Source organism: Corynebacterium sp. HMSC08F01 (genome assembly GCF_001807545.1).
Taxonomy (GTDB): domain Bacteria; phylum Actinomycetota; class Actinomycetes; order Mycobacteriales; family Mycobacteriaceae; genus Corynebacterium; species Corynebacterium coyleae.
The window spans coordinates 252,903-310,126 of sequence record NZ_KV789314.1 but is presented as its reverse complement, the minus strand read 5'-3'; the positions used below and the strand labels follow the sequence as shown (position 1 = coordinate 310,126).

The following is a 57,224-nucleotide window of genomic DNA, read 5'->3' as shown; positions in this document are numbered from 1 at the left end:
GGCCGGCGCGACCGCGCCTGCGACAGCCGCCAGCCGCCGAGGTTTCTGACACATTCCGGCAGAATCTGTCAGCGCCGGGAATCGTCGCAGGTCAGCGGGTTTTGGGTTTGGAGTCAGTGTGAAATCTGTCAGGCGAATCCACACCTGGCCAAAATAGTTCCCGGGTCCGCGCCGATTCGTGGAACAATTTTGGATCCGCGCGGCTCACAAAATCGGCGACCTGGGGAAACGCAGCCGCGGAAAGTTCCAAAACCGAAGAAAGTTCCCGGCCGGGGAACTATTTTCGGAAAGGGTGGCAGGCGGAAAGACGAGCCACCTCACACAACGAAAACCGCCCCAGCCAATGAAAACAGGCCGGGGCGGTGGAGGTCAGAGAACTACTCGGCGGCGTTCTCCGGGCCCTCGTCGTCGGAGTCGAGGGTCGGCTTCGCGGCGGTCGGATCGTCGATCTTCAGATCCTTCGCAGCCTTAGCTACAACATCGCGGTCGATCTTGCCTTCGTTGGCCAGGCCCATCAGGGCGGCGACGGCCATGGACTCGGCGTCGATGTTGAAGAAGCGGCGGGCGGCTTCGCGGGTGTCGGCGAAACCGAAGCCGTCGGCACCAAGCACGATGTACTGGCCCGGGACGTAGGCGCGAATCTGCTCCTGCAGGTCGGAAGCGAAATCGGAGGTCGCGATGTACGGGCCTTCGGTCTGCTTGAGCTGCTTGGTCGCAAATGCCTCTTCAACCTCTTCGCCCGGGTTGCGGAGCTGCTCGGCAGCCTTGCGCTGACCCTCACGGGCGAGTTCGGTCCAGGAGGTGACGGAGTAGATCGCGGCGCCGACGTTGTACTTCTCCTGCAGGATCTCCTGGGCGCGCAGTGCCTGCTGCATACCCACGCCGGAGGCGAGCAGGGAGACCTTGTGCTCGAGGTCCTTGCCTTCGTCGTAAAGGTAGATGCCCTTGTGCAGGCCCTCAACGTCGAGGTTGTCCGGGCGTGCCGGCTGGTGGTGCGGCTGGTTGTAGACGGTGATGTAGTACATCACGTCCTCGTCCTTGTCCGCGCCCTGGCCGTACATGCGCTCGATGCCCTTGGAGATGATGTATGGCATCTCGTAGGCGAACGCCGGGTCGTACGGGATGACGGCCGGGTTGGTGGATGCCAGGATCGGGGAGTGGCCGTCCATGTGCTGCAGGCCCTCTCCGAAGAGGGTGGTGCGGCCGGCGGTTGCGCCGACGATGAAGCCGCGGCCCATCTGGTCGCCGGCGGCCCAGAAGTTGTCGCCGGTGCGCTGGAAGCCGAACATCGAGTAGAAGATGTACATCGGGATCATCGGCTCGCCGTGGGTGGCGTACGACGTTGCTGCTGCGATGAAGGATGCGGAGGAGCCGTCCTCGTTGATGCCTTCGTGCAGGATCTGGCCATCGGTGGACTCGCGGTAGGACAGCTGCAGGTCGTGGTCGACCGGCACGTAGTTCTGGCCGTGCGGGTTGTAGATTTTCTGGGTCGGGAACCAGGAGTCGAGGCCGAAGGTACGGGCCTCGTCCGGGATGATCGGGACGATGCGCTTGCCGATCTCCTTGTCGCGCATGATCGCCTTGAACGTGCGCACGAGCGCCATGGTGGAGGCGACTTCCTGCTTGCCGGAGTCCTTGAACAGGGCCTTGAAGGTCTTTTCAAAGTCAGGCTGCTCGAGTGGGGTGTACTGCTCGCGACGCTCTGGCAGGTAGCCACCGAGTTCCTCGCGGCGTGCCTTGAGGTACTTGATCTCCTCGGCGTCCTCGCCCGGGTGGTAGTACGGCGGCAGGTACGGATCCTTTTCCAGTTCTTCGTCGGAAATCGGGATCTGCTGCTTGTCGCGGAAGAGCTTCAGGTCTTCCAGGGCCAGCTTCTTCATCTGGTGGGTTGCGTTGCGACCCTCGAAGTTGTGGCCGAGGCCGTAGCCCTTGACGGTGTGGGCGAGGATGACGGTCGGCTTGCCCTTGGTTTCCAGGGCGCGCTTGTAGGCGGCGTAGACCTTGCGGTAGTCGTGGCCGCCGCGGCGCAGGTTCCAGATCTCTTCGTCGGTCATATCCTCGACGAGCTTCTTGGTGCGCTCGTCGCGGCCGAAGAAGTGCTCGCGGACGTAGGCGCCGTCGTTGGCCTTGAAGGTCTGGTAGTCGCCGTCCTTGGTGGTGTTCATGATGTGGACGAGTGCGCCGTCCTCGTCCTTCTCAAGCAGTTCGTCCCACTCGCGGCCCCAGACGACCTTGATGACGTTCCAGCCGGCACCGACGAAGAAGCTTTCCAGTTCTTGGATGATTTGGCCGTTGCCGCGCACTGGGCCGTCGAGACGCTGCAGGTTGCAGTTGATGACGAAGGTGAGGTTGTCCAGGCCGTAGAGGGAAGCCATCTGGATGAGGCCGCGGGATTCGGGCTCGTCCATTTCGCCGTCGCCAAGGAATGCCCAGACGTGCTGCTGGTCGGTGTCCTTGATGCCGCGGTCCTGCAGGTACTTGTTAAAGCGTGCCTGGTAGATGGCGTTCATTGGGCCAAGGCCCATGGACACGGTCGGGAACTCCCAGAATTTCGGCATGCCGTGCGGGTGCGGGTAGGACGGCAGGCCGCCCTGCTTGCGGGAGTGTTCCTGGCGGAAGCCGTCCAGGTCGTCTTCGGAGAGGCGGCCTTCGAGGAAGGCGCGGGCGTACATGCCTGGGGAGGCGTGGCCCTGGAAGAAGATCTGGTCGCCGCCCTGTGGTGCGTCTTTGCCCTTGAAGAAGTGGTTGAAGCCAACTTCGTAGAGGGCTGCCGCGGAGGCGTAGGTGGAGATGTGGCCGCCGACGCCGATGCCGGGGCGCTGTGCGCGGTGCACCATGACGGCGGCGTTCCAGCGCATCCAGCGGCGGTAACGCTTCTCAATCTTCTCGTCGCCAGGGAATTCCGGCTCGAGTTTGGTTGGGATGGTGTTCACCAGGTCCGTGGAGGACAGCGCCGGCAGCGGTACGCGCTTGGCGTTGGCGCGCTCAATGAGGCGAAGCATGAGGTAGCGGGCGCGCTCCGGGTCGGACTCCTCGAGCAGGCCGTCGAGGGAGTCCATCCACTCTTGGGTTTCCTCCGGGTCCGCGTCATGCAGGTAGGAAGCTACGCCTTCGCGCAGCGACAGGATATTCGTATCGACGTCAGAAGCGTTCTTCACGCGACCATCGATCATCTCGGTGTCCTTTTCGGCCACTTCAACCTCCTGGGTTCATCGGGGCAATACACCGACAAGGATACGTTCTTTTGGTCGCTAGTTCTTACATCGGATGGCTTTTGGTGAGACTAATTGTTGGTTTGTCGCCATTGAGCACGGTGGGGCGGTATGCTGTCGTGCATTCGTACAACTACAACTGGAGGATTTAGACACTTGAGTGCCACAGGAGTGGACACCTACGCCGACCGTTTTGGGGTTGGCCCCGACCTTGTCGTTCAGGAGATCGGCTGGGGCGAGGATGCGGATTCGTCCATCTCGGAAGCCATCGAGGATGCCATCGGAGCAATGCTTCTCGACGAAGACACCCTCGAGCCCTGCGACCTCGTCCTCCTTTGGTTCCGTGAAGGCGACGGTGACCTTGTCGATGAACTCGTCGACGCCACCCGCAACCTCGGCTCCGGTGGCCGTATCTGGCTGATGACTCCTGGTGCCGGCTTCCCAGGCGTTGTCGCCCCGGGCTTGATCGCAGAGTCTGCCCAGTTGGCCGGTCTGCTGCAGACCAAGGCCGACCGCTTCGGTGACTGGCAGGGCTCCTGCCTCGCCGCCTCGAAACGGTAGTTTTTGGCGCTTAGCCTGCAGGTTTTCCTTTTCCGGTCGTGCTTTGGTAGTGTTACCGGGTAGCGCGCCGTTAGCTCAGCTGGAAGAGCAACTGGTTTACACCCAGTAGGTCGGCGGTTCGAGCCCGTCATGGCGCACCAGGTCAAGGCCCCTCTTCGGAGGGGCCTTTTCGTAGCTTGGTGTGAGTCCGCAGGCTGGGGTTAAGGGGTTAAGGCTCAAAATGTGTGTCTGCTATCGGCGTGACATTCTCATTAATGCTCTGCCGTTCATTGGGCGAAAGAATATGTTACCGTCATCTCACAAGGTGTCTTAAGTGAGCAAGAGCTCGCAGGACATCTCGACAGAGCAAGCTCTCGCAGAATATTCCTAGAAAGAGGTTAGGAATGCGCCTACTCTTTAGAAGGGCATTGGCAGTTGCACTTTCGGTATCGGCGCTAGGAATCTCCTCCCCTACGACGGTAACGGCAAAGCCAATTGACGTCGCTGAGGCGCAGATGTTATTTGCCGAGGATTCGAACCTCACCGTGGCTGAAGAGGCATCTTTTAGGGCGATGGACAGGTATGTTGATTTTGAACATGCACGGTTTGATTATCGAGCAGCTCAGTCGGATCCAGACGTGGATTCTGGTGTACTGAATGAGTTCTCAGGAACTCTTCTTGCGCAAGGCTGGAATGTTGACGCGGACGAATCAGACCTAGCGATTCTTGAACGCGAAGCGGATGCTATCGAACCGGCTATTCAGTTTTACGATGCATGTCAAGGACGGAATGGGTTCCAAAAGCTACCACCCGGTGTCTTGCTAAATAGCTGCGCGGCATCTGCACTCCAGAATGCGTACGCCGCTGGCGCTGGTGTTGCCGCGTTAGCTGCGTTAATTACTGCAGAAACAGGTGTAGGCGGGGTTCTTGCTGGCGCTATTGCTGGAGTCTTAGCGGCGGAATCTGGCATTTTAGGCATCTGCGGTTCGTGGAATCGAGGAATTAGACTTTTCCCTGGTGGAATTTGTTGGTCACAGTAGGTATAAATGCGCTTGCTACGTGTTGTCATCGGTATCATTATCGCTATAGGTGTTATCCTGAGTATTATTCAGGTAGCACTTTCTGCGTGGTCTAATCCGATTTTGTCCGTAGGTCCCATTTTATCGATTACAGGTGCTCTAGCGGGCATTTTGTACGTAGTCTTGGTGAGATACCGTAAACGAGACAGAGGCTAGTATATTCAAATTCTTGCTTCCTGCGTGAGCCGCTACTCTATAACTACTATTTGAGCGTTAAGGGTCAAAAAGGGTGTCTAGCTCGGCGTGTCGCGAGGGTTAGATGTGGCCTTTTTGGATGCCGATTGAGTGGGTGTAGTTGGTGTCGATAGCGCCCTCGTAGAAGGCTGGTCGTCGAAGTTTCGTGGTCGGCTTGGTTCTCGTTTCGGGTCAGGGGGGATACTTTGGCCAGTTAGTCCTGACCCCAGTTGGGCTGCCCGGCGATCTCAACGGGGTCGTCAGGCAGTTCCGTTTTTAGGTAGAGCCACCAATCCAACATGCGGCGTTGATGTTCCCGGATCTTCCCCGGTGGGTGCGGGCCAGCAGTTTCAACTGGGCGTTGATTCCGCCTTCCGGCTGTTTGGTGGCTTTGATCCGGCTGGCGTCGAGCACACCGTCGGGTGGGGCGAGGTAGACCAACAGTAAGTTGCCCCGCCATAGGTGGTTGAGGCTGTTGTAGGCCTTGCGAGTGCGTTCATGAGTCCATGACCAGGCGCGTTGCCGTGTCGCCGGGTCGGTTGTGAACGTTTTCTGGTTCATCCAGTCACGGTAGATAGTGCCGTATTCGTGCAGTTGCGCACCCCACGCGGCCGCCTCGTCAAGATCGGTGATCTTCGTGAGGTTGAGCGCGATCTGGTAAATCGCTCGTCCTGCATCGGTGCGGGGACGTGCGGTGGTGTGCCGGCGCACCACGCGTTGGGCGTGGACGAGGCAGCGCTGCACTTTCGTTGTGGGCCAGCATGCCTTGATTGCGCTGGCAGCGCCTTGGCCGCCGTCAATGACAGGGATCAGGGGCGCGGGGATACGTTCGAGCAGTCGTTGGTAGTCGCGGGTGGTTTCACGTGTGCACCAGTGCCAAGCGATGACGTGATCCAAGGTGGCAGCAACAATCAAGCATCCGCCGGCGGTGTAGGTGCCGTCAAGAAAGACCTGGTCGTAGACCCAGCCTTCGTGCCCGATCGTGGGATCGGGGACATCAACTAGCCAGAAGTGTTCAAACCGGTGTTGCAGCGTACGCGGATGACATCCTGCTCCGGCGGCAGCGGTTTCCAAGCTCGCACCGGTTGTGAGGTGGGTGATAAATGCTGCGAAGGCAGCGGAGTTGGTGATATCGGGGAGCTGCTTGGTGGTGGAAGCGCCGCACATTTTGCACCGTCACCGGCTGCGGTTGGCGGAGGTCTTACCGTTGCGTTTCATTTCCCCACCGCATTGGCAGCGTGGTCTGTTCTTCGGCATTGATCAAGCCAACACCAGCCCCTACCACACGCTGCTGTCACCCCCCGGTTTTTCGTCACCATGGCGCGGATATAAGCCCCAGGAGCATATACTTTCAGGAAAACCCCCGATCATCTCAAACAAATCGACGAATCCAGACACACATTTTGTCGCTTAACCCGAACCGGTACCTAGAGCGATCGGTTCTCGATGGCGGCGAGGATGCCCAGTTCGAACGCCGGGGTGTTGCCGTCGAACTCCACGTCTGCGACGTCCCATTCGGAGAACTGCACCCGAGCGGAGCCGGTGGTGGCGGTGGGGGAGTCGGGGACGATGGAGATGTCGTGGAGAGAGTGGCCAAGCGCGGCGCAGGCTAAGCCGGCGCGGGCTGGCAAAGTACCGCCGTCGGACAGGGCGAAAAGGGGCTGGCCTTCGGGGTCGGTGAGAAGCGACAAGGTTGCGAAGGGGCGGTTGGCGAAGGCGACGGCGTGGTCGAAGGCGGCGTCTTCAATATCGGCAGGTTCGACGCCCGAGGCGGGGACGACGAAGGCGTCGGCGAGGGTGCGGAGGACGGAATCGAGCGACATCAAAACCCCTTCAGAGACCATGGGACAGAGTTAGCGTTCTTGTTCCTTATCGTAAGCCTTGGCCCACGGGTTGGTGCGGGAAGAACCGTAGCGCTGGCGGGAACGCGTAGGAGCCGCAGTCGGGGTCTGAGCGGACGGCGCCGGGGCGGTTTCTTCGCCGGGGACAGGGGAAGGCTCGGGGCCGCTGCCGGACACGGTGTCGTCGTTAAGCAGTTGCTTCTGCTCCTCGACGTAGCGGCGGCGTTCGCGGCTTTCGGAGAACAGGAAGTAGAGCAGGGCGCCGGGGGCGGCGACGCCGAACAGGATCCACTGGAGGCCGTAGGAAAGGTGGTTGCCGGTTTCGAGTTGGGGCAGGGGGATGGCGGTGAGGGTGCCGGGTTGGTCTGAGAGTAGTTGGAGGTACGGCTCGACCATGTCCGCCCCCGCGTCGACTCCGGTCAGCTCCCCAACCTGGGTGGGGTTGATGGAGTGGACCATGTCGAAGCCCTGGTCGTGGATGGGCGCGGTCGGGTGGGACGCTTCGGCGGCGCGCAGCATGCCAGTGATGGTGACGTCGCCGGTAGGTGCTGCGTCGATGTCCGGCACACCGGTGGAGCCTTCGGCGGGGACCCAGCCGCGGTTGACAAGGATGGTGCGGCCGTCGTCAAGCGTGAACGGCGTGAGCACCTGGAACGCAGGGGTGCGGTCGACGGAACGCAGGCGAAGCAACACGTCGTTGCCCGTGTAGTGGCCGGTGGCGACCACACGTGACCATTCGTCGGCGGGGGCGAGCGTGGTGCCGGGCAGGCGGTCCACCAGCGGTTCGGGATCGTGGTCGAACGCCGCGGAGATGTGTTCGTTGCGCTCGACTAACTGTTCGTTCTTGCCGAGTTGCCAGGGCGCGAGGAACGTGAAGGCAAAGTAGGAGAAAATGCCGACGACGATCGCCGCGATGATCCAGCCGGGGTTGAGCAGTTGGCGCCACCACGGCTTTTGGGAGGACTTGTTGGCATTCACGCCCACTTAGCCTAGCTGATCGCGCACCCAGCGGATAATGCCGTCGGCGGCGGCTTCGATCTGCTCGCGCACCACGGTGAAGCCCTCGGGCCCGCCGTAGTACGGGTCGGCAACGCCAGCGCCCTCAGGTGCGGCGGGGTCGAAGGAGCGCAGCAGACGGACCTTGTCTTCGGGCACGCCGCGCACGACCAACTCCGACACGTGGTTGGTGTCCAGCGCGACGATCAGGTCGGCTTGCTCCTGCTCGTAGCCAAACTGTTGGGCGCGGTGGGCTTCGCCGTCGTAGCCGTGGTTGGCCAGTTCGCGCCGGGCGCGTTCGTCGGCTTTGTGGCCGACGTGCCAGTCGCCGATGCCTGACGACGACACGCGCACCGCATCGCCCAGTCCCGCGTCCTCCAACTTGGAGCGCACGATGACCTCGGCCATCGGGGAGCGGCAGATGTTGCCGGTGCAGACGAAATCAATATGCAGCACGGATGATCCTTTCCAACTCGCGTGCGTCCGATGCTACGTAGGTCGCTTCGTCCCACTCGGATGCAGCGCCGTAGCCCCAGGTCACGGCAACACTTGGGATGTCAAAGGTGGCGGCACCGGTGAAGTCGTGGGTGCGATCCCCAATCATCAGGGGACGTTTTGGCGCGACGTTGTCCAGCACGTACCGGATCACGTCGGCCTTCTTGGCGCGTACGCCGTCGTTAGATGCAGCGCCCAAAAAGTCGATGTGTTCGAGCATCCCTGCGCGCTCGAGGGCGGCTCGCGCGAAGCGTTCGCTTTTCGACGTCGCCGTGCACACCCCAAAACCTTCCCCCTTCAACCTGGCCAGCAGGTCGGCCATGCCGTCGAAAACCTCGAAGCGTTGCCAGCCTTCGGTGGACATGTAGGCGGAGTAGGCCTGCATGGCTTGTTCGACCTGGTCAGGCGACATGCCGAGCGCGCGCATCGATTCCGGCATGGGTGGGCCGGGGATGCGTTTGATGAACTCCTCGTCGGGTTTGTCCCAGCCCACGGCCTCTAATCCGAGGAGGAATCCGTGGCGGATGCCGGGGAATGAGTCGATGAGGGTGCCGTCGACGTCGAAAAGCAATGTGGTGTTCACACCTCACCACTGTTCCAAATTTGTAGGCTGGCTGCCATGACTGCTGTGACTGTGCAAGACGTTGTTGATGCCCTCGAGGCTGCCTACCCGCCGGCGTTGGCGGAAAGTTGGGACCAGGTTGGCCTGGTTTGCGGTGATCCGGATGCTGAGGTGACCAAGGTTGCGTTCGCGTTGGATTGCACGCTGGAGGTCGCCGAACGGGCCGTGGCGCAGGGTGCGCAGTTGCTCGTTGTGCACCACCCGTTGCTGCTGCGTGGTGTGCATTCGGTGGCGGCGAATACCCCGAAGGGCAAGGTTATCCACACGTTGCTGGCTGGCGGCTGCGCGCTGTTCGCCGCGCACACGAACGCCGATTCGGCGCGCCCGGGTGTGTCGGACAAACTCGCCGAACTCGTCGGCATCGAACCCGGCCGCCCGATCAAGCCGGTGCTTCTTAACGCCACCGACCGCTGGGGCGTCCACGTCCCGCCAGCGGATGCCGATGCGTTGAAGCGTGCCCTGTTCGAGGCCGGCGCGGGCGAGATTGGCAACTACCGCGAGTGCGCCTTCACCACCGAGGGCACCGGCGAGTTCACCCCGGTCGAGGGCGCGGACCCCACCGACGGCACGGTCGGCGAGCACTACACCGCCCGGGAGCTACGGGTGGAGTTTGTGGCGCCGGCGAGGTTGCGGCGTGAGCTCGTCGATACGCTGCGCGCGCATCACCCGTACGAGGAGCCGGCGTTCGACATCGTGCAGGTGGAGCACACCGCGGATCTGGACAACGCGACGGGCCTCGGGCGCATCGGCACGCTCCCGGAGCCGATGACCCTGCGCGAGTTCACCCAACAGGTGGCCAACGCCCTGCCGGAGACCGCCTGGGGCGTGCGCGCCGCCGGCGATCCGGACCAGATCGTGCAAAAGGTCGCGGTGTCCTCCGGCTCCGGCGACTCGTTCCTTTCGGATGTGTCCAAACTCGGTGTGGACGTGTATGTCACCTCGGATCTGCGCCACCACCCGGTCGACGAGCACCTGCGCGCCGGTGGGCCTGCCGTCATCGATACCGCCCACTGGGCCAGCGAGTTTCCCTGGACCGAGCAGGCAGAGAGTATCGTGGCCCCTCTAGGCGTGGACACCGAGATCCTGCACATCCGCACGGATCCCTGGACCGTGTCCGCGCACCCCGCGAACTAAAGGAGTACCGATGCACCTATCCCAAGACCTGCAACCCGTCCTCCTGGAGCTCGCGCTCGCCGACGCCGCCAAGGGCCAGACGCGCGTTCGTCCCGAAGTCCAAGAGCTACAGAAGCTTCTCGACGAACGCACGCGCATGACCGAGGCTTCCGCCTCCGCCCAACTGGCCGTGGATGACATGGAACTAGAAATCCTGCGCATCCAGGAAGACGAGCGGAAACTGAAGAAGCGCGAACTCGACGACAAGCGCCAGCTCAGTGCAGAGACCGACCCGGAGCGTCGCAAGGACCTGGAGCACGACCGCTACGCCGCGAAGTCGCGCATCGCGGACCTGCTCTACGAACTCAAGGAAGCCCACAACGAGATCGCTGCGCTGCGCAACAACCGCGACATTCACGCCGCCCGCGTCGATGAACTCAACCGCAAGGTCGAGGCCGCCCAGCGCGCCGTCGATGCGTTGCCGGAAGAAGAAGCGGTGGACACCGACGCGCTGCGTTCCCGCCTGCCGGAGGACGTGCTGAAGGCGTACGACGACATCGGCGCCGCCAAGTTCAACGGCCGCGCCTGCGGTGGCTGCTTCATCCAACTCCCGCCGTCCGAGCGCGCCGAAGTACTCGCCGAGCCGGAGGACACCCTGCCGGCTTGCCCGAACTGCGGCACCCTGCTCGTGCGCGTGAACCCAGCCACCGACGAGGTGTAAATGCACGTCAAGATGTACTGCGACGGCGGCTCCCGCGGAAACCCGGGGGTCGCCGGATCCGGTTCCGTGGTCTACGACCCCAACGGCGAAACCCTTGCAGAGATCGCCTACGTGGTGGGCAAAAAGTCCACCAACAACGTCGCTGAATACTACGGTTTGGTCCGCGGACTGGAGGCGTCGCGCGAGGTCGGCGCTACGCGGGTGGACGTCTTCATGGACTCCAAACTCGTCGTCGAGCAAATGACTGGCCGGTGGAAAATCAAACACCCGGACATGCAACAACTCGCCCGGGAAGCCCGCGACCTCGCCTCCTCCTTTGAGAAGGTCACCTACACCTGGGTTCCGCGTGCGAAGAACAAGAAGGCCGACGAGTTGTCCAACGTGGCCATGGACGCGGCCGCGCGTGGCGACAAGCCGGGGATTGTGAAGGGCACCGGCGTGTGGGTTGGCGGTGGCAAGGCTTCAGGCAAGGCTGAGAAGCCGGCGGAGGGGCCGGTCGTCGAGAAGAAAAAGCGCGATGCCGCTGGCCACTGGGCTGGAAACTCCGAACCGCGAACGCGGTTCATTCTGCTGCGGCACGGGCAGACGCAACACTCGGCCGAGATGCGTTTTTCCGGCGTTTCTAACCCGGACCTCACCGATATCGGCCGTGAGCAGGCGAAGCGTGCGGCCGAGGCGCTGCGCTCGTTCGGGCGCATCGATGCCATCGTTGCCTCCCCGCAGGCGCGCGCTCAGCAAACCGCGCAGTTCGCCGCGGACGTACTCGGCCTGGAGGTCCGGACCGACGAGGGGTTCCGCGAACTCGACTTCGGCGACTACGAAGGGCTGACCCGCGACGAGGCGATTGCGAAGGGGGAGGATGCGTATGCGACGTGGCAGGAATCGCCAAACAACGCGCCCCCTGCCGGCGAGTCGCTGACGGCGTTCCACCGCCGCGTCACCCGCGCCCGGCTGAAACTGCAGGAGCGCTACGAAGGTCAGAACGTACTCGTGGTCACCCATATGACCCCGATTAAATCCATGGTCCGCCAGGCTCTCAGCGCGAACGCCGAACTGTTCAAGCACCTGTTTTTGGACCTGGCAAGCATCTCTGTCGTGGATTACTTCGGCGAATTCGGTGTGGTTCGTTGTGTGAACGACGTCGCCCACCACCGCGGGTAGGCCTGCTGCTGCGCGGCGGCCACAACGCCGCCTTCAAAACCACACGAAACAGCACAGGCAGTCCAACGTTCGGGGGTGTGTGGGGGTGTGGCGCTATTGACCTGACGCTCAGCTGCAGTTTAGGTTGTTCTGCACATGGTGCAAACGTTTGCACACATCACTAGCACCCAACACGATCCGGACACACACGGAGGGACCCATGGCAGCACGGGCCACGTTGCGCGAGGTTGCGCTCGACGCCGGTGTCTCGCCGTCCACGGTGTCGCGGGCGCTGGCGGGGAACCCGGCGATCTCGAAACAAACGCGGGACCGGGTGTTTCATTCGGCGGCGAAGTTGAATTACGTGCCGAATTTGCAGGCGAGGGGGTTGCGCTCGGCAGCGTCGACCGCGGTGGGGCTAACCATCCCGAGCCTGGTCAATCCGTTCTTCGCGCAGATGGCGGCGTCGATTCAGCAGGCAGCGGACACCGATGGGTTTTCGGTGATGATCGCCACCACCAACGAGGACGCCGGCCAACTCGACGCCGCGTTGCAGACCTTTAGCGGCCAGCAGCTGGCCGGGGCGATCATCGTGCCGTCGATGCACAGCGCGCCGATGGTGCAGTCGCTGCTGGATCGGGGCCAGAAGATTGTGCAGGTGGATCGGGTGCTGCCGGGGCTGGAGGTGCCGTCGGTGATTACGGACGCGCGACCTTCCATCCGCAAGGCCGTCCAGCACCTCAAGGACAACGGGCATACGCAGATCGGCTATATCGCGGGCCCGTCGAGTACGTCGACGGGGCTGCAGCGCCTGGAAGGCTTCCACGACGTCATCCGCGACACCCCAGAGACGAACGGTCTGATCTTCCGCGGCGGCTACAGCAGCGCGGAGGGCTTCGCGGGTGCCGCGGACCTGCTCAAGCGTGGCGCGTCGGCGATTATCGCGGGGGATTCCATGATGACGGTCGGGGCGCTGCAGTACGTGCTGGACCACAAGATCGGTCTGGGCGAGGACCTCGCGCTGGTTGGGTTTGATGACCAGCCGGCGTTTCAGATGCAGCCCGTTCCGTTGACGGTGATTGAGCAGCATGTGGAGGACGTCGGCAGACGTGCGTGGGAGAAGATCGCCGCGCTGATCCGCGGGGAGCCGACCTCGCAGCACGAGGTGTTACCCACCACATTGACTATCCGAGAATCCAGCAATTTCAACTTCACTTCAAGGAGGTGCAGCAGATGACCACAGCGGTAAAACCCCTGATCCGGTTGGACGGCATTTCGAAGTCGTTCGGGCCGATCAACGTGATTGATAACGTTTCGCTCGCCGTCGAGCCGGGTCGCGTGCTTGCGCTGCTCGGCGAGAACGGCGCGGGTAAATCGACGTTGATCAAGATGATGTCGGGCGTGTATCAGCCTACGTCGGGGCGCATTCTTATCGACGACCAACCGGTTACCCTGCCCGACACCAAGGCCGCAGAAGCGCACGGTATTGCCACGATCCACCAGGAGTTAAACCTGGTGCCGACGCTGTCGGTGGCAGAAAACATCACGCTCGGGCGCACGCCGCGCCGGATGGGGTTGGTGAACTTCAAGGAGATGCGCCGCATCGCCGCTGAAGCCATCGACCGCATCGGCCTGAAGGTGGACCTGGACACGCCGGTCGGCGAGCTCGGTATTGCGCGCCAGCAGTTGGTTGAGATCGCGAAGGCGTTGTCGATGGATGCGCGTGTGCTGATTCTCGACGAGCCCACCGCGGCCCTTACCGGCCACGAGGTCGACCAGTTGTTCATGGTGGTCGACGACTTGAAGGCCAACGGGGTGGGCATGGTGTTTATCTCGCACCACCTGGACGAGATCGCCCGTATCGCCGACAGTGTGGCGGTGCTTCGCGACGGCAACTTTGTCGCCGAGGTCCCCGCCACCACCCCAGAGGCGGAACTCGTGCGCTACATGGTCGGCCGCGACATTGAGGACCAGTACCCGAAGGTGGATAAAGAGATCGGCAAACCGCTGCTGACCGTGGAAAACCTCACCACGGAAGGCAAGTTTAAGGACGTCTCCTTCGAGCTCCGCGCCGGCGAGGTTGTCGGCCTGGCAGGCCTTGTGGGAGCAGGTCGCACCGAGGTCGTGCGCGCCATCGCGGGTGCCGACCACGTCGATTCCGGCACCGTTTCCATCAACGGCGAGCCACTCCCGTCCGGCTCGGTCGCCCAGGCGATCAAGCGCGGCATCGGCCACGTGCCGGAGGACCGCAAGGCGCAAGGCCTCGTGCTTGGGGCCACGGTGGGGGAGAATATTGGACTGGCCACGTTGCGGTCGTCGTCACGCGCAGGGATCGCGGATGTGCGTGGTCAGCGCAAACGTGCGGATGACGTCGCCAAGCAATTGCGCGTGCGCATGGCTGGCATTGACCAGGAGATCCGCAACCTGTCCGGCGGCAACCAGCAAAAGGCCGTGTTTGGTCGTTGGGTGCTGGCAGGCTCGAACATTTTGCTTCTCGACGAACCCACGCGCGGTGTCGACGTCGGCGCCAAAGTGGAGATCTACAACATCATCAACGACATCACCCAGGCCGGCGGCGCGGTGCTCATGGTGTCCTCGGAACTGCCTGAGGTCATCGGCATGTCGGATCGCATCCTGGTGATGTCCGGCGGCCGCATCGCAGGCGAACTGCCCGCGGGTGCAACCCAGGACGAGATTATGGCGCTGGCGGTGTCCAACGTCGAAGACCACGTCGAACCACTTACAGAAACGCCACTTACAGAAACGGAGGCCCGCGCATGACGGGAACGACTACGGATGAGCGCTTGAGTACTCGCCAGCGCGTCATCAACTGGATCATGAACAACGGCGCGCTCGTCGGCCTGATCGTGCTGTGCATCGCGCTGTTCATCGCCACCCCGCACTTCCTCACGGTGAACAACCTGATCAACGTGGGCGTGCAGGCCGCCACCGTGGCGATTTTGGCGTTCGGCATGACATTCGTCATCGTCACCTCCGGCATCGACCTGTCGGTCGGCGCGGTGGCGGCGCTGAGCGCCATGGTTTCGGCCCACTTCTTCGTCGAGGCAGGCTGGCCCGGTTGGATCACGCTCATTGCGGGCCTGCTCACCGGTTTCGCGGCAGGTGCGGTCAGCGGTATCGCCACTGCCTACGGCAAACTCCCGGCGTTTATTTCCACCCTGGCCATGATGTCCATTGCCCGCGGCGCCACCTTGGTGATCTCTCAGGGCTCGCCGATGGCTACTGCCGACGAGGTGAACTGGCTCGGTTCCAACGCCGGCAAGTTCCCCATCCCGATTCTGATGATGCTGTTGGCCGGCGTGCTGTGCTGGTTCATCCTCTCGCGCACCGTGCTGGGCCGTTCCATGTACGCAATCGGTGGCAACGAGGAGGCCGCGCGACTATCCGGCATTCCGGTCAAGCGTGTGCTCGTCGCCGTGTATGCGCTCAGCGGCCTGTTCGCCGCGCTTGCCGGTTTGGTCATGGCGGGCCGGTTGTCGTCCGCGCAGCCGCAGGCCGGTGTGGGCTACGAGCTCGACGCGATTGCCGCCGTGGTCATCGGTGGTGCGTCGCTGGCCGGCGGCACCGGCAAGGCCACCGGCACGCTCGTCGGCGCGATCCTGCTCGCCGTGATCCGCAACGGCCTGAACCTGCTGAACGTCAGCTCGTTCTGGCAGCAGATTGTCATCGGCGTGGTCATCGCCGCGGCCGTCGGCTTCGACGTGCTGCGCAAAAAGACCACCGTTTAACCCCTGAACAAGACCCCCTGTTCACAACTTCAAGGAGAACCCGAAATGTCTTTCGCTCGTAAGGCCACCGCCATCGTTGCTGCTGCGGCGATGACCCTGTCCCTGTCCGCTTGCAACCGTGACTCCGCCGACGAGGGCGCGGTCACCCTGGCGCTGTCCACCCAGACCAACCCGTTCTTCGTCCAGCTTCGCGACGGCGCCCAGGAGAAGGCCGACGAACTCGGCATCGCCCTGAACGTCCAGGATGCTTCCGATGACGCTGCGACCCAGATTGACCAGCTCAACAACGCGATCACCTCCGGCACCGACGCCGTGATCGTCAACCCGACCGACTCCGACGCCGTCGTCCCGGCCGTTGAGGCCCTGAACAACGCCAGCATCCCGGTCATCGCCGTGGATCGCTCCTCCAACGGCGGCGACGTTGCTTCCTTCATCTCTTCCGACAACGTCGCCGGCGGCAAGCAGGCAGCCGACGAGCTGGCCAAGGCCATCGGCGAAGAGGGCGAGATCCTGATCCTGCAGGGCATCGCCGGCTCCTCCGCCTCCCGCGACCGCGGCAAGGGGTTCAAGGAGGGCATTGCCAACTACCCGAACATCAAGGTTGTCGGCGAGCAGACCGCTAACTTCGACCGCACCGAGGGCCTGAACGTGGCCACCAACCTGCTGCAGGCGTACCCGAACGTGAAGGCCATCTTCGCGGAGAACGACGAGATGGCCCTCGGCGCCATCGAAGCGCTTGGTGCCCGCGCAGGCCAGGACGTGAAGGTCATTGGTTTCGACGGCACCACCGACGGGCTCAAGGCAGTCACCGACGGCCGCATGCACGCCACCATCGCTCAGCAGCCGGGCCAGCTCGGCGCCCGTGCGGTTGAGGAGGCTGCGAAGCTGCTTCGCGATGAAGACGCCACCGCCATCGTCCCGGTCGACGTTGTCACCGTGACCAAGGAAAACGTAGGCGACTTCGAGTAATGCGCAAGACAGGCATTCTCAACGCTCAACTGGCCCGCGCGATCAACGGCCTCGGCCACACCGACACGTTCGCCGTGGCGGACTGTGGTCTGCCCATCCCGGCCGGGGTAGAGGTCGTGGACCTCGCGCTGGTCTTCGGCGTGCCCCGCTTTGCCGATGTCGTCGAAGCGATTCTGGATGAGGTTGTGGTGGAAGGTGCGGTCGTCGCTACGCAAGCGCCCGATGAGGTCGCTTTACTTTGCGACGACCCCACCCGCGTCGACCACGAAGACCTCAAACAGGCGCTTGCAGACTGCAAGTTCGTGGTTCGCACGGGTGAGACAACCCCGTACGCCAACATCATCTTCCGCAGCGGGGTCCCGTTCTAACCCGGTGGATGTGTGGCGGTTCCGCTCTCACGCCCTAAAGGCGTATGCTTTAGACCGCGAATGAGCCGGCCGGGCGGCCGCGGCGGCGCGAACCACCTCAGCATTGGGGTAGGCGCACGTCGAGGAAAGTCCGGACTCCACACGGCACGGTGGTTGCTAACAGCAACCCGGAGCGATCCGCGGGAAAGTGCAACAGAGAGTAGACCGCCCCGCCTTGTGCGGGGTAAGGGTGAAAGGGTGCGGTAAGAGCGCACCGGCATGCGTGGCAACACGTGTGGCCAGGTAAACCCCACCGGGAGCAAGGCAAGAACCCCTGCGCGTGCGCAGAGGTCGTCGGATGTGATGAGGCTGCCCGCCCAGTCCGAAGGTAGCTGCTTGAGGCGCCCAGCGATGGGTGACCCAGATGGATGGTCGCCACTCCGCTTGCGGGGGACAGAATCCGGCTCATAGGCCGACTCATTCGCCCACTTCGTGGCACGATGGCGTTTTATGAAGCTCTACGCCGCACCCCTGAACTTCCGCGCCATTGCGCGCGAATTCGACGTGCCCACCGACTTTGCGCCATCGTTGCACGCAGAGGCCTCGGAGTTGGTGGACCGTTTCGCAGATGTGCGTATCGACGCCCGCGATATCCCCTTTGTCACCATCGACCCGGCCGGCTCTAAAGATTTGGACCAGGCCGTGTTCGTGGAGCAGCGTGCCGGTGGCGGGTACCGGGTGTGGTATGCGATTGCGGACGTGGCGGCGTTCGTGGACAGTGACTCCGGCGTGCACGAGGAGTCGCTGCAGCGCGGCCAGACGATCTACCTGCCCGACGAGCCGGCACGCCTGCACCCGGAGGAAGTCTCCGAAGGGTCGGCGTCGCTGCTGCCGGACGTGGATAGGCCCGCCGTGCTGTGGACCTTCGACGTGGACGGGGAAGGGGAGGTCGAGTCAGCCCACGTCGAGCGCGCCCTTGTTCACTCGGTGGCGCGCCTGGACTACGAGGGCGTGCACGCCTCCTTGGAGGATGGTTCCGTGCACCCCTCGATTGCGCTGTTGCCGGAGGTTGGCCGGTTGCGGCAGCAGTCGTCGCTACGCAGGCACGCGATCAACCTGCGTGTGCCGTCCGTGCGCGTGGCCCGCGACGGAGACGCCTACGAACTCGCCATTGAGCCGCGCCACCCGATCATGGACTACAACTCGGAGATCTCCCTGCTCACCGGCATGGTTGCAGGCCAGATGATGGTGGACGCCGGCGTGGGGTTCCTGCGTACCCTCCAGCCGGCGTCAGCGGAAAGCGAGGCCGAGTTCCGCCGCGAGGCCCGCAACCTGGGCTTCGACGTCACCGGCGACATTGGCGAGTTCTTGGCCGGCGTGGACGCGGACACCCCGCACGGCATGGCCGTCATGCGCGAAGCCCAGAAACTCCTGCGCGGCTCCGGCTACGTCGACCTGTCCAAGGATGCCCCCGAGGTCCACGCCGGTATCGGCGGCTACTACGCCCACGTCACCGCACCGCTGCGCAGGCTTATCGACCGCTTCGCCACCGAAGTCTGCCTTGCCATCTGCGCCGGGACGCCTGTGCCGGAGTGGGTCACGCGCGACGCCGCACGCATGCTGAAGACCATGGGCCGCTCCTCCCAGTTGGCCAACACCGTGGAAAAGGCCTGCCTGCACCTCACGGAGGCGACGGTGCTCGAGCCGTGGGTGGGTCACAACTTCGACGGCGTCACGCTGAAATCCGGCGAGGAACAGTCCCGCGTGTTCATCGTCGACCCGCCGGTGCTCGCACCCTCTGCCGGCGCGCCTGAGGAAGGCGTATCCACGAAGTTTTCACTCGTGCACGCCGACATCGACGCCCGCGAGGTCGGCTTCGCCTGGCCCGCGGACTAGCGCTGCGGGCCAGGCGAGTACTTAGTCCTCGAGGCGCGCGACCTCACCCGGGGTGATCTCCACGACCTCGAGGTCCTTCGCCATTGCGGCGGCGAACGTATCGGCGGCTTGCACCGGCACGAACGCAATCACCGCGTCGGAGGTGCCCGTGGCGGCTGGGCGGGCGGCGACGGCACCACGCTCGCGCGCCAGGGCGACCAGCGCGTCCGGGGTGGTCAGGTCGTGGGCCTCGGACGGTGAGTTCAGCAGCGTGAACAGCTCGTTGGCGCGCCGGGAGCGCAGCGCCTTGGCGGCGGCGAGGGAGCGAAGCGTTTCGGTTTCGCAGAACTGCACCCACTGGCGGGCGACGTCGGGATCGGGTGCGGTCTCGTCGCCAACGGAGCGGCGTGCCTCGACCCACTGGACGACGCGGTTGGTGGCGTCTGGCAGTTGGCGTAGGGATTCGACGCCGAAGTTGGAGCAGGCGGCGTCGATAAACTCGCGGCGGTTGGCGATCGCTTTGGTTTGCACGTCGTACGGCTTGCCCAGTTCCTTAGCCAGGGAAAACACGCGCACGCCGTGGCGGGCGGGGTGGGGCGCTTCGGTCAGTGACCCGTCGGCGTAGTCGAGAACACTTACGCCTGTGCCACCGCCACGCAGGGCCACGGAGTGGCGAGCGCGCAGCACCGCCAGCGATGAGTAGGTGGCTACGGCGTGCGAGCAGATCTCCGCGAGCCGGGTGCGGAAGGGTGCGGTATCGATGTCGCCGTGACCGCCCGCCAACGCCAGCGCGATCGCGGCGTCCGCGGCGTACAGCGAACCGAGGCCGGCACCGAGCGGCACGTCGGATTCCACCGTGATGTCCAGGCCCGCCGTCTCACGCGAGAGCACCTGGCGTTGGATCAGCGACTGCACCAGCCCGGTCCAGCGGCGCGCGAGCGGGTCCTGAATCTCGTCCTCGTGCAGCGCGGCCAGGGTTGTTTCGGCGGTGAACTCGCCGAAGGGGCCGTGGGCGGTGAGGGCGATGGTGTCGTCGTCACGCGGGCTCGCCGCAGCAGCTGCACGTAGCGACGACGTCCCAGCCAACGTCACACCACCAAAGTGGTCAACGTTTTCGCCGATGAGCACCCACGTCGCCGGTGCGGACGCCACATGTCCGTCGCCAGAGTGAGCTGCGCGGACGCGCTGGGCGGGGAAAGTTTTGGGGGTTTGAAATGCTGCCATTACACGCTCCTTAACGGCCACCACACTACCAACCGTCTCGGTAGGGTAGGGGCGGTAAAAGCAACGAACATAAAGGAGCAGATCATGGCCGACGAGCAGTACTACTACAACCCGTCCACCGGCGAGGTCACCCAGGGCAAGGAAGCATCCTGGGATAACCGCATGGGCCCGTACGCCTCCCGCGAGGAGGCCGAGAACGCGCTGGCTATCGCGGCGCAGCGCAACAAGGCTGCAGATGCCGCCGACGAAGCCGACGACGACTGGGGCGAGGCTCCTTCTTGGGAGAAGTAATCCCCGCCGGGCCGTGTCTTACGGCTTGATCTTCTTAAACGCCTTGCGCACTTCGCGCACGGTGTCGTCGTAATCGCGAAGCGACGCCTCGCCGCGGTCGAGTTCGCGCTGGTAGAGCATGCCGTAGGAGAAGGTGTCCTCGCCGCGCTCGCGGGCCTCGTTAGCGAGCCGCTCGATGCGATCGCGTGAGGTCACCGCGTCCTGGAAGTCACCCAACTGGCTTTGCAGCGCCTTGCATGCCTTAGCCAAACGCCCTGCCTTCAGGCCTGCTTCCTGTGCTGCGACGGCGGAGTAGCGCAACTTCTTGGCAGCCTTGCGCACGTCGTGGACGTAATTCTCGCGCTCGTGCAGCGGCAGGGTGGTGTCGTCGTAGTATTCGGCGACCTTCTTGTGGCGCTTCTTCAACTTCTTGTAGCCGCGCTTGAGGTGGTCGTAAAGGACCTCCTTGGATTGTTTCTTCTCCGTCTTGGCGCCGTCCTCGCTGTCAGCATCCCCAGCGCCGTCACCAACCGCCACTGGCGGCTCCGCCAGCAGGGCATCTACGGCATCCAGCAGCGACATGAACCGCTCGGAGTCCAGCATCTCCACAATGTCGGCGTGGGCGGCCTCGTAGTCGCGGCGCATGTCGTGTTCGATGTGGGTGCGCGCGGTGTCGTCGATAAGACCAGACTCGTCCGAATCCAGCAGCGCGAGGAAACGCTCCTCCACAACCTCAGCGTCACGGGCCACGCCGAGCACGCCGGCGGAGAACTTCAGTTCGTCCTCTAGTGTCGCAAGCGCTTCGCCTTCGAGGATGCCCTCGAACGTCTCCAGCAGGGAGCGCATCTCGCGGGTGGCCACGCGCAGTTGGTGGACGGAATCGAACTCATCGGCACGCACGCGTGGCTCCCAACCGACGATCGCATCGCGCTGTTTGCGTAGCGACGACACCACCGCCGCAGCCGGCGTCCCCTCCTCAACTTCGCCTTGGACGTGTGGGGGCAGGGGAGCGGACTTGATCGAATCCCCAAGCGCCGTGGCCAACTTCGACGGCGAGGAGGACTTGCGCGCGCCCGCAGAGATCAGGAAAGACCCTGCCTGGGTAATCAGGTCATCGCCCGCCTCGGTGTCCGCAAGGGCGTCGGCGAGTTCGAGCTCCCATTCGCGCCAGTTCGTGCGCTCACCACCTGGAAGCAGCGACCAGGCGGTGACGTGGTCGTCGCAAAACTCCGCAACCGGGCCATCTTGGCCTGCAAGCGTGATCTCCACGCGGCGGTTATCCACCTGTGCGATCGGCTCTAGCGGTTCCGTGCGCACAATGGCACGAACTTCCGAAAGGAGGGCTTCGGGCACGGTCGTGGGGTCGTCGAGAGGCATGCGCACCTCCTTGCGGCCACCCTCCTGCGGCAACTTCATGTGCCAGCCGTCATCCGAACCGCCGGTGCGGCGACGCAGCGTGATCTTGGAACGCGTCAGGCGCAGATCTGCCGTGTCGTAGTAGACCGCAGACAGGTTGTGCTCTTGCGTGGACTCAATCGACGTCACCCCCGGCAGTTGAATGAGATCAGGAATGCCGGTGTCCTCATCCACCGCCAACTTGATCTCCACCTCAAGGAAGTTCTGGGGTGTCTGTTCAGCCTGTTCGGACATGGTGCGTGTGTTCTCCTCACCGACGCGGGTTCGACATGTGATCGACGCAGTTTCAGCGCATGTAATGCCTCCGAGTCTAGCGCGCACGCCGATTTGCGCTTGGCCCGTTTTCGAATCGCGGCGCCCGCTACAGTTATGTGCCATGAGCGCCCAAACCGACAACGTGCTGCGACTCGTCGAGCAGCAAGACATTGCCTTTATCCGCCTATGGTTCACCGATATTTTCGGCTCGCTGAAAACGGTGATGATGTCGCCTGCGGAACTCGAGAGCGCATTCGAGGAGGGCGTGGGGTTTGACGGCTCCTCAATCGAGGGCTTCTCTCGCGTCTCCGAGTCGGACACGTTGCTGCGCCCGGACCCGTCGACGTACCAGCCGTTGCCGTTCGATGAGGACTCTGGTCTGCAGACCGCGCGCATGTTTTGCGACATCACCATGCCCGACGGCGGCCCGCTGTTTGCAGATCCGCGTCAGGTGCTACGCCGCCAGATCAACAACGCCCGCGACATGGGATTCGAGTTTTTGGCTAGCCCCGAAATCGAGTTCTACGTGGTCAAACCCGGCCAGGGCGACCAGCCACCAACACCAGCGGACAAAGGCGGCTACTTCGACCAGGCCAAACGCAACGAGGCCCCGCGCTTGCGTCGGATGGCGGTATCCGCGCTGGAGTACATGGGCATTGTCACCGAGTTCTCCCACCACGAGGGATCCCCAGGCCAGCAGGAGATCGACCTGCGCCACACCGACGCGCTGACCATGGCGGACAACATCCTGACCTTCCGCTATCTGGTCAAGACCGTCGCGGAGATCAACGGGGTGCACGCAACATTTATGCCTAAGCCGTTCGCGGACCTTGAAGGCTCGGCGATGCACACGCACTTCTCCCTGTTCGAAGGCGACACTAACGCGTTCCACGATCCTGATGACGAAATCAGCCTGTCTGCCACCGGCCGCCAGTTCATCGCCGGCATCATCGAGCACGCCAGCGAAATCTCCGCGGTGACGAACCAGTGGGTGAATTCGTACAAGCGCCTCCAGTTCGGCTCCGAGGCACCCACCGCCGCGACCTGGGGCATTTCGAACCGTTCCGCGATGGTGCGCGTGCCCACCTACCGTCTGCACAAGGCGGAGTCGCGCCGGGCCGAGGTGCGCTCGCTGGATTCGGCCTGCAACCCATACCTGGCATACGCGGCCATCCTCGCCGCTGGCCTGAAGGGGATCGAGGAAGGCTACGAGCTCGACGAGCCAGCACGCGACGACGTGTTCGCCCTGACCCGCCGGGAGCGCCGCGCGATGGGCTACCGGGACCTGCCGACCTCTCTCGATCAGGCGCTGCGCCACCTGGAGCGCTCCGAGTTCATGGCGGAAGTGCTTGGCGAGCAGGTCTTCGAATTCTTCCTACGTGCAAAATGGCAGGAGTGGCACGAGTACACCTCGAAGATCACCCCGTGGGAGATCGAAACGGGGATTGATTTGTAGTGAAGCCCGCGAAACTTGGCCTGACCAGCCCGCGCGCCGCCGAGGATTTAGCCGAGCTCGGTTTTGACACCGAGGAGCTCGGCTACACGTTGGCGGGTTCCGCGGATCCGGATCTGGCTCTGAACAACGCCTACCGCCTGCACGGGGCGCTGGATTTGTGGGACGAGCTGCTTGCCGAACTGCGCGCGAACTCGATTTTCCGCACGCGCTTCTTCGCACTGCTCGGCGGCTCGACCGCGCTGTCGGATCACCTCATTGCCAATCCTGAGCAGTGGCGATTGCTTTGCGACGACCTCCCGTCCCGTCCCGACATGTTCCGCACCATGCTCGGCGCGGTTGGCGTGGATGCGGACACCCCGGGTCTGTATCGGGCTGAGGTAGGTGAGGTTGGCGTCGCAAAGCAAAAGCTTCGCACAGCCCATCGCAACCTCGTGATGCGCGTTGCAGCCGCGGACCTGGCCGGCACCTTCGCCGCGGTGAAGGGCTTCGGCGAAGGCGAGCCAATGACGTACGCCTACACCACCGACCGGCTGACGGACTTGGCGGACGCGGCGCTCACGGCGGCACTCGCGGTCGCAGTGCGGGAGGTCTACGGCGACGAGGAGGTTGACGCGGACCTGGCCGTCATCGCCATGGGCAAGTGCGGCGCGTGGGAGCTGAACTACATCTCGGATGTGGACGTCGTGTTCGTCGCCGAGCCTGTGACCACCAAGATCACGCGCGTGGCCAGCGAGATGATGCGCATCGGCTCCGCCTGCTTCTTCGAAGTGGACGCGAACCTGCGGCCCGAAGGGGCAGCCGGAGCCCTGGTGCGCACTCTGGATTCACACGTGGCGTACTACAAAAAGTGGGCGCAGACCTGGGAGTTCCAGGCACTGCTCAAGGCCCGTCCGATGACCGGATCGATGGATCTGGGCCAGGCGTATTCGGACGCGTTGTCGCCGCTGGTGTGGGAGGCGTCCCAGCGCGACTCCTTCGTCGAAGACGTCCAGGCCATGCGCCGCCGCGTGCTGGAAAACGTGCCCGCAGACGTGCGCGACCGTGAACTCAAGCTCGGCCCCGGTGGGCTTCGCGACGTCGAGTTCGCCGTGCAACTGCTCCAACTCGTGCACGGGCGTATCGACGACACCCTGCGCGCCCGCAACACCCTCGAAGCCCTCGCCGACCTGGCCAAGGGCGGGTACGTGGGCCGCGAGGACGCCAAAGTGCTCACCGATGCCTACGAGTTTTTACGCCTGCTCGAGCACCGTCTCCAACTGCAGCGGTTCAAGCGCACCCACCAACTGCCGGAGGCCGATGATGAGAAGCGCAACCGGTGGCTCGCCCGCGCCGCAGGCTTCTCAGCCGGGCCACGCGGTACCGCCCCTGAGGCGATGAACCGGCATCTCAAGGCCATCCGCCACGAGGTGGCCACGCTGCACGAGCGTCTCTTCTACCGCCCGCTGCTGGACGCCGTGGTGGACCTCACCGTCGGTGAAGCAACACTTTCCGCCGCCGGTGTGAAGGACCAGTTGGCAGCCCTGGGGTACCGCCACCCGGCGCGCGCGTTCGACCACCTGACCGCGCTGATCAAGGGCACCTCCCGCAAGGCGAAACTGCAGGAGATCCTGCTGCCCACACTCATGCACTGGCTGGCCGACACCGCCGATCCCGACCAGGGCCTACTCAACTACCGCAAACTCTCCGAGGCAGCGGTGGATCGCAGTTGGTTCTTGCGCATGCTTCGCGACGAAGGCGTGGCCTCCCAACGCCTCATGCACATCCTCGGCACCTCCCCGTACACCTCCGACCTGATCATTTCCGCACCTGACGTGGTGAAACTGCTTGGGGATGGCTCCGCCGGTCCGCGCCTGCTTGAGGTGGCTCCGGATCAGGTGCATAAGGCGATCATTGCCTCGGCGAAGCGCCACCAAGCCGACCCGGAGAAAGCGGTGTCGGTGGCGCGCTCCCTGCGTCGTGCTGAGTTGGCCCGTATCGCTGCGGCTGATCTGCTCGGTCTGATGGAGGTGCGCCAGGTCTGTCTGGAACTGACGTATGTGTGGGACGCGGTCCTTGAGGCCGCGCTGCAGGCAGAGGTGTATTCGACCACTGCCGCCGCTGGTCTCGACGAGGCCCCCGCACGAATCGCAGTGATCGGGATGGGCCGGCTTGGCGGCGCCGAGTTGGGCTACGGCTCTGACGCCGACGTCATGGTGGTCACCGAACCAGCAGACGGCGTCGACGAAACAGAAGCCATCGCTTGGGCCACGAAGGTGCTCGACCAGATCCGTACCCGCCTGTCCAAACCATCCGGCGACCCGCCGCTGGAGGTGGACCTGGGTCTGCGCCCCGAGGGGCGCTCCGGTCCGGTGACGCGCACCATCGCCTCCTACGTGCGCTACTACCGCGAGTGGGGCGAAGTCTGGGAGCGCCAAGCACTCCTTCGCGCCAACGTCGTCGCCGGCGACCGCGAGGTAGGGGAGCGCTTCCTTTCCGCCATCGCCGAGTTCCGCTACCCCGAGGCCGGCGCAACGCCCGCCGATATTCGCGAGATCCGCCGCATCAAAGCCCGCGTGGATAACGAGCGCCTGCCCCGTGGCGCCGACCGGGCCACCCACACCAAACTTGGCCGCGGCGCACTTGCCGATGTGGAGTGGACCGTCCAACTGATCACCATGGCGCACGCGCATCGTCATCACGAACTGCGCACCCCGTCCACACTTGACGCACTGGACTTCCTCGTGGAGCTCGACGACCCCGAGGTGCTTTCCGCCGACAAGGCGCGAACCCTGCGCACCGCGTGGCTCACCGCGACCCGCGCCCGCAACGCTATTGTGCTCGTCTCCGGCAAGCGTGAGGACCAGCTCCCCGCACCGGGCCCGCAACTGGCCCAGGTCGCTGGCTCTGCCGGATACGACCCCGACGACCAGCAAGAGTTTCTCGAGGACTACCTGCGCATCACCCGGCGCGCCCACCGCGTGGTTGAGGAAGTGTTCTGGGGCGAAAAGCAGTCCCTGGAATTCGACTAGGCGCGGCGGTTGCGGAATCAATAAGCTCTGTGGGCATGGCAGTGAACATGACTATCGACCTTGACAACGCAACCTTCGCCGACCTCGTCGCACTCGTCGACGCCGCCCGCGTCGCCGGCATCGACCCGTCCGCAAAGCTCGAACTCGACGACACGACGCTTAACGTCACCGTCGAGCCGAGCCCGCGCCGGGCATCCACACCGGAGCAGCCGAAGGAGCGCTCGGTGGCACCGCTTGGCGACGCCGCAATCCGCTCCGTCGTGGACATCCTCACCGGCCGCCAGGAGCCCCCGCGCCAATAGCACCCCGGCACCGCCGCAGCACCCCGCCGGTGCGCGCTCACGCGCCACCGCCTCCGGCGCCCCGGCACCGCTAACGCGCCACCGCCCCCCAACGTTCATGTGCAGGGCTCGATATGCGTAAGTCCTGGTCACGGCTTTGGAGATACCTTTCGGGCCGTTTTCCCAATTTTGCGCTGACCTGCAGTTACGCATATCGAGCCCTGCATATGAACGAATCGAGGCCCCACGACCGCACCAAAGTGCGGCTTTCCGGGCCTGCCGACGCTGAACGTAAATGCCCATTCCGACCAAGGGCATACACCGATCACGTAGACTGCCCGGCGTGGACTTCATTTCGACGCGCGACGCAACTGCCCAGGCCCGTTCCTTCACTGACATCCTGCTCACCGGCTTAAGCCCGGACGGCGGGCTGTTTATGCCGGCGGTGTACCCGACACTTTCGCCGGCGCTTCTCGACGAGTGGCGCACCCTTTTGGCCAACGACGGCTACGCCGCACTTGCCGCAGAGGTGTTGAAGCTGTTCGTCGATGACATCCCGGCGGAGGACCTCGAGGCGATTGCCAAGCGTGCGTACCGCACCCCGGTGTTCGCGGACGAGGAGATCGTGCCGGTTACGCGTCTGAACGACGGCCTGCACATCGCGCACCTCTCCGAAGGTCCGACCGCTGCGTTTAAGGACATGGCGATGCAGCTGCTCGGCGAGCTCTTCGAGTACGAACTCGGGCGCCGCGGCGAGGAGATCAATATTCTGGGCGCGACCTCGGGCGATACCGGCTCGTCGGCCGAGTACGCCATGCGTGGCCGCGACAACATCCGCGTGTTCATGCTCACCCCGGCCGGGCGTATGACCCCGTTCCAGCAGGCCCAGATGTTCGGCCTGGACGACCCGAACATTTTCAACATCGCGCTCGACGGCGTTTTCGATGATTGCCAGGACGTGGTCAAGGAAGTCAGCGCGGACGCGGAGTTTAAGTCGAAGTACTCGATCGGCGCGGTCAACTCCATTAACTTCGCGCGTTTGCTTGCGCAGGTGGTGTACTACATCGCCACATACCTCAAGACGACGAAGACGAACGAGGAGCAGGTTTCGATCTGCGTGCCTACCGGTAACTTTGGCAACGTGTGCGCAGGCCACATTGCCAAGCAGATGGGGCTGCCGCTTGATCGCCTGATCGTGGCGACGAACGAGAACAACGTCCTGCACGAGTTCTTCACCACCGGTGATTACCGCCCGCGTTCCGCAGCCGACACGTACGCCACCTCGTCGCCGTCGATGGATATTTCCAAGGCGTCGAACTTTGAGCGCATGATCTTCGACGCGCTGGACCGCGACGCGGACACCACCCGCGAGCTCTTCGGCACCAAGGTCAAAGAGGGCGGCTTTACGCTGGACACCGACACGCTTGAGCGCATCACCGACAAGTACGGTTTCGGCTCGGGCACCTCGACGCATGCGGACCGCATTGCCACGATCAAGCGCATCAAGGACGAGTACGGCGTGGTTATCGACCCGCACACCGCCGACGGCGTGTTCGTGGCGCAGCAGCTGGCAGACAGCGTAGAAACTCCCATTGTTGTGCTGGAGACTGCGCTGCCGGTGAAATTCGCGGATACCATTGTGGAGGCAATTGGCGAGCTTCCGGAGGTGCCGGAGCGCTTCGCCGCGATTATGGACGCCGAGCGCCATGTTGTGGATCTGCCGAATGACGCCGAGCAGGTCAAGGCATTCATCGCCGACGCAATCGAGCGCACGGACGTCTAGGAAAGGATCCCCACCGATGGCACAAGAGCAGTTCGCAGGTCCTGAGCAGTACACGGAGTTCGATCCGGAGAAGTTCCTGCGCGACATCAAGATCCAGGCCGAGGAAGCCGCCAAGGGTGACAAGTTTTTTCTTGACGACGACACCGACGCCGAAAACTCCGACGCCGACAAGTAAGGCTCGCGCTTGACCTTCCCTGAACATCAGGCAGGCGGCGACAACCTGGCGCGGCGCTACCAGCCGGAGGATGGCCAGCAGTGGCAGTTCCCGGACATGCCCGGCGTGCCCGGCGTGCCCGGCACGCCCGCGCAGCCTGCTCTGTCTGCGCCGCCCACTCAGCGGCGTACGGGTTTGCGGACCGGTGGGTGGATTACGGTGATCGTCGCAACGCTTGCTGCTGTTGCGATGGTGGTGTGGCTCGGGCTGACCACGAGCCAATTCCCAACTCCCACGGTGGAGGAGCGCCACGCGCTTGAGCGTGTGCAAACGCCGGATGAGGCCCCGCCTGCACCGGTGGAGGAGAGCAACGTGCTCGTGCCTGCGTTCGCGCCGTGGGCGCCGGGTACGCGCATTCAGTCCACGGACCATTACCCGGAGCCGGGTGAACACTTCACCGCTCAGTCGTGCACTGCAGCGTTCTCGTTTACTGGCGCTGACGGCCGAGCCTATGCCGTGACTGCGGGCCACTGCGGGCGTGCGGGCGACCTTGTGTGGCCGACGAATGCGGAGACCGCCTTCGACTACGCGCACGAGGTAGGCAAGTTCATCTATTCCGGCATGTACGGCGACGCGAATGAGGAAACGAAAGGTATCGATGTTGGCATCATCGAGATCACCGATACCGAGCGGTTCATGGATGTCGTCGGTGCTCCGATAGCAACCGGTATCGCCAAGGACCTGCACGATCTCGACCGCGTGTGCAAAACCGGCGCGACCACCGGCTATACCTGCGGCAAGTTTGAGGCGACCCAGCGTGTGCAGATCGTGAATCTTGACGACGACGCCGAGGCCCAAACCCACGGCGACATCGCCTCCGTCTGCGCCGCTTCGGGCGACTCGGGCGGGCCGGTGTTCACCGAGATCAACGGCCGGGCCACGGTCATCGGAGTGGTCTCAGGCACAGAGGCTGGCCGTGCGGGGGAGGAGTGTTTCGAAGGCATGGAGGATCCGCTGCTGATGAGCTACTCCAACATCAACCAGGTGATGGCCGTGATCAACCACGTCGTGCCTGACGCAGATCTCGTGCCCCAGCGCTGGTAATCAGAGCTGGTAATGCGCGCTGGTAGTTAGCGCTCGAGGCCCCACTTCTCGTTGAACGCCTCACCGGCGGGGAACGTCTTGGTGGACCTGCCGTCCTTCTTGTCGTTATCCACCACGATGACCTCGTCGTCGTAGTAGCCGAAGAACGCGATGCGGTCGATCTCGTCGGGGCGGTCGAGTTGCTTCCACTGCCGCTCGAGTTGCTTCGCGTCGTAGCCGGTTGCTTCCGCGTCGGTCCAGATCAGTCTGATTTCGTGGAAGTTGTTCTGGGCGGGGTAGACGGCGAAGGACGCGGAGTCAGCGCCTTGGGCCACGGCGAAATCGAAGGTGTTTTGGATGGTGGTGGCGGGTATCGTCGCAAAGCAAAAGCCCCAGAAGTTCACCCGCATGCCGTCTGGGGTGGTCAGCTCGAGCGTGTCTAGGCAGTTCTGCTCGAGCAGGCGTGAGACGTGGCCGGCGAACTCGGTGGAATCGCTCATGACGTACTCGGCGAGATCGCCACGCGCCATCACACCAGTGTTGGTTTTGCCCACCTGCAGGTTCTGGATCAGGTGGGGGCGCACACTCGCCGCCACATTGGAAGGATCGGCCGGGGCCGGGTTAAACGGGCGCACCGGTTGTGGCAGGGACGCCTCGGTGCTTTCCGCGTCTGCGGTGTATCGCAGCCCGAACACGGCCCCCACCACCGCGGCGACGACGAGTGCGCCGTAGACCGTGACAAACACCGGCGTGGGCACGCGCTGCAGGAAGGTGCGCGTGGGCTGTTCGGGTTCGGTCACGGAAGTGCTCATATCGGAAGGGATTGTACACTCGCACCCATGCCTATCCCGGAGTTCATTGTGGAGACCCGTAAAAAGATCGGCACCGACCTGATGTGGGTGCCAAGCGTGTGCGCGGTGGTGTTGCGCGATTCAGCGGACACCTCCGACTGGGCGGTGCCGGACGTGCTGCTCGTGCGCCGCGCCGACAATGGGAACTGGACCCCGGTGACCGGCATCGCGGACCCGAGCGAGGAGCCTCACATGGCCGCGGTGCGCGAAGTGCTCGAGGAGACCGGTGTGGAAGTCGAGCCGGCGGCAATCCTCGGCGTTGGCGTGGTTGGCCCGGTCACGCACGACAACGGGGATAAGGCGACGTACATGTCGGTGCAGATTCGTTGCGAGGCTACAGACCCCACCGCTGTGCCCATCGTCGGTGACGACGAGTCGATCGAGGTCGGCTGGTTCCCGATTTCCAACATGCCGGTGACCGACCCGAAGTGGCGCCTGACCATCGCTGATGCCGCAGCGCAGCGCCGCCACCCAGGCAGCTTTACCCCGCGCATGGGGCTGAAGAAGCGGTGAGATTCGGCGTCGACGTCTCCGAATACCAACGAGGCTTCGACTTCACCGGCTTCGACTTCGCCATCATCCGCACCACGGACGGCACCTACCGCGACCCGTGTTTTGAGCAATTGCTTCTCGACGCCACCACCGCCGGCTGCGTCACCTCCACCTACCACTTTCTCCGCGCCCCCTCAGAGGGCACGACGGTGCAGCGGCAGGTGGAGGTGGCGTGTGAGGTGCTCGTCGATACGCAATTGCCCATGTGGCTCGACGTGGAGTCACCCGTGGGGCTTACGCTTGACGACGTCCACACCGCTGTAGAGTGCTTCACCCAAGCTGGCGTGGAAGTGGCCGGGGTTTACACCAACGCCTGGTACTGGCGCCGGCACATGGGGCTGGCCAGCCCTGCACAGTTTGGGGAACTGTGGCTCGCGCACTGGGGCGACAACACCGTGACGGACCCGGCGCAGTTGGGGAAGTGGCCGCGCCCGCTCGGGTTCCCGGAACCCGCGGTGTGGCAGTTCACCTCCCGCGGGCGCGTTGGCGGGATCGAGGTCGACCTCAACGTGGCGCGCTAGGCCGCCATCTGGCGCGCAGCCTTCGAGGTCTGGGGCGTCTGCGTCGACTGCGAGTTGTTGTCCCGGCGACCTTCGATAACCCAACTGATAAACCTGCTCGAGCACACCGTCCAGTGAGCGAGCAGCAGGAACGGAATTGCCAAGGCAACGGCGTCCAGCCAGTGCGACCCGTTGACCAGCGCCACCTGGTGGCCACCCATGCTCACCGTGCCCGGCGGGAACGTGCACGACCACCAGGCGGGGGAGTACTGCGTCCAGCGTGCGACGTTGGGGTAGAAGGTGACCATGGCGTAGATGGCCAGCGGGATGGACAGCATAAGCGCCACGTAGCCGTAGTGGACTGAGAAGTAGCCGGGGTAGAGGATCTGTAACGCGGTAGTGGATTGGCCGATCACGCCGAGCGGCACCCATGCGGTCGCAGAGTTCGGACCCGACAGATCAACCTCACCGTGCCAGGCAGCCCAGTAGACGCGCATGAACACCGGCACTGCGGTCAGCAGCGACATGAAGAAAAACACTGTGCCCATGACGTGGTAGATCTGCCCGTAGTCGCGGGCCAGCCAGCCGGCCACAGACGCGGAGATCATCGGGCCGACAAGCGGCAGCCCCCACGTAAACCGTGGTTTTCCTTCGAATCGCGTGAGTTGGATCGCCCAGGTCAAGGTGGTGACGGGCGCGCCGATCCAAAAGCCGACCAGGCGGTACACCGGCACATCCGTCAACCCAGACAGTGCGGCGCCGAGCGCGAGGATTCCGATGAAGAACATCGACCATTCCGCCATTGAGGTGCGTTTGAAGCTCGGCTGGCGGTATGTGACAAAGCCAACCACTAATACAACGAGGATTGCGGAGGCGATCGCTGCGAAGATGCTCGCGCCAAGCATCATGTTCTTTTCGACGAGCAGTCGCGACACGATCGACGTACCCATGAGGCTGCCGCCCCATGCGGGGCCGGCCGGAGGAAGTTGGCGGAGCTTGTTCATCACCCCATGTATGGTAATCCCTTTTGTTGTACCTGGCCATTCGGCAGTTCGGGATACTCATCCTCTGGCACGCGCAGGATGTCGGCGACACTACCGATGTTATGTGAAGTTATGTGGTTTGTGTGGAGTTGTGTACTTTGTGTGGAGTTGTGTGGTTTGGGTGTTTTCCCACGTCAAACGGATACGATCCAAATCGCTACCGCCACTCTGGACACTAAAGTGCAGCGGCGCCGAAGAGCGAACCCACCGCAAAAGTCATCGCTAGGCCGAGTGTTCCACCGACGACGATGCGCAGAACCGGGCGGAGCACCGGGGAATCGCCAAGCTTTGCCGACAGTGCGCCGGTGAGTGCAAGCGCAACGAGCGTCACAGCGAAGATCGACACAATGCGGACGGACTCCGGCGCCAGTATCGCGGTCACAAATGGCAGCACCGCACCCAAGATGAACGACAGGAACGACGCGATACCGGCTGACCATGGATTGACCTGCTGGTGCTCCGCAAAGCCCATGGAGCGCTCCGAGTCGCGTTGCGACGACACCGAGACGTATTCGCCAAGCGCCATCGACACAGCACCACCAACGACGGCGGCCAAACCGGACATGGCAATCGTCGTCTGGTTCGCGGTCGCGCCCGCTACACCCACGACGACAGCCGCCGTGGAGACAATGCCGTCGTTCGCGCCAAGGACGGCCGCGCGGAGGCGGTTGAGCCGCTCGCTGGTGCCAGGCTCAACGTGCTGCATCGGGTGCAGGTCGTACACCACCGGGCAGTCGGCGGAGCAGTCATTGGGGCGTGCCATCAGATCAGTCATAGCGCCCACTATGAACCCATTGTTTTGCCTGCGCAAGCATGTATAGCCTGACCTTCCGCAGGTCAGGCTATACAAAGTTATCTAAGGCTTAGCGGAGAACGAGGCTATTTCAGCCACCATCGAGCCGCTGTTTTGCCTCTGATTTAGCAGTCGAAGTACATCTCGAATTCCTGCGGCGTTGGGCGGAGGCGCACCGGGGTGATCTCGTTGTCGTACTTCAGCTTGATGTAGGTCTGAATGAGATCCTCGGTGAACACGTCGCCCTCGGTGAGGAAGTCATGGTCAGCCTCAAGCGCCTGCAGGGCAGCCTCAAGCGAGGTCGGTGCCTGCGGGATGTCCTTGGCCTCTTCTGGTGGCAGTTCGTAGAGGTCCTTGTCCACCGGGGCGTGCGGCTCGATGCGGTTCTTGATGCCGTCGATACCTGCCATGAGCATGGCTGCGAAGCCGAGGTAGGGGTTGCCCGACGGGTCCGGTGCGCGGAATTCGATGCGCTTCGCCTTCGGGTTCGCACCCGTGATCGGGATGCGGATGGCAGCGGAACGGTTGCGCTGGGAGTACACCAGGTTGATCGGGGCCTCGAAGCCCGGCACTAGGCGGTGGTAGGAGTTCAGCGTCGGGTTGGTGAAGGCGAGTACGGCACCTGCGTGCTCGAGCAGGCCGCCGATGTACCAGCGGGCGATGTCGGACAGGCCACCGTAGCCGGACTCGTCGTAAAACAGCGGCTCGCCGTCCTTCCAGAGGGACTGGTGGGCGTGCATGCCCGAGCCGTTGTCACCAGCGAGCGGCTTCGGCATGAACGTGACGGTCTTACCGAACTGGGTGGCAGTGTTCTTGATGATGTACTTGAAGTCCTGCAGGTCATCCGCCGCATGTAGCAGGGTGTTGAAGCGGTAGTTGATCTCCTGCTGGCCGCCGTTGCCCACCTCGCGGTGGAAACGCTCGATCTCAAAACCGGATTCAGCCAGGTTGCGCACCATCGCGTCGCGCACCTCGACGGTCTTGTCGTGCGGCGGGACGGGGAAGTAGCCACCCTTCACACGGTTCTTGTAGCCCAGGTTCGGGCCGCCATCGACGTCAGCCTCGGCACCACGGTTCCACCAGCCTTCTTCCGCGTCGATCTCGTAGAACGCAGTATGGGCGTCCACCTCGTAGCGGATGGAGTCGAACAGGTAGAACTCGGCCTCGGCGCCAATCGAGCAGGTGTCTGCGATGCCGGTGGAGCGCAGGTACTCCTCGGCCTTCTTGGCTACGTTGCGCGGGTCGCGCGAGAACGGTTCGTGGGTGAACGGGTCGTTGACAAAAAACTTCACGTTTAGCGTCTTCGAATCACGGAACTGGTCGAGCTTCGCGGTGGCCAGGTCCGGCATGAGCGTCATGTCGGACTCTTCGATCGTGGTGAAGCCGCGGATGGAGGAGCCGTCGAAAGCGAGGCCCTCTTCCATCACGTCTTCGTCGAACATGGAGGCCGGGATGGAGAAGTGGTGTTCGATGCCGGGCACGTCGGTGAAGCGCACGTCAACGAATTCCACCCCCTCGTCGACAATGAACTTTTTAACGTCTTCGATGTTGTCGAAGGACACGGGCGGTACTCCTCGTCGGTCGGCTGTCATAAGCGGTTACAAGTGTAGACCTGTACACCGCTAGGCTCATAGAGTATGGCTGCTAATCGACGACCTGACTGGCGCAACGGCCCAGAAATCCCTAATCAATTCAACGGCGAGGACCATCTGCCGTCCTATCCGGGGGAGTTCCTCGGCATGCCGGAGAAAGGTGCCGGCTCGCAAGCATCGGTGGCGCGACGCATGGGCGGAGTGCTCATCGACTGGACAATCTGCGCGATCGCTGCATCCCTGATCACCCAGAACACCTCAGCGTTGGGGGACAAGTACACGCTGACCTACCTGCTGTGGATCGTGCTGGGAATCCTGGGAGGCTGGTTGTTCGCCCGCACCCCAGGTATGGCTGCACTCGGCATGGGGGTGGCGCGTGTAGACGAAGAAGCGCCGGTGGGACTGTGGCGCGCAGCGTTGCGCACCGTCCTCACCGGCTTCGTGTTGCCCGCAGCGCTTGTCGACGCCGACGGGCGCGGCATGCATGACCGCGCCACCACCACAACAGTGATCCGTTCCAGGTAGCGAGCGGATCACAGGGGGGATTCGGGGGTTACTTTCCGCCCTTGCGCTCTTGCATACGGCGCATCTTGCGGTTCATACCCGCCATGTTCTGTGCCTGCTTTGGCAGTGGACCACCCGGCAGGCCCGGCATCTGGCCGTTGCGTGCGCGTGAATCCATTGCGTCCAACTTCGCTGCGAGGTTGTATACCTCGTTCTTCTGGTAGTTCTTCGGCAGCTTCAGCAGGTGCTTCTGCAGATCGCGAGTGCGCACCTGGTCTTCGCCTTCACCGACATACACCTCGTAGATCGGTACACCAGCCAGCAGACGGTCGACGCGCTTGTGCTCCTTGGACATCAGGGTCTTCAAACGGTTCGGGTTACCCTCGCCGACCAGGACCACACCCGGGTTGCCCACTACGCGGTGGACGGTGTCCATGGAAGTATTCGCCTGCACGCCGGTCTTAGTCAGCCACACGATGCCCATCGTGTTGCGCATGTTCTCCAGTGTCCAGCCGGCAGCGCCTGGGGTGTCGCCGACCTCTTCGTACATGGAGCGCTCCAGGCGACGGGAGAAGACAAACATTGCCAGCACGGCACCCAGAACGAGGCCGAAGACGAGCCAGAGCCACTTCATGCCCCACCACAGGCCGAGGAGGAAGAATAGCAACCCGACGCCGAGCACACAGGCCAGCATGATCGGGATAAGCGCCTTGTCGCGCTTACGCTGAATATTAAACGCCTGGACGATTTGCCCGCGCGTTGCCTTGCTCTTCGCGCGCTTCGCCGCGCGCTGTTCCTGTTTCGCAGCCTTTGCGGCTGCCTTGTCCTGCGTCTTAGCCATGGCCAATACTGTATGCCACAGCTAAGACGCGGGCCAAAGACCCCTAGCGGGTCTCTACAGGGTGGTCCTCAGACGCGCCGTACTTCTTCAGCAGCGACGAGGCTTCCTGCGCGGTCTCACCCTGAGACGTTTCCGCGAGGTGCTTCAGGTTCTCCGGCAGTTCGAGCCCACGGTGCTTCATTGCTTCCACGTAGAGCTTGCCTGCACGGTAGGAGGAGCGGACCAGCGGACCGGACATGACAGCGCCGAAGCCCATCTCGTAAGCAGCGTCGCGGTACTCGATGAACTCTTCCGGCTTCACCCAACGATCGATCGGGTGGTACGTCGGGCCTGGGCGCAAGTACTGCGTAATGGTAATGATGTCGCAGCCGGCATCAACCAGGTCCTGCAGCGCCTCAAGGATCTCTTCACGGGTCTCGCCCATGCCGAGGATGAGGTTGGACTTGGTGATCAAACCGAAGTCACGTGCCTGGCGGATAACGTCCAGAGATCGCTCGTAACGGAACGCCGGACGGATGCGCTTGAAGATGCGCGGGACAGTCTCCAGGTTGTGGGCGAAGACCTCAGGGCGTGCTTCGAACACTTCCTGGAGCAGATCCGGCTTGCCGGAGAAGTCCGGAGTAAGGTTTTCCACGCCGGTGTTTGGGTTAAGTTCGTGGATCTTGCGGACGACCTCTGCGTATAGCCAAGCACCCTCGTCTTCGAGGTCGTCGCGGGTCACACCGGTGATGGTGGAGTAGTTCAGGTTGAGGCTCTTGACCTCTTCTGCCACGCGACGCGGTTCGTCGCGGTCCAACGGATCCGGTTTGCCGGAGGCGATGTCACAGAAATCGCAACGGCGCGAGCAACGCGATCCGCCGATGAGGAACGTTGCCTCACGCGATTCCCAGCACTCGTGGATGTTGGGGCAGCCGGCTTCCTGGCACACGGTGTGCAGCCCCGCTCCCTTGACCTTTTGCTTCATGTCCTCGTATTCGGGACCGGTCTTTACAGAGTTGCGGATCCAGCGTGGTTTCTTCTCAATTGGTGTCTGCGAGTTGCGCGCCTCAACGCGCAGCAGCTTGCGTCCTTCTGGTGCTACAGTCACGCCCCCTACCGTACATGTTTTGTCAAACCCTTCGACGGGTCCGGCCGAGTGGCAAACGTATGGTCCGCTACCACCAGTTCACCAGCCAAAGCTCGCTTGAGTTCGTGCACGACAGGGCCAGCCATATCGGCAGGCGAGATGTCGCGTCCGAGTTCGAGCGACATGGTGGTCACGTCGGCGTCGTCGATACCGCAGGCGACGATGTGTTCGTAGTGTTCGAGGGTGTTGTCGCAGTTCAGGCTCAGCCCGTGCATGGTCACGCCACGGGTGATACGGATGCCAAGTGCCGCGATCTTGCGCTCACGTGTCGAGGCCTCAGGGGAGGCCGCCTTGGTTTCAGCGGGTACCCAGACGCCCGAGCGGCCGTCGATACGCCCTGCGGTGGTCACCCCGGCTGCCCGCACGGTTTGAATGAGGGCTTCTTCGAGGCGGCGCACATAATCGACGACGTCTACCGGCTCGGCCAACTTAATAATCGGGTACACCACGAGTTGGCCTTCGCCGTGCCAGGTGATGCGACCGCCACGGTCCACCGTCACAACCGGGACGGGGTAGGAAGCATCCGGCATATCCTCCGGCTGGGTGCGCTTGCCGGCAGTGAACGTGGAGGGGTGCTCCAACACCAGGATGGTGTCGCCCACCTCATCCTTGGCGCGCTGCGCGGCAATCTCGGCCTGAAGATCCCAGGCCTGCTGATAGTCCACGAGCCCCAGCTCGCGTACGTCAATGGGCGAGTCTGAGGCTCGGATGGACTTCTCTGCGGGGAAAAACGGGTCACGTGGCGCAGTCATGCGCCCAACCCTAGTCCCCGGCAGAGATGTGTACTACACGCCGTTAGCGGCGCCGTACTCGTCGGCGGTCATGAGCGGGCCGACCTCTTCGACCTCAACCTCGTAGAGCCAGCCTTCGCCGTACGGGTCGTTGTTGATGGCCTCATACGCGCCGTCGATGTCCTCGTTGACAGCGGTGACCGTGCCGGTGACCGGGGAGTACAGATCAGAGACCGACTTGGTGGATTCGATCTCACCGCAGGTTTCGCCTGCGGTGACGGTGTCGCCGACCTGCGGCAGTTCCGCGAACACAACCTCACCGAGGCGGTCAGCAGCGACGTGGGTGATGCCCACGCGTACGGTCTGGCCAACGGCGGTGTCCGGGGTGGCGTTGATCCACTCGTGGTCCTCGGAGTAGTAGAAATCCTGCTTCAGAGCCATAGTTATGCGTCCTCTCGGGTGTAAAACGGGGTTGCTGCAATAGTAAACGGGTAACGGCGTCCGCGGATATCAACTTCCACTTCGGTGCCCACTTCCGTGTGTGCCGGATCCACATGTGCGAGTGCCACCGGGTATCCCAGCGTCGGCGAAGGCTGGCCAGAGGTGACCACGCCGATCTTGTCCTCAGTACCCGCCAGGTACACCTCGGCGCCCTGACGTGCGGCACGGCGCTGCTCAGACGTCAGACCAGCGATAACGACGCTTGGTTCACGACCAGTGAGCGCCTGCTTACCGACGAAGTCCGCCTCCTTCTTTGCAAACGCACGGCCCATCCCGGCCTCCACCGGGGTGATGTCGGTGGTCAATTCGTTGCCGTAGAGCGGCATGGATGCCTCGAGACGCAGCGAGTCACGTGCAGCCAGACCGCACGGGGTACCGGAGCCGATGACGGCGTCCCACACGGCAACGGTGTCTTCGGCCGCGCAGAACAGTTCGAAGCCGTCTTCACCGGTGTAACCGGTGCGAGCGACAAACACGTCGATTGTCGCTTGGTTCGAGCGAAGCGAGAACCAAGCGCCGGAGTAGTACTCAAGGGCGCCAGCATCACCGTCCAGCAGCGGGTTGAGCACCTCGAGGGAGCGCGGACCCTGGACGGCAACCAGGCCGGTGGCTTCGGAGTCGTTGCGCAGCTCGACGTCGAAGTCGCCCTTGCGTGCCTCGAACGCCGCCCATACGGCTGCGGTGTTGCCAGCATTGGGCACAACCATGAAGTGGTCGTCGTCGAAGCGGTAGGTGATCAAGTCGTCGAGGATGCCGCCGTTTTCATCGACAATCATCGAATACTTCGCCTTGCCCACCTTCAGGATGGACATGTTGGAGATCAACGCGTAGTCCAAAAACGCTGCAGCGTCGGGGCCCTTGACGTCAATTTCGCCCATGTGGGACAGGTCGAAAATGCCAACGTCGTTGCGCACCGCGCGGTGCTCTTCCAACTCGGAGGCGTACTTCAGCGGCATGGTCCAGCCACCGAAGTCGGTGAAGGAGGCGTTGAGCGCCTCGTGCTTAGCAAACAGGGGAGTCTGTGGCATGGGTGTTCTCCTTACTCCTAGTTGTCGGTGCCGTTAGTGTCGTCAGTGATGTCGAAGGCCTCCGGCGGCGGGCATGCGCACTGGAGGTTGCGGTCGCCGAATGCTTCGTCGACACGACGCACTGGCGGGAAGTACTTCTGGTGGACGAGGCGATCCACCGGGTAGGCGGCCTGCTCACGGGTGAACTCGTACGGCCACTCGTCGCGGGCCACACTGTGCGCGGTGTACGGCGCGTTGTGGACCACGGAGTTTTCGTACTCGATCTTGCCGTCGATGATCTCCTGGATCTCCGCACGGATGGAGCGCATTGCCTCGATGAAGCGGTCGATCTCAGCCAGGTCCTCGGACTCGGTCGGCTCCACCATGAGCGTGCCCGCAACCGGGAATGCCAGGGTGGGGGCGTGGAAGCCGTAGTCCACCAGACGCTTGGCCACATCGGCGGCGGTCACACCGGACTGATCAGTGAGTTCGCGCAGATCCAGGATGCACTCGTGGCCGACAAGACCGTTGTTGCCGGTGTAGAGGACCGGGAAGGAGTCGTTGAGTTCCTTCGCAATGTAGTTCGCGTTCAGCACCGCGTGCGCCGTGGCACTGCGCAGTCCTGCCGCACCGGACATGGCGATGTACGACCAGGAAATCGGCAGCACACCAGCCGAGCCAAACAGGGTGGAGGCCACCGGCACGCCAGCCGAGCCGTCGATCTCCGCAGCGGCCTGCTCCAGCGGCACGTTCGGGTTGGACGGCAAGAACGGGATGAGGTGCTCGGCCACACCGATCGGGCCAACACCCGGACCACCGCCACCGTGCGGGATGGTGAACGTCTTGTGCAGGTTCAGGTGAGACACGTCGCCGCCGAAGTCACCCGGGCGGGCGATGCCGGTCAGGGCGTTCATGTTCGCGCCGTCGATGTAGACCTGGCCGCCAGCCGCATGCACCTTGTCACAGACCACGCGCACGTCCTCCTCGTACACGCCGTGCGTGGAGGGGTAGGTGAGCATGATGGCTGCGACGTGGCCTTCGTGCTTGGCCAGCTTCTCGTCCAAGTCGTTGATGTCGATGGAACCATCGGCAGCAGTCTTGACGACGACCACCCGCAGGTTCGCAAGCGTCGCCGACGCCGCATTCGTACCGTGCGCCGACGCCGGAATCAGGCAGATGTCACGCTCGGTATCGCCGTTGGCCACGTGGTAGCGACGGATCGCCAACAAGCCTGCCAACTCGCCATTCGCGCCGGAGTTCGGTTGGACGGACACCTCGGCGTAGCCGGTGATTTCGACCAGCCAGGAGCGGATTTCGTCGATAAGTTCGCGCCAGCCCTCGGTGTACTCATCCGGGGTGTAGGGGTGCACGTTGGCAAAATCAGGCCAGGTAATCGCCTCAAGGCCCGCGGTCGGGTTGAGCTTCATCGTGCAGGAACCCAGCGGGATCATCGTGCGATCCAGCGCCAGATCCTTATCACCAAGTTCACGGATGTAGCGCATCATCTGGGTCTCAGAGTGGATGCGGTTAAACGTCTCGTGGGTGAGGAACTCGGTCTTGCGCACAAGTGCCGCAGGGATACGAGACTCGCCGGTCGCAGCCTCCGCGCCGAAGCCGGCCAGCAGCGCCGAAACATCCGCATCCGTGGTGTCCTCGCCAAAAGACACGCCGACCGTGTTGTCGTCAATCGCGCGAACGAGGTAGCCCGCCTGCGCAAACTTATCGACGACACCACGCGCCCCGTCAACCTCCACCGCAACAGTGTCGAAGAACTCAGCATGCTTGACCTTCACGCCAGCCTTCTCAAGAGCGACAGCAAAATCCGTCGCGCGCTGGTGAATCGTGCGAGCGATCTGCGTCAGCCCGTCCGGACCGTGGTAGACCGCGTACATTGACGCGGTGACCGCAAGCAGTGCCTGAGCAGTACAGATGTTGGACGTCGCACGCTCACGGCGAATGTGCTGCTCACGCGTCTGCAACGCCAGGCGGTATGCGGGGTAGCCCTCCGCATCCTTGGACACGCCAACGAGGCGGCCCGGCATCTGACGCTGCAACTTCTCACGCACAGCCATGTAGGCGGCGTGCGGGCCACCGTAGAACAGCGGCACACCAAGACGCTGCGTGGTGCCGATCGCGATATCTGCACCGAACTCACCAGGGGACTCCAACAGCGTCAGCGCAAGAATGTCCGCGTCAACCGCAACCAGGCCACCACGCTCGTGGATCGCCTCGATCACCGGACGCGGATCCGCAACGTCGCCCTCGGTACCCGGGTAGGCAAACACCGCGCCCACCAGGTCCTCGCCGACAACACCCTCGGTGAGGTCAACAACCTCAACCTCAAGATCAATCGCACGGGCGCGCTCTGCAGCCACGTTGATCACCTGCGGATGCAAACGAGCATCCAACAGCACACGGCGACCCTTCTTCACCACACGAGCCATCAGGCCAACTGCTTCCGCGGCGGCTGAGGCTTCGTCGAGAAGCGAAGCGTTCGCAATATCCAAACCAGTCAGATCCTGCACCATGGTCTGGAAATTCAGCAGCGCCTCCAGGCGCCCCTGAGAAATCTCCGGCTGATACGGGGTATACGCGGTGTACCAGCCAGCATCCTCCACCACACCACGACGAATCACCGGTGGCGTGAGAGTCGAGTTAAAGCCCTGGCCATAGAACGCGCGCAAGACCTTGTTCTTGCCAGCCAACTCACGCAGTCGAGCCTGAGCCTCGTATTCCGTAAGCGCATCCGGCAGGTCAAGCGGCTGCTCAGCCAGGATCCCGCCTGGCACCGCTGCAGCAATCAGCGCATCGATACTTTCGTAACCCAGCGCGTCCAGCAATTGCTGCTGTTCATCCTGGTTTGGGCCAATATGACGGGAAATGTAATCCAACTGAAGGCTCCTTATCTCGGGGCGTACGAGCACGCCCAAGCATAGCGGGCAAACACGTCCGTGACACCCACCAATAAGACAAAGCGGTCTACCAGGGTTTTAGAACTCCCTCACGTCCGCTGCACCAAACAACCACGTCACCGCAATCGCGCCGGGATCCGGCACGTCCTTTGCTCTTTCTCCCAGGTAGGAGGCCCGCCCCTTCTTCGCCTGCATGCCGCGGGTGGACTTTGCGCCCTCGACGGCAGCTGCGAATACGTGCTCAAGAACGTCCTCCACAGTGGCAGCGCCATCGAGCGATTCGGTGGCCTTTGCGGCGGGCACGAGCGCGTCGATAAGCGTGTTGTCGCCCTCCTTCGCGCCACCGAGCTCAGTAATGGCAGTCACGCCGTTTTGCAGGCCCTCAGCCAGCGCCTTGCCAAACGCAGCGCCGTCCGCTTCCCGCGAATCCACATTGGCGCGCTCAAACACGTCAGCCATCTCGCGGAAGAACGTGCCCAGCACCGCCCCCGACGTACCACCCGCGCGAACCAACATCCGGTGGGCAAAGAAGTTCAGCACCTCAGGGTCGTTGCCCCGAATCGGGGTAGCCACGTCGCCGAAGGCCGCCTCCATGTTCTGGCCGAAGTCGCCGTCGCCTGCCTCGCGGTCTAGCGCCGTCAGGTCGTCGTAGGCAGCTGCGAGGCGATCCACAAAGGCCGAAAGCCACACGTTTTCCCCACCGTTATCGGGCTGTTGCTCGTCATCCGTCATGGTGGCGTCCGCATACTGTGGGTCACGCACCAGATCAGGCCACGCTGGCGCCTGTGTCTCAGCGTCGAGCAAGTCGATGAGTTCATCGTCGAGCGCCGTCACTGTAAGCGAAATACCAGCCATGTTCAACGACGTCACTAGCGAGCCACGCATTCCGCGACGCACCGTCACGCCACGATCCGACAGCTGTTTGAGCGCCTCGCCGAAGACCAGATCGAGCTCCAGCTCGCTTGTGCCACCCAGGCCGTTGACAAAGAGCATGGCATCACCCACCGCAACACCACTGTCCTTGAGCGAAGCCAGCACCGCATCGAGGAGCTCCTCAACCAACGCCTTTGCCGACGGCTTCGACCCCGCCTGATCACGACGCTCCACACCCGGCTCACCGTGAATACCAACACCGACCTCAATCTGGCCCTCCTCCAGATCAAACGTCGCACGGTCGCTGGTCGGAGAGTGGCCAGGCTGCAGCGCCACCGCCATGCTTCGCGACTGATCCGCCGCCCGCTGCGCAACCTCCGCAACGGCGCCGAGGTCGTCGCCACGCGCCGCAGCAGCGCCCGCAATCTTCTCGACGATCACCGTCGCCCCCGTACCCCGCCTCCCCGGCGAGTCATCGTTGTCGATCTCGGTTGCCACATCGTCAGCCACCAACACCTGCTTCACCTCAGCCTCGGCATGGTTTCCCGCCACGGTGAAGTTCATGACGTCGCCCGTGTAGTTCTTCACCACATGCACAACGCCACGGCCACGATCTGCCCACTCCGTTGCCGCGCCAATCTGCACCGCGTTCGGGGACGTAAACAGCAGCCCCGGGCAAGCCGCGTCCAGCATCCCCTCGCCGACGAACCCGGCGTGCATCGGCTCGTGACCCGACCCGCCGCCGGAGATGACGGCGACGCGGGCGGGGGAGTCGTCGTCACGTAAAAGCCCCACGAACCCCTCGTTGTGCCACTCCGCAAAAGGATGCGCGGCCACAAGGCCGCCGAGTGCCTCGCGCATGAAATGTTCAGTGTCATTGCGGAAAGATTTAAACGTGCCAGTCATAGGCGCCAGTGTAAACAAAAAACAAAGCCCGGCACTGACGCAAATCAGTGCCGGGCTTTCGCCTGCTAGAGGTTAGATATCGAGGTCAGCCTCGAAGTCACCCTCCTCGATGCGGTCCTTGATGGTCGTGACGAAACGACCAGCGTCCGCACCGTCGATCAGCTGGTGATCGTAGGTGAACGGCAGGTAGCACATCTGACGGATCGCGATGGAGTCAATGCCATCCTCGGTCACGATGACCGGGCGCTTCTCAATCGCAGCCGTACCCAGAATGCCAGCCTGCGGCGGGGTCAGCACCGGAGTATCCAGCAGCGCACCCTCGGAACCAATGTTGGTCACCGTGAAGGTTGCGCCAGACAGGTCGTCCGGACGCAGCTTCTTGTTGCGTGCGCGCTCGGCCAGGTCGGTGATCGCCTTCGCAATCTCCGCAAGGTTCTTCTTCTGCGCCTGCTTGATCACCGGCACCAACAGACCCATCGGGGTATCAACAGCGATACCGATGTTGACGTCCTCGTGGTAGGTGATCTCCTTCGCATCCGCGTCGTAGGAAGCGTTCACGTTCGGGTGGGACACAAGCGCCTCTGCCGTGGCCTTGATGAAGAAGGCCAGGTACGTGATGTTTGCGCCATGCTTCTCGACGAACGCCGGCTTCACCTTCTTGCGCAGCTCCGCCACACGGGTGACGTCGACTTCCTGCACGTGGGTGAGCTGAGCAGTGGTCTGCAGCGACTCGACCATCTTCGCAGCGGTGATCTCGCGGATGCGGTTCACACGCTGGGTGGTGCCGATGAGCTCCGCCTTCGCCGGATCCACAGACTTGGTGGACCAGTTAGCGCGCTCGCCCTTCGGCTGCTGCGTCTGCTCCTTCGTCGCAGACGCAGCGGTGGTGCCCTCAGCCTTGCCGCCCTCGGCAGCAGCCAGGACATCCTGCTTACGGATGCGGCCACCAACACCGGTGCCCTCAACCGTGTTCAGGTCAACGCCGTGCTTCTCAGCCAGCTTGCGCACCAGCGGGGTGACGTACGGGACGTTGTCGCCGTTGTTGACCTTCGCAGAAGCGTTCTTGGAGTCGGTGGATGCAGCCTTCGGCTCTTCCTTCTTCGGTGCTTCCTTCGGCTCCGGCTTCTTCTCTTCAGCCTTCTCCTCGGCCTTTTCCTCAGCCTCTTCGACCTCGGCTTCGTCTTCGTTGGAGTCGTCGGAGGAAGCAGCCGCGTCAGCGTCACCGATGACCACGATGACGTCGCCGACCTCTACGGTGTCGTCCTCTTCAGCGAGGATCTCGATGATCGTGCCAGCAACCGGGGACGGGATCTCAGTGTCGACCTTGTCGGTGGAGACCTCGAGCAGCGGCTCGTCGACCTCAACCTCGTCGCCGACTTCCTTCAGCCAAGTGGTGATGGTGCCCTCAGTGACAGACTCACCGAGCTCCGGCATCTCAACCTTGGTGCCCTCACCAGAGGACTTCTTCGGAGCAGCCTTCTTCTCTTCCTTCGGCTCCTCAGCCTTAGCCGGTGCTTCTTCTTCGGCCTCGGCTTCGTCTTCGTTGGAGTCGTCGGAGGAAGCAGCCGCGTCAGCGTCACCGATGCGGGCGATGACGTCGCCGACCTCAACGGTGTCGTCCTCTTCAGCCAGAACCTCGATCAGCGTGCCAGCGACCGGCGACGGGATCTCAGTGTCAACCTTGTCAGTGGAGACCTCGAGCAGCGGCTCGTCGACCTCAACCGTGTCGCCGACTTCCTTCAGCCACGTAGTGATGGTGCCCTCAGTGACGGACTCACCGAGCTCCGGCATCTCAACATCGGTAGCGGAACCGGAAGCCTGCTTCGGAGCAGCCTTCTTCTCTTCCTTCGGCTCCTCAGCCGGCTCTTCGTCCTTCGCCTCTTCCTTGGCGTCGGCGGAGTCGTCGGACTTGTCGTCGCCGGCCGGGGTTTCGCCCTCGTCGCCAATAATCGCGATGACGTCGCCGATCTCGACGGTGTCGTCCTCCTCAGCCTTGATCTCCAGGATCACACCAGCGACAGGGGAGGGGATCTCGGTGTCGACCTTGTCAGTGGAGACCTCGAGCAGCGGCTCGTCGACCTCAACCGTGTCGCCGACTTCCTTCAGCCACGTAGTGATCGTGCCTTCGGTGACTGACTCGCCCAGCTCGGGCATCTCAACAGAGTGCGCCATGTTTAAAGTCTCCTCATTGAAACGTTGGAAGCTATACGGCACAAAGCGTACCTGCATCCACACACGTTCGTTGCCCAAGGGGTGACCTAATTGCTTAGACAGGCCCGTATGATGTGGGGCGTGTTCAACCTGTTCGGCAAAGGCAAGAAGTCCACGACGTTCAAACCGCCACGGGCACCGGGCGAGACAATCCGCCCCGACGACGCGCAATACTTGCGCGATTGGGTCGCCGGCCGTGCGTTCGTGGAAGGCTTTGTCGAGCCAGAAACCATGGTCAACGAGATGTCCGTTGTTCTTGTCGACGAGCACGGCAACTACACCCGACGCCGCATCGGCGGCCCCAAGGGCATCGACGCCGTCTCCAAAATGCTGGGGATTCTGCTTTACGACGTCGAAGAGACCGGTTACCCCGACCGCATGCGAAAGAAAATGGAACAGGAACGCATCCTGCGTAAGCGCGAGGAACAAAAAGAACGCCGCGCCCGGTTCGAGCGCGGCGAAAACCCGTACAGCTAGACGGCTTCTGCGCCGTCCCGTGCCTGCTACGCTGCCCCCGCCCGACCCATACGGCTATGCGGTGGCCCGCACCCCATACCCGCACATGGTGAGGATGCACTGGTGAAGATGCCTGGTTTTACGCATCTTCACCAGTGCATCCTCACCATCTAGGTCTTGGTGGCTTGAGCCAAGCAAAACTATGCCGCTGCATAGTCCTGCCGGCTGGAGACCGGCTCGAGACCAGGGGAGACTATGCAGCGGCATAGTGGCGGGGCGCTGTCACGGCGCTGCCGAAGCGCCACAGAGCGCTACCAAAGCGTCACAGCGCTACAGCCCCTACTTCGCAGCCAGGCGGTTGAGCGCCTCGAGGATTGTGCGGACCGGGGCGCCGGTTGCGCGCTTCGGGGTGTAGCCCCAGGCGCCGCCGCCGTTCCAGGCCGGACCGGCGATGTCGATGTGAGCCCACTCGACGTTCTCCGGCACGAAGCGGGAGAGGTAGAGGCCGGCGAAGAGCATGCCGCCGGTGCGGGCGTTGTGGGTGTTGCGGATGTCAGCGATGGGGGACTTCAGCTCGTCTTCCTGCTCCTCGAGAAGCGGCATAGCCCAAGCCTGCTCACCGACGGCACGGCCTGTCTCGGCGATGAGGTCGCGCAGGTCGTCGGACCCCATCACGCCGGAGGTGCGGTTGCCCAGGGCGACCAGCTGTGCGCCGGTGAGGGTTGCGGTTTCGATGAGGTAATCGGGGTTGTCCTCGCAGGCGCGGGCGATGGCGTCGGCAAGGACGAGGCGGCCTTCGGCGTCGGTGTTGATGACCTCGCTGGTGATGCCGCCGTAGTGGGTGATCACGTCGCCCGGGCGGGTGGCGGTGCCGGAGGGCATGTTCTCGGCCAGGGGCAGCCAGGCGTCGATACGCACTGGCAGCTCAAGGCGGGCGGCAGCGGCGATGACGCCGAGCTGTGCTGCGGAGCCGCCCATGTCGGAGATCATGTCCTCCATGCCGGAGCCCGGCTTCAGCGAGATGCCACCAGTGTCGAAGGTGATGCCCTTGCCCACAAGCGCGACCTTCTTCGTCGCCCCGGACGGCGCCCACGTCAGGTGGACCAGGCGCGGGGTACGTGCGGAGCCGCGACCGACGGAGAGGATGCCGCCGAAGCCTTGATCTTCAAGCGCCTTGTCGTCGAGCACCTCGATGTCCAGGCCGGCCGCCGAAGCAACCTCGCCCATGACAGCGGCGTAGGACTCGGGGTAGAGGAAGTTTGACGGGGTGTTGACCAGGTCGCGGGCCAGGTTGACCGACTCGGCGACGATGACGGCCTGCTCGAACGCCTTCTCGTCTGCGCCGACCACGGTGACTTCGGTGGTCTGGGGGAGTTCGGCGTCGGTGTTGTCGTCGTCAAGCGTGTTGGCGGTGGACTTCAGACCGTTGTAAACGTAGCCGCCGAGCAGGAGGCCCTCGACGACCGGCTGGACGCCGAACTCGGCGGAGATAGCTGCCTTTTCCACCCCATTGAGGGTGCGGGTGGCGGCGCCGACGGCGCGGCGCACGGCTTCGTCGTCAATGTCGTTCGCGTCGCCGAGGCCGTACGCGATGACCAGCGTGCCGTCGACGACAACGCGGGTGACCTCGTTAGCCGTACCCTTCGCGCCGACCGCAACGAGGGCTTCAAGCAGGCCCTTCGGGGCAAGTTGGGTGACAGGAAGCTCGACTCCGTCATTGCCCTGCGCGACCGGAACCAGCAGCACAGCGCCCTCCGGGGCAGCAGATCCGGCTACCGCGCGCACCGTCGTACCGCGGGCAGGAAGTGTGACATCGAACGACATAAACAACACCTTTCTGACAATTGAACAGGATTGCCTCCCGAGGGTACATAGCCACGGAGTAACGTGGGCCACATGTCTAACCTCGAATTCGCAGTTACCCCGTCAGACCACCCCGCAACCGATGCTGAGCGTGAAAAGATCCTCGCTAACCCGGCGTTCGGCCAGGAGTTCACCGACCACATGGTTTCCATCGACTGGACCGAAGACAAAGGCTGGCACAACGCCCAGGTGCGCGCGTACGAACCGATCGCGCTCGACCCGGCCGCCAACGTCTTCCACTACGGCCAGGCGATCTTCGAGGGCCTGAAGGCGTACCGCCACACCGATGGGCGCATCACCGCGTTCCGTCCGGAGCAAAACGCTGAGCGTATGCGCAGCTCCGCGCGTCGTATGGCAATGCCGGAACTGCCGGATGAGGACTTCTTGGAGGCCGTGCGCCAGTTGGTCACCATCGACCAGAAGTGGGTACCTGAAGCTGGCGGCGAGGCGTCGCTGTACCTGCGTCCATTCATGATCGGCACGGAGAAGACCCTGGGTGTGAAGCCGTCCTCGTCGTACTCCTTCTACATCATCGCCTCCCCGGCAGGCGCCTACTTCAAGGGTGGCGTCAAGCCGGTCAGCGTGTGGATCTCCGAAGACTACGTCCGTGCAGCACCGGGTGGCACCGGCGATGCGAAGTTCGCCGGCAACTACGCGGCGTCCCTGCTTGCGCAGCAGCAGGCTGCGGACAAGGGCTGCGACCAGGTTGTGTGGCTCGACGCGATCGAGCGCAAGTACATCGAGGAAATGGGCGGCATGAACCTCATGGTCGTCGAAGGCTCCGGCAAGGACGCGAAGATCATCACCCCGTCCCTGTCCGGTTCGCTCCTGCCGGGCATTACGCGTAAGTCGCTGCTGCAGGTCGCAGAAGACTTGGGTTACACCAGCGAGGAGCGCAAGATCACCGTCGAGCAGTGGCGTGCTGGTGCCGAGGACGGCACCATCTCCGAGACCATGGCGTGCGGCACCGCAGCTGTGATCACCCCGGTTGGCCGCGTGCTCAGCAACGAGGGCGAGTTCACGGTGAATAACAACGAGGCCGGCGAGATCACCCTGGCAATGCGCGAGCGTCTGCGCGGCATCCAGACCGGCGAGGTCGAGGACACGCACGGCTGGAACCTCACCCTCGTCGAGGGCTAGTCGCTTATCGACGATCCCCCGGCGAGCACCTCGCCAACCATCTCCGCCGCCAGATTTAATTGCGGCAACGCGGCCAGGGCCCCAGCGCCCTGGCCCGTTTTCATATCCAGGTGTTGCAGCGGTCGAAGCCCGAGCGCTTCGAAACAGCCAGCCTGCGCCGGCTCGTTCGCCTCCTGTGCTGCCATGAGCCAGTCTTTGGTGTCGGGTGCGAGGCGTTCGGCGACGTATGCGGCGACGGCGGGGTAGACGCCGTCGATAAGCAACGGCGTGCGGCGCGCGGCGGCCTGGGCGATGAAGCCGACCAGGCAGGCGAAATCCGGTCCGGTGAGTTCCGCGCAGACACGTTCGGTGTCGTCGCGGAACCCGCGCACGCGGAACATCGCGTCGCGAATAGCGGCGACCTTGATCTTCCAGACCTCATCGTTGATGCCGGAGCCACGCCCGATCGCCTTTGCGGGCTCAGTGCGCGTAAACGTGCCGTACACCGCCGCGGCGACGGTGGTGTTGCCAACGCCGATGTCTCCGGGGATCAGCAGGTCAGCACCGCCGTCGATTTCACTATCGGCGATCTCTGCACCCGCAGCCAACGCCGCATCCCACACGTCTTGCGACACGGCGGGTTCCACGTCGATGGCGCCGGTGGGGGTGTCCAGGTAGTCGTCGATAAGCCTGATGCTCGCTCCCGCAACCCGCGCCGTCGTGGAGGCAGGGCCGACACCGGCGCGCAGCTGCTCAACCTGAGCGGCGCCGGCATCCGATGTCCACGCCGACAAACCTCGCGTAGCAATGCCGTGATTGCCAGCGACGATCACGGCACGCGGGCGCAGAAACGGCGTGGGCACGTCACGGCCTTGTACGGAGGCAACCCACGCACCGATCGCCCCCAGCCTTCCAAGGGCAACGCCACTCGTGCCACCTGCCAACGCATCCGCCACCGCACGGGCATGCGCGCGTTTCGGCGGCTCAACCGGGGGAAACTGCATGGGCTATACCTTCGCGCCCAACGCCACCCGTGGCTTGGGGGAGCGCCAGTTACGCGGCTGAGTAGCGCGGGAGAACGCGTACATACCCAGGCTGAAACCAGTGTTCGCCTCCGGGAACTTTGCACGTACCGCGCGGTTGGCGCGGATGCCGATGATGATGCCCTCGATGAAGATGGTGACGATAAACAGCAAGCTCACCAGCTCCAGTGCTGCAGCGACGCGAGGCAGCCACGTGCCAATCAACAGCACGACTAGCAGCACCAGCGCCATCGGCATGACGTAGTTGTTGAAGAAGCGTTGCGAGTCCACCCAGTCACGAATGAAGCGACGCTCCTCGCCCTTGTCGCGCTCCATGAGGTAGCGCTCGTCGCCCGAGTCGATCTTCGCCTGCATCTCGCGGTTACGGGCCCGGTTCTGCTCGCGCACCTCCTTCTTGTGCGCCTTCCACTCCTCTTTGGTCATGGACTTCTTCAGCTCTTTTTCACGCTGACGAATCTGCGCCGGGGTGGCCGCATTCGGGTCGCGCACAACACCGCGCTTGATCTCCTGATCAAGTCGCTTCGGCGTCGGCTTGCCCTTCGGCGGGGTGTAGCCCTTCGGAAGCTTCTGCTCTGCGGCCTCTGGGGTGTCTGCCGCGGGCGCGTTGTCGGTCTGGGGCAGTTCGGCCTTGGTCGAACCAGCCTCAGCGGTCTGCTCGGATTTTTGCCAGGGTAGTTTCACGCCACCTAGGCTACAAGGCCACCGCGACATTCCTGTAACCAGTGGGAATAGATTGCGGGGGAGAACCGTTACACCGGCTATGAAGGGGCGCGCGTAGCATGGGCGCCACTCGAACGCGTAGCACGAAGGAGTACCCAATGACTGCACCTACTTCCGCAACTGGCGTGAACCTCACCGAGGCAGCGGCGGCGAAGGCGAAGGCCCTGCTTGATCAGGAGGGCCGCAACGACCTGTCCCTGCGCATCGCCGTTCAGCCTGGTGGCTGCGCTGGTCTGCGCTACCAGCTCTACTTCGACGACCGCGACCTGGACGGCGACAAGGCCGATGAGGTTGGCGGCGTGCGTCTTGTCGTGGACAAGATGAGCGTGCCGTACCTCACGGGTGCGACGATCGATTTCGCGGACACCATCGAGCAGCAGGGCTTCACCATCGATAACCCGAACGCAGGTTCCGCTTGCGCTTGTGGCGATAGCTTCAACTAAGCCGCTGCTTATCGACGCCAACACCCCGCGCCCACCTCATTATTGAGGGGAGCGCGGGGTGTTTCGTCTGTGTGGACTATTTGCAGCCGTGCTCGGTGGCAAGCCACTGCTTCGCTTGCTCTAACGGCGTATCGGTTTCGACGTCCGGCTGCACCGGATCTTCGGCGAACTCCTCGCCAGTGCGTGCCTTGTCCTTCGCGATGGTGAGCATCAGCAGGCTGCCATCCGGGAAGTCGTACACCATATTAGCCGAGGCGTAGCCCGCGGTAGGGGACCCGAAGCTTTGGGAGTGCTCAAGCCCCCGGAACGACAGCATCGTGGCCTCGCCCGACGAAGCAGTGTCGCCATCGACTAAGACCGCCCCCGGCGCCTCCCACTTCCCTCCAGATGTAGTCACCGGGGTGCCCCCGCCGCTCACCGAGTTTCCCTCAACCGTGACCTGGCTGGTGTTCGTCCGCGATACGAATTCGAGCACCGTGCCATCCGGCAACAGCGAGGAGAGACCGGCGATCATAGGACCCATGTCGCCCCCGTCGTTGCCACGCAGATCAACGACCGCCCCGCATGCCCCGGCATCACGCGCGGAAGCAAGACCCGTTGCGAGCGTGTCTGCGTACCCCTGCACATCCGAGTGACGGTCGACGCCAGGCACCGTTGCCACCGCAACGCGGTCCTCGCCGCTGACTGTGGCTTCCGACTTCTCTTCCATAGTCCAGCCGAGGTTAGGGTTATCAGGTTCAATCAGCCGGGAGTGCTTCCCGCCAGCAGCTTTGACGGCGTCCTCCAGGGCGGGGTAGACGTCGAAAAGCGTATCTGCTTGCTTGGCGGCCTCCTTTGCGCGGGCCTTCGCGTCCTCGAACTCCTTCGAGTCGGAGTAAATGCCCTGCTCTGCCAGGTTAAGCACCGTTGAAGCGTAACGCTTCGGGGTATCAGTGCCCATGAACTTGGCGGTGCCGGTGAACATCGCCGTCACAGTCGGCCCGTACACATAAGCGACGGCGCCGGCGGCGATCAACAGGACGCCGAACACCGCGGCGATGGTGGTGAGTACTTTCTTTGCAGTTGACATACACCACATTCAACCGGCGAACGGGCAGCCCGACAATACAGACGGCTGCCCAACTGGGGTAGTGCTGGCACTACCTACAGCTCGACCGGGTAATCCTTGTGCTCGATCTGGGGGTCGATGCGGTTTTCCACGAAAATGCCGTGCCAAACCATGAACGCCAGCACCGTCCAGAGACGACGCGAGTGGTCGGACACACCATCGTGGTGCTCCTTGAGCATCTCCAGGACTTGGTCCTTGGCGAAAATGTCGTCGGTCTGCGACTCGCGGATCGTGTCTTGCGCCCAGCCGAAGAGTTCGTCGCCCGCCAGCCAGTGGCGCATCGGCACCGGGAAGCCCAACTTCTTGCGGTGCAGCACGTGCGGCGGGACGATCTGCTCCATCGCCTTGCGCAGCGCGTACTTCGTGGTGCCGTTGGCAATCTTCTGGTCGTACGGGATCGTCTGCGCGACCTCGAAGACTTCCTTGTCCAGGAATGGAACGCGCAGCTCCAGCGAGTTCGCCATGTTCATCTTGTCTGCCTTGACCAGAATGTCACCACGCATCCAGGTGAACAGGTCAAGGTTCTGCATACGTGCCACCGGATCCATCTCGGTCGACGTTGCATAAATCGGTGCGGTGACCTCGCGGTGGTCCCACTCGCGCTTCGCCCACGGTAGGACGCGCTGGAGCTGCTCAAAGTTAAACGAGCGCGCATTGCCGTAGTAACGGTCTTCCATCGGGGTAGTGCCGCGCTCAAGCAGGCTCTTGCCCTTCATGCCCTCAGGCAACACGCGGCTGAGGCGGTTGAGGCCCTTGTTCAGTGCGCTCGGCAGTTTCTCAAACGGTGCCAGCGACAGCGGTTCCTTATAGATGGTGTACCCACCGAACAGCTCATCCGCGCCCTCACCGGACAGCACAACCTTGACGTGCTTTCGGGCTTCCTGTGCCACGAAGAACAGTGGCACCAGGGAAGGGTCAGCCACCGGATCGTCGAGGTACCACATGATCTTCGGAATCGCGTCGGCGTACTCCTCCGGGGAGACAATCTTCACGATGTGCTCCACACCAATCGCCGCAGCAGACTCTGCAGCGACGTCCACCTCGGAATAGCCCTCCCGCTCAAAACCAGTGGTGAAGGTCAACAGGTTCGGATTGTGACGCTTCGCCAGCGCCGCGATCGCCGTGGAGTCGATTCCGCCAGACAAGAAGGAACCAACCGTCACGTCAGCGCGCATATGCTTTTCGACGGAATCCTCCAACGCCCGGGCAATCCTGTCGTACAGGTCCTGCTCCTTGCCCTTTGGCACAGGCTGGGAATTGAAGTGTGGCTTGAAGTAGCGGTCCGAGTGGACCTCGCCACCAGGCTTGATAGTCACGGTGCAGCCCGACTCCACGCGACGGATCTCGCGGTGCAGGCTCTCCGGCTCCGGGACGTATTGCAGATCCACGTAGTGCTCGATTGCACGGCGATCAAGGTCGAGGCCTAGACCCATCTCGTCTGCCATCTCCAGGATGGACTTCTTTTCGGAGGCGAAAACGGTGCCCTTGTCGGTCGTCGCATAGAACAGTGGCTTGATGCCAAACTGGTCGCGCGCTGCAAACATCGTCTTGGTCTCGGTGTCCCAGATGACAAAGGCGAACATGCCGCGCAGATGCTCAACGACGTTGGCGCCCCAGTGGTGGTAGCCCACCACGATCGGCTCACCGTCACCTGCGGTGTTGAAGGTGTATCCGGCCTTGGTGAGTTCCTCGCGCAGCTCCACATAGTTGTAGATCTCGCCGTTAAACGTCAGGGCGTAACGTTCGGGGTTTTCTGCCGGCCCCCAGCGCAGTGGCTGGTGGGAGTGCTCGATGTCGATGATCGCCAGGCGGTTAAAGCCGAAAACAGCGTCATCGTCGTTCCATGTTCCCGCAGCGTCAGGGCCGCGGTGATACATGCAGGAAAGCGAGCGACCGACCGCGTCGGTAAACACTGGGGCATCGCCGCGGGCAGTCAACAGTGCAACAAGACCGCACATCGTTGTGAAACCTCTCCTATATATAAGGTGCGCCGCCTCGAACCGTGCGGCACCGTCATGACGCATTCCACAATAGGGTTTTCAACGGCGAACTCGTGAACCGAACGCGTCGCGGAGTGTCCACCTTTTGCGGTGCCCCATAAGGGGGCCAACTAATGGTTGAGGGGTCAAAGCGAAGATTTCGACTGATCTTCGCAACGCCTTGCTTATGAACTTAATGCCCAGCACTGCGGGTTAATTTGCGGGGGAGAGGTGGTTTTGTTCGGAGGGGCGATCGTCGAAAAGCGTGAGGCTCGACAAGATTCCGTAGCGACGATCTGTTTGAACTATTCTGGCTCCGTAGGAATGTTCTGCCATCGGCATGTGCATTCGATGGTTCTAGTGTGGACAGGAAGGCAAACACACGTGGAAAAGGAAGTTAAGCGCGGATTCGCCAAGAAGGCTGCCGTCGCCGGTTCGCTGCTCCTCGGAAGCTTTGCGCTGACGGGCTGTGATGTAGCTCCGCCGGAGTCAGTCGCGCGCATCCTCGACATGGGCTGGCCGGACCCGGTCACCCCTGAAGGTACCCAGATGTACAACTTCTGGGTTTGGGTCTGGGTAGCAGCCTGGACAATCGGCATCATTATGTGGGGTCTGTTCCTCTGGTCCATCGTTCGGTGGAACCACAAGGCCCGCGAAAAGCAGGGTGCCGGCGAGTTCCCGAAGCAGCTGCAGTACAACGTGCCGCTCGAGCTCGGTCTGACGATCCTCCCGATCGTCATCGTTATGGTCCTGTTCTTCTTCACGGTTCAGGCACAGACCCGCACGACCGCCCTGGATAAGGATCCGAAGGTTACCGTTGACGTCACCGGCTACCAGTGGAACTGGAAGTTCGGCTACGCAGAGGTCGCAGGCGATCTGACTGCAGACGGTCGCGACTACGACGGTCTTGACGCTGAGCGCCAGGCTCTGGCAGAGGCAACGAAGTACGACGACGAGGACATGCACAACGCGAACCCGATCCACGGCACCTCGATGGGCGACCTGTCCTACCTCAACTTCAACGAGATCGAGACCGTTGGCTCCACCGAGGAAGTTCCGGTCCTGGTTCTGCCGACCGACACCCCGATCGCGTTCCGTCTCGCATCTGGCGACGTGAACCACGCATTCTGGGTTCCGGAGTTCCTCTTCAAGCGCGACGTCTACGCGCACCCGGAGTCGAACCAGCAGCAGCGTGAGTTCCAGATTGAGCGCATCGACAAGGAAGGTGCATTCGTCGGCCGCTGTGCTGAGATGTGCGGTACCTACCACGCAATGATGAACTTCGAGATCCGTGCAGTCACGCCCGAGAAGTTCCAGCAGTACATCGAATTCCGTCGCCAGAACCCGGAGGCACCGAACTCCGAGGCACTGCGCTCCATCGGTGAAGCACCGTACGCAACCAGCACCCGTCCGTTTGTGTCCGAGCGCGAGGGTTCTCGTGACGGCGTCAACACTGTCGATCCGAACGCGACCGTTTAAGAAAGAGAGAACGTAGCCATGGGAACCGGTTCAAAAGTTTTCTACGCCATTGGCACATTTCTTGCCCTGATGGCAGTGTTCTACATCCTCGCAACGGCGTGGATCGGCGAAGATGCATACCTCTTCGGTGTTGAGTGGATCGGCGCAGTGGGCCTCGTGCTTGCTACCGCACTCTGCTTCATGCTCGGCGGTTACCTCCACATTGCGGAGTCCCGCTCTGACGTCCTCCCGGAAGACTGGGAAGAGGCAGAGATTGAAGACGGCGCTG

The 57,224-nt window shown here is 63.1% G+C and carries 50 protein-coding genes, 1 tRNA gene, 1 other RNA gene and 1 pseudogene (1 of these 53 only partly in view); 28 read left to right on the top strand and 25 right to left on the bottom strand.

The annotated features are described in order from the left end of the window. Nucleotides 1–377: 377 nt before the first annotated feature. Nucleotides 378–3,173, bottom strand: coding sequence for a pyruvate dehydrogenase (acetyl-transferring), homodimeric type (gene aceE, locus HMPREF3171_RS07955; protein ID WP_070484160.1), 2,796 nt, complete (start codon nt 3,171–3,173; stop codon nt 378–380). Between the two features lie 195 nt (nt 3,174–3,368). Here aceE and HMPREF3171_RS07950 point away from each other — a divergent pair, with 195 nt between their 5' ends. From HMPREF3171_RS07950 to HMPREF3171_RS11910, 3 genes are all read left to right on the top strand, one after another. Next, nucleotides 3,369–3,773: a DUF3052 domain-containing protein gene (locus tag HMPREF3171_RS07950; protein WP_246815351.1), complete on the top strand. Its 405-nt coding sequence runs from the start codon at nt 3,369–3,371 to the stop codon at nt 3,771–3,773. A 64-nt stretch (nt 3,774–3,837) separates the two neighbouring features. Continuing rightward, nucleotides 3,838–3,913 (top strand) — tRNA-Val (locus tag HMPREF3171_RS07945). Between the two features lie 384 nt (nt 3,914–4,297). Continuing rightward, the gene (locus tag HMPREF3171_RS11910; RefSeq protein ID WP_141743383.1) at nt 4,298–4,792 is read left to right on the top strand and encodes a hypothetical protein; all 495 of its coding nucleotides are present in this window, start codon (nt 4,298–4,300) and stop codon (nt 4,790–4,792) included. A 294-nt stretch (nt 4,793–5,086) separates the two neighbouring features. Here the strand turns inward: HMPREF3171_RS11910 and HMPREF3171_RS07940 are convergent. The 5 genes and pseudogenes from HMPREF3171_RS07940 to HMPREF3171_RS07920 form a co-directional block, all read right to left on the bottom strand. After that, nucleotides 5,087–6,262: pseudogene (locus HMPREF3171_RS07940) on the bottom strand (IS1249 family transposase). A gap of 170 nt (nt 6,263–6,432) precedes the next feature. Beyond that, nucleotides 6,433–6,828, bottom strand: coding sequence for a hypothetical protein (locus HMPREF3171_RS07935; protein WP_070570161.1), 396 nt, complete (start codon nt 6,826–6,828; stop codon nt 6,433–6,435). Between the two features lie 30 nt (nt 6,829–6,858). Beyond that, the gene (locus HMPREF3171_RS07930) at nt 6,859–7,824 is read right to left on the bottom strand and encodes an SURF1 family cytochrome oxidase biogenesis protein (protein WP_246815350.1); all 966 of its coding nucleotides are present in this window, start codon (nt 7,822–7,824) and stop codon (nt 6,859–6,861) included. A 6-nt stretch (nt 7,825–7,830) separates the two neighbouring features. Then, entirely contained in the window at nt 7,831–8,298 is a 468-nt protein-coding gene (locus HMPREF3171_RS07925) for a low molecular weight protein-tyrosine-phosphatase (RefSeq protein WP_070450800.1), read from the bottom strand. Then, entirely contained in the window at nt 8,285–8,920 is a 636-nt protein-coding gene (locus HMPREF3171_RS07920; RefSeq protein ID WP_070484074.1) for an HAD hydrolase-like protein, read from the bottom strand. Before HMPREF3171_RS07920 ends, HMPREF3171_RS07925 begins: the two co-directional genes overlap by 14 nt. 36 nt (nt 8,921–8,956) lie before the next feature. Between HMPREF3171_RS07920 and HMPREF3171_RS07915 the strand changes: the two genes are divergently transcribed. From HMPREF3171_RS07915 to HMPREF3171_RS07870, 10 genes are all read left to right on the top strand, one after another. After that, nucleotides 8,957–10,093: a Nif3-like dinuclear metal center hexameric protein gene (locus HMPREF3171_RS07915; RefSeq protein ID WP_070484071.1), complete on the top strand. Its 1,137-nt coding sequence runs from the start codon at nt 8,957–8,959 to the stop codon at nt 10,091–10,093. A 10-nt stretch (nt 10,094–10,103) separates the two neighbouring features. Next, entirely contained in the window at nt 10,104–10,793 is a 690-nt protein-coding gene (locus HMPREF3171_RS07910; protein WP_070422131.1) for a zinc ribbon domain-containing protein, read from the top strand. Continuing rightward, complete coding sequence (locus tag HMPREF3171_RS07905; RefSeq protein ID WP_070484068.1) at nt 10,794–11,954, top strand: bifunctional RNase H/acid phosphatase; 1,161 nt, start codon at nt 10,794–10,796, stop codon at nt 11,952–11,954. It abuts the gene before it with no gap. Between the two features lie 199 nt (nt 11,955–12,153). After that, the gene (locus tag HMPREF3171_RS07900) at nt 12,154–13,170 is read left to right on the top strand and encodes a LacI family DNA-binding transcriptional regulator (RefSeq protein ID WP_070484066.1); all 1,017 of its coding nucleotides are present in this window, start codon (nt 12,154–12,156) and stop codon (nt 13,168–13,170) included. Beyond that, a complete protein-coding gene (locus HMPREF3171_RS07895) occupies nt 13,167–14,714 on the top strand; it encodes a sugar ABC transporter ATP-binding protein (RefSeq protein WP_070484064.1) in 1,548 nt (515 codons plus the stop codon). Before HMPREF3171_RS07900 ends, HMPREF3171_RS07895 begins: the two co-directional genes overlap by 4 nt. After that, complete coding sequence (locus HMPREF3171_RS07890) at nt 14,711–15,682, top strand: ABC transporter permease (RefSeq protein ID WP_070422135.1); 972 nt, start codon at nt 14,711–14,713, stop codon at nt 15,680–15,682. The genes HMPREF3171_RS07895 and HMPREF3171_RS07890 overlap by 4 nt, the downstream gene beginning before the upstream one ends. Nucleotides 15,683–15,727: 45 nt before the next feature. After that, nucleotides 15,728–16,651, top strand: coding sequence for a D-ribose ABC transporter substrate-binding protein (locus HMPREF3171_RS07885; RefSeq protein WP_070484062.1), 924 nt, complete (start codon nt 15,728–15,730; stop codon nt 16,649–16,651). Then, the gene (locus tag HMPREF3171_RS07880; protein ID WP_070484060.1) at nt 16,651–17,019 is read left to right on the top strand and encodes an RbsD/FucU domain-containing protein; all 369 of its coding nucleotides are present in this window, start codon (nt 16,651–16,653) and stop codon (nt 17,017–17,019) included. The genes HMPREF3171_RS07885 and HMPREF3171_RS07880 overlap by 1 nt, the downstream gene beginning before the upstream one ends. 61 nt (nt 17,020–17,080) lie before the next feature. Further along, an RNA gene (gene rnpB / locus HMPREF3171_RS07875) (RNase P RNA component class A) lies at nt 17,081–17,482 on the top strand. Nucleotides 17,483–17,508: 26 nt separating this feature from the next. Next, nucleotides 17,509–18,894: an RNB domain-containing ribonuclease gene (locus HMPREF3171_RS07870; RefSeq protein WP_070484058.1), complete on the top strand. Its 1,386-nt coding sequence runs from the start codon at nt 17,509–17,511 to the stop codon at nt 18,892–18,894. A 21-nt stretch (nt 18,895–18,915) separates the two neighbouring features. Here HMPREF3171_RS07870 and HMPREF3171_RS07865 read toward each other — a convergent pair whose 3' ends face one another. Continuing rightward, nucleotides 18,916–20,097: a galactokinase family protein gene (locus HMPREF3171_RS07865; protein WP_070484056.1), complete on the bottom strand. Its 1,182-nt coding sequence runs from the start codon at nt 20,095–20,097 to the stop codon at nt 18,916–18,918. A gap of 84 nt (nt 20,098–20,181) precedes the next feature. Between HMPREF3171_RS07865 and HMPREF3171_RS07860 the strand changes: the two genes are divergently transcribed. Further along, complete coding sequence (locus HMPREF3171_RS07860; protein WP_070484054.1) at nt 20,182–20,388, top strand: hypothetical protein; 207 nt, start codon at nt 20,182–20,184, stop codon at nt 20,386–20,388. 18 nt (nt 20,389–20,406) lie between these two features. On the opposite strand, the gene HMPREF3171_RS07855 is transcribed toward HMPREF3171_RS07860, so the two are convergent. Then, nucleotides 20,407–22,017 (bottom strand): CYTH and CHAD domain-containing protein, encoded by a 1,611-nt coding sequence (locus HMPREF3171_RS07855; protein WP_070484052.1) that lies wholly within the window; start codon nt 22,015–22,017, stop codon nt 20,407–20,409. Nucleotides 22,018–22,159: 142 nt separating this feature from the next. On the opposite strand from HMPREF3171_RS07855, the gene HMPREF3171_RS07850 reads away from it, so the two are divergent. The 6 genes from HMPREF3171_RS07850 to HMPREF3171_RS07830 all read left to right on the top strand — a co-directional run bounded on the left by HMPREF3171_RS07850 (nt 22,160) and on the right by HMPREF3171_RS07830 (nt 29,824). After that, complete coding sequence (locus HMPREF3171_RS07850) at nt 22,160–23,494, top strand: glutamine synthetase family protein (RefSeq protein ID WP_070484049.1); 1,335 nt, start codon at nt 22,160–22,162, stop codon at nt 23,492–23,494. Beyond that, nucleotides 23,494–26,502, top strand: coding sequence for a bifunctional [glutamine synthetase] adenylyltransferase/[glutamine synthetase]-adenylyl-L-tyrosine phosphorylase (locus HMPREF3171_RS07845; protein WP_070484047.1), 3,009 nt, complete (start codon nt 23,494–23,496; stop codon nt 26,500–26,502). The genes HMPREF3171_RS07850 and HMPREF3171_RS07845 overlap by 1 nt, the downstream gene beginning before the upstream one ends. Nucleotides 26,503–26,537: 35 nt before the next feature. Further along, nucleotides 26,538–26,804, top strand: coding sequence for a hypothetical protein (locus tag HMPREF3171_RS07840; RefSeq protein ID WP_070484152.1), 267 nt, complete (start codon nt 26,538–26,540; stop codon nt 26,802–26,804). 322 nt (nt 26,805–27,126) lie between these two features. Next, complete coding sequence (gene thrC, locus HMPREF3171_RS07835) at nt 27,127–28,566, top strand: threonine synthase (RefSeq protein ID WP_070484045.1); 1,440 nt, start codon at nt 27,127–27,129, stop codon at nt 28,564–28,566. 16 nt (nt 28,567–28,582) lie between these two features. After that, a complete protein-coding gene (locus tag HMPREF3171_RS12105; protein ID WP_168161888.1) occupies nt 28,583–28,741 on the top strand; it encodes a hypothetical protein in 159 nt (52 codons plus the stop codon). Nucleotides 28,742–28,750: 9 nt separating this feature from the next. After that, a complete protein-coding gene (locus tag HMPREF3171_RS07830) occupies nt 28,751–29,824 on the top strand; it encodes a S1 family peptidase (RefSeq protein ID WP_244268621.1) in 1,074 nt (357 codons plus the stop codon). Nucleotides 29,825–29,850: 26 nt separating this feature from the next. Here HMPREF3171_RS07830 and HMPREF3171_RS07825 read toward each other — a convergent pair whose 3' ends face one another. Further along, nucleotides 29,851–30,615: a hypothetical protein gene (locus tag HMPREF3171_RS07825; protein ID WP_141743382.1), complete on the bottom strand. Its 765-nt coding sequence runs from the start codon at nt 30,613–30,615 to the stop codon at nt 29,851–29,853. 27 nt (nt 30,616–30,642) lie between these two features. Here HMPREF3171_RS07825 and HMPREF3171_RS07820 point away from each other — a divergent pair, with 27 nt between their 5' ends. Both HMPREF3171_RS07820 and HMPREF3171_RS07815 read left to right on the top strand, forming a co-directional pair. After that, the gene (locus HMPREF3171_RS07820; protein WP_070422147.1) at nt 30,643–31,167 is read left to right on the top strand and encodes an NUDIX hydrolase; all 525 of its coding nucleotides are present in this window, start codon (nt 30,643–30,645) and stop codon (nt 31,165–31,167) included. Then, on the top strand, nt 31,164–31,727 hold the full coding sequence (locus HMPREF3171_RS07815; RefSeq protein WP_070484041.1) for a glycoside hydrolase family 25 protein: 564 nt from the start codon (nt 31,164–31,166) through the stop codon (nt 31,725–31,727). Before HMPREF3171_RS07820 ends, HMPREF3171_RS07815 begins: the two co-directional genes overlap by 4 nt. On the opposite strand, the gene HMPREF3171_RS07810 is transcribed toward HMPREF3171_RS07815, so the two are convergent. The 3 genes from HMPREF3171_RS07810 to glnA form a co-directional block, all read right to left on the bottom strand. Beyond that, a complete protein-coding gene (locus HMPREF3171_RS07810; protein WP_083292012.1) occupies nt 31,724–32,710 on the bottom strand; it encodes a TDT family transporter in 987 nt (328 codons plus the stop codon). The genes HMPREF3171_RS07815 and HMPREF3171_RS07810 overlap by 4 nt on opposite strands. Before the next feature lie 214 nt (nt 32,711–32,924). After that, entirely contained in the window at nt 32,925–33,455 is a 531-nt protein-coding gene (locus HMPREF3171_RS07805) for a VIT1/CCC1 transporter family protein (RefSeq protein ID WP_208856598.1), read from the bottom strand. 212 nt (nt 33,456–33,667) lie between these two features. After that, complete coding sequence (gene glnA, locus HMPREF3171_RS07800) at nt 33,668–35,134, bottom strand: type I glutamate--ammonia ligase (protein ID WP_371327142.1); 1,467 nt, start codon at nt 35,132–35,134, stop codon at nt 33,668–33,670. Between the two features lie 45 nt (nt 35,135–35,179). Here glnA and HMPREF3171_RS07795 point away from each other — a divergent pair, with 45 nt between their 5' ends. Then, nucleotides 35,180–35,659: an RDD family protein gene (locus HMPREF3171_RS07795; RefSeq protein ID WP_070422150.1), complete on the top strand. Its 480-nt coding sequence runs from the start codon at nt 35,180–35,182 to the stop codon at nt 35,657–35,659. A 28-nt stretch (nt 35,660–35,687) separates the two neighbouring features. On the opposite strand, the gene HMPREF3171_RS07790 is transcribed toward HMPREF3171_RS07795, so the two are convergent. The 8 genes from HMPREF3171_RS07790 to sucB form a co-directional block, all read right to left on the bottom strand. Continuing rightward, entirely contained in the window at nt 35,688–36,479 is a 792-nt protein-coding gene (locus tag HMPREF3171_RS07790; protein ID WP_070450834.1) for a DUF4191 domain-containing protein, read from the bottom strand. Between the two features lie 43 nt (nt 36,480–36,522). Further along, nucleotides 36,523–37,566, bottom strand: coding sequence for a lipoyl synthase (gene lipA / locus HMPREF3171_RS07785; RefSeq protein ID WP_070484037.1), 1,044 nt, complete (start codon nt 37,564–37,566; stop codon nt 36,523–36,525). 5 nt (nt 37,567–37,571) lie between these two features. Beyond that, on the bottom strand, nt 37,572–38,357 hold the full coding sequence (gene lipB / locus HMPREF3171_RS07780) for a lipoyl(octanoyl) transferase LipB (RefSeq protein WP_070484036.1): 786 nt from the start codon (nt 38,355–38,357) through the stop codon (nt 37,572–37,574). Nucleotides 38,358–38,390: 33 nt separating this feature from the next. Further along, entirely contained in the window at nt 38,391–38,777 is a 387-nt protein-coding gene (gcvH, locus tag HMPREF3171_RS07775; RefSeq protein ID WP_070422154.1) for a glycine cleavage system protein GcvH, read from the bottom strand. A gap of 2 nt (nt 38,778–38,779) precedes the next feature. Then, complete coding sequence (gene gcvT, locus HMPREF3171_RS07770) at nt 38,780–39,865, bottom strand: glycine cleavage system aminomethyltransferase GcvT (RefSeq protein ID WP_070484034.1); 1,086 nt, start codon at nt 39,863–39,865, stop codon at nt 38,780–38,782. Nucleotides 39,866–39,882: 17 nt separating this feature from the next. Then, a complete protein-coding gene (gene gcvP, locus HMPREF3171_RS07765; RefSeq protein WP_070484032.1) occupies nt 39,883–42,735 on the bottom strand; it encodes an aminomethyl-transferring glycine dehydrogenase in 2,853 nt (950 codons plus the stop codon). A gap of 99 nt (nt 42,736–42,834) precedes the next feature. After that, nucleotides 42,835–44,535, bottom strand: coding sequence for a dihydroxyacetone kinase family protein (locus tag HMPREF3171_RS07760; protein WP_070484030.1), 1,701 nt, complete (start codon nt 44,533–44,535; stop codon nt 42,835–42,837). 72 nt (nt 44,536–44,607) lie between these two features. After that, a complete protein-coding gene (gene sucB, locus HMPREF3171_RS07755) occupies nt 44,608–46,707 on the bottom strand; it encodes a 2-oxoglutarate dehydrogenase, E2 component, dihydrolipoamide succinyltransferase (protein WP_070484028.1) in 2,100 nt (699 codons plus the stop codon). A gap of 120 nt (nt 46,708–46,827) precedes the next feature. Here sucB and HMPREF3171_RS07750 point away from each other — a divergent pair, with 120 nt between their 5' ends. Beyond that, the gene (locus tag HMPREF3171_RS07750) at nt 46,828–47,223 is read left to right on the top strand and encodes an oxidoreductase (protein WP_070451055.1); all 396 of its coding nucleotides are present in this window, start codon (nt 46,828–46,830) and stop codon (nt 47,221–47,223) included. A 318-nt stretch (nt 47,224–47,541) separates the two neighbouring features. On the opposite strand, the gene HMPREF3171_RS07745 is transcribed toward HMPREF3171_RS07750, so the two are convergent. Then, nucleotides 47,542–49,026: a leucyl aminopeptidase gene (locus HMPREF3171_RS07745; RefSeq protein WP_070484026.1), complete on the bottom strand. Its 1,485-nt coding sequence runs from the start codon at nt 49,024–49,026 to the stop codon at nt 47,542–47,544. 72 nt (nt 49,027–49,098) lie between these two features. On the opposite strand from HMPREF3171_RS07745, the gene HMPREF3171_RS07740 reads away from it, so the two are divergent. Next, a complete protein-coding gene (locus HMPREF3171_RS07740) occupies nt 49,099–50,205 on the top strand; it encodes a branched-chain amino acid aminotransferase (protein WP_070484024.1) in 1,107 nt (368 codons plus the stop codon). Here the strand turns inward: HMPREF3171_RS07740 and HMPREF3171_RS07735 are convergent. Both HMPREF3171_RS07735 and HMPREF3171_RS07730 read right to left on the bottom strand, forming a co-directional pair. Then, nucleotides 50,202–51,188: a nicotinate-nucleotide--dimethylbenzimidazole phosphoribosyltransferase gene (locus tag HMPREF3171_RS07735; protein ID WP_070484022.1), complete on the bottom strand. Its 987-nt coding sequence runs from the start codon at nt 51,186–51,188 to the stop codon at nt 50,202–50,204. The genes HMPREF3171_RS07740 and HMPREF3171_RS07735 overlap by 4 nt on opposite strands. 3 nt (nt 51,189–51,191) lie before the next feature. Then, complete coding sequence (locus tag HMPREF3171_RS07730; protein ID WP_070484020.1) at nt 51,192–51,908, bottom strand: DUF3043 domain-containing protein; 717 nt, start codon at nt 51,906–51,908, stop codon at nt 51,192–51,194. A 137-nt stretch (nt 51,909–52,045) separates the two neighbouring features. Here HMPREF3171_RS07730 and HMPREF3171_RS07725 point away from each other — a divergent pair, with 137 nt between their 5' ends. Next, nucleotides 52,046–52,390: a HesB/IscA family protein gene (locus HMPREF3171_RS07725; RefSeq protein WP_070450850.1), complete on the top strand. Its 345-nt coding sequence runs from the start codon at nt 52,046–52,048 to the stop codon at nt 52,388–52,390. Nucleotides 52,391–52,466: 76 nt separating this feature from the next. On the opposite strand, the gene HMPREF3171_RS07720 is transcribed toward HMPREF3171_RS07725, so the two are convergent. Next, nucleotides 52,467–53,459 carry a S41 family peptidase gene (locus HMPREF3171_RS07720; RefSeq protein ID WP_070484018.1) on the bottom strand — a complete coding sequence of 331 codons (993 nt, stop codon included), beginning with the start codon at nt 53,457–53,459 and terminating at the stop codon, nt 52,467–52,469. A gap of 74 nt (nt 53,460–53,533) precedes the next feature. Then, a complete protein-coding gene (asnB, locus tag HMPREF3171_RS07715; RefSeq protein WP_070484016.1) occupies nt 53,534–55,456 on the bottom strand; it encodes an asparagine synthase (glutamine-hydrolyzing) in 1,923 nt (640 codons plus the stop codon). 405 nt (nt 55,457–55,861) lie between these two features. On the opposite strand from asnB, the gene ctaC reads away from it, so the two are divergent. Together ctaC and ctaF are read left to right on the top strand one after the other, a co-directional pair. Beyond that, on the top strand, nt 55,862–56,956 hold the full coding sequence (gene ctaC, locus HMPREF3171_RS07710; RefSeq protein WP_070422165.1) for an aa3-type cytochrome oxidase subunit II: 1,095 nt from the start codon (nt 55,862–55,864) through the stop codon (nt 56,954–56,956). Between the two features lie 18 nt (nt 56,957–56,974). Continuing rightward, nucleotides 56,975–57,224, top strand: the 5' portion of a protein-coding gene (gene ctaF, locus HMPREF3171_RS07705) for an aa3-type cytochrome oxidase subunit IV (RefSeq protein WP_070422166.1). 182 nt of this gene lie beyond the right edge of the window; 250 of the gene's 432 nt are visible here — the first part of the coding sequence; the start codon lies at nt 56,975–56,977; its stop codon lies beyond the right edge, outside the window.

What these genes read in the sequence shown, in the direction of transcription:
- HMPREF3171_RS07825 (WP_141743382.1), bottom strand. Translation starts at nt 30,615, where the DNA reads ATGAGCACTTCCGTGACCGAACCCGAACAGCCCACGCGCACCTTCCTG.
- HMPREF3171_RS07795 (WP_070422150.1), top strand. Translation starts at nt 35,180, where the DNA reads ATGGCTGCTAATCGACGACCTGACTGGCGCAACGGCCCAGAAATCCCT.
- HMPREF3171_RS07720 (WP_070484018.1), bottom strand. Translation starts at nt 53,459, where the DNA reads ATGTCAACTGCAAAGAAAGTACTCACCACCATCGCCGCGGTGTTCGGC.
- gcvT (WP_070484034.1), bottom strand. Translation starts at nt 39,865, where the DNA reads ATGCCACAGACTCCCCTGTTTGCTAAGCACGAGGCGCTCAACGCCTCC.
- HMPREF3171_RS07810 (WP_083292012.1), bottom strand. Translation starts at nt 32,710, where the DNA reads ATGAACAAGCTCCGCCAACTTCCTCCGGCCGGCCCCGCATGGGGCGGC.
- HMPREF3171_RS07735 (WP_070484022.1), bottom strand. Translation starts at nt 51,188, where the DNA reads ATGCAGTTTCCCCCGGTTGAGCCGCCGAAACGCGCGCATGCCCGTGCG.
- glnA (WP_371327142.1), bottom strand. Translation starts at nt 35,134, where the DNA reads ATGACAGCCGACCGACGAGGAGTACCGCCCGTGTCCTTCGACAACATC.
- HMPREF3171_RS07895 (WP_070484064.1), top strand. Translation starts at nt 13,167, where the DNA reads ATGACCACAGCGGTAAAACCCCTGATCCGGTTGGACGGCATTTCGAAG.
- HMPREF3171_RS07805 (WP_208856598.1), bottom strand. Translation starts at nt 33,455, where the DNA reads ATGCAGCACGTTGAGCCTGGCACCAGCGAGCGGCTCAACCGCCTCCGC.
- HMPREF3171_RS07725 (WP_070450850.1), top strand. Translation starts at nt 52,046, where the DNA reads ATGACTGCACCTACTTCCGCAACTGGCGTGAACCTCACCGAGGCAGCG.
- HMPREF3171_RS07790 (WP_070450834.1), bottom strand. Translation starts at nt 36,479, where the DNA reads ATGGCTAAGACGCAGGACAAGGCAGCCGCAAAGGCTGCGAAACAGGAA.
- HMPREF3171_RS07865 (WP_070484056.1), bottom strand. Translation starts at nt 20,097, where the DNA reads ATGGCAGCATTTCAAACCCCCAAAACTTTCCCCGCCCAGCGCGTCCGC.
- HMPREF3171_RS07915 (WP_070484071.1), top strand. Translation starts at nt 8,957, where the DNA reads ATGACTGCTGTGACTGTGCAAGACGTTGTTGATGCCCTCGAGGCTGCC.
- asnB (WP_070484016.1), bottom strand. Translation starts at nt 55,456, where the DNA reads ATGTGCGGTCTTGTTGCACTGTTGACTGCCCGCGGCGATGCCCCAGTG.
- HMPREF3171_RS07740 (WP_070484024.1), top strand. Translation starts at nt 49,099, where the DNA reads ATGTCTAACCTCGAATTCGCAGTTACCCCGTCAGACCACCCCGCAACC.
- gcvH (WP_070422154.1), bottom strand. Translation starts at nt 38,777, where the DNA reads ATGGCTCTGAAGCAGGATTTCTACTACTCCGAGGACCACGAGTGGATC.
- lipB (WP_070484036.1), bottom strand. Translation starts at nt 38,357, where the DNA reads ATGACTGCGCCACGTGACCCGTTTTTCCCCGCAGAGAAGTCCATCCGA.
- HMPREF3171_RS07760 (WP_070484030.1), bottom strand. Translation starts at nt 44,535, where the DNA reads ATGACTGGCACGTTTAAATCTTTCCGCAATGACACTGAACATTTCATG.
- HMPREF3171_RS07905 (WP_070484068.1), top strand. Translation starts at nt 10,794, where the DNA reads ATGCACGTCAAGATGTACTGCGACGGCGGCTCCCGCGGAAACCCGGGG.
- HMPREF3171_RS07935 (WP_070570161.1), bottom strand. Translation starts at nt 6,828, where the DNA reads ATGTCGCTCGATTCCGTCCTCCGCACCCTCGCCGACGCCTTCGTCGTC.
- HMPREF3171_RS07885 (WP_070484062.1), top strand. Translation starts at nt 15,728, where the DNA reads ATGTCTTTCGCTCGTAAGGCCACCGCCATCGTTGCTGCTGCGGCGATG.
- HMPREF3171_RS07910 (WP_070422131.1), top strand. Translation starts at nt 10,104, where the DNA reads ATGCACCTATCCCAAGACCTGCAACCCGTCCTCCTGGAGCTCGCGCTC.
- HMPREF3171_RS07890 (WP_070422135.1), top strand. Translation starts at nt 14,711, where the DNA reads ATGACGGGAACGACTACGGATGAGCGCTTGAGTACTCGCCAGCGCGTC.
- HMPREF3171_RS07855 (WP_070484052.1), bottom strand. Translation starts at nt 22,017, where the DNA reads ATGTCCGAACAGGCTGAACAGACACCCCAGAACTTCCTTGAGGTGGAG.
- HMPREF3171_RS07840 (WP_070484152.1), top strand. Translation starts at nt 26,538, where the DNA reads ATGGCAGTGAACATGACTATCGACCTTGACAACGCAACCTTCGCCGAC.
- HMPREF3171_RS07880 (WP_070484060.1), top strand. Translation starts at nt 16,651, where the DNA reads ATGCGCAAGACAGGCATTCTCAACGCTCAACTGGCCCGCGCGATCAAC.
- HMPREF3171_RS07820 (WP_070422147.1), top strand. Translation starts at nt 30,643, where the DNA reads ATGCCTATCCCGGAGTTCATTGTGGAGACCCGTAAAAAGATCGGCACC.
- HMPREF3171_RS12105 (WP_168161888.1), top strand. Translation starts at nt 28,583, where the DNA reads ATGGCACAAGAGCAGTTCGCAGGTCCTGAGCAGTACACGGAGTTCGAT.
- HMPREF3171_RS07870 (WP_070484058.1), top strand. Translation starts at nt 17,509, where the DNA reads ATGAAGCTCTACGCCGCACCCCTGAACTTCCGCGCCATTGCGCGCGAA.
- HMPREF3171_RS07850 (WP_070484049.1), top strand. Translation starts at nt 22,160, where the DNA reads ATGAGCGCCCAAACCGACAACGTGCTGCGACTCGTCGAGCAGCAAGAC.
- sucB (WP_070484028.1), bottom strand. Translation starts at nt 46,707, where the DNA reads ATGGCGCACTCTGTTGAGATGCCCGAGCTGGGCGAGTCAGTCACCGAA.
- HMPREF3171_RS07745 (WP_070484026.1), bottom strand. Translation starts at nt 49,026, where the DNA reads ATGTCGTTCGATGTCACACTTCCTGCCCGCGGTACGACGGTGCGCGCG.
- aceE (WP_070484160.1), bottom strand. Translation starts at nt 3,173, where the DNA reads ATGATCGATGGTCGCGTGAAGAACGCTTCTGACGTCGATACGAATATC.
- HMPREF3171_RS07860 (WP_070484054.1), top strand. Translation starts at nt 20,182, where the DNA reads ATGGCCGACGAGCAGTACTACTACAACCCGTCCACCGGCGAGGTCACC.
- HMPREF3171_RS07900 (WP_070484066.1), top strand. Translation starts at nt 12,154, where the DNA reads ATGGCAGCACGGGCCACGTTGCGCGAGGTTGCGCTCGACGCCGGTGTC.